Below are 57,671 nucleotides of genomic sequence, written 5' to 3'. Positions count from 1 at the left end.
TAATTGATCAACAATTGAAATACCTAGACCCGTGCCACCAAAACGTCTTGTTGTCGATGTATCCGCCTGTTGGAATGGATTACGTATTAACTCAATGGTTTCTTCTGTCATCCCACAACCGGAATCGGAAATAATAAATCGGGCTAAAATAATATTGTCTTTGACCTCGGTACTTACGTCTAAAGTAACGTGGCCTTTATGAGTAAACTTAATGGCGTTGCTCATTAGATTGATTAAAATTTGCGTTAATCTAAATGCATCGCCAGATAATTCACAGATTATGTCATTGGAAAACGAAGTTAATACTTCGATATCTTTATCTCTGGATAATTGTCGACTTATTCCAGCTATATTGTCTAAAACTTCATGGAGATGAAAATCTTCTTTTTCGAGTTTGAGCATATTGGAGTCGATTTTAGAAAAATCTAAAATGTCATTTACAATCGACAATAAGTGGCTACAACTAGACTCAAGTGTATGTATTAACTTAAGTTGCGATGGTGTTGGGTCATCATTTTTTATTAAAAATAACATACCAACGATCGCATTTAAGGGGGTTCTGATCTCATGGCTCATATTGGCCAGAAAACGACTTTTAAACTCCGCACTGCCTTTGGCTTCAGCTAATGAATTTACAATTTGTGCCTGATGTGCAGATTTAATATTACGATAACGTAGGGTGATAAAGGCTAGAATTGAAAAAATAACAATTAGTGATAAAAAGTACAGTACGTATGTAAGTTTCAAGCTTAACATCGCCGAGACGACACGTTCAGCCGGTGTTGAAATTGCAATATAACCAGAATGGAGTCCATTGTTAGGACTGTATTGGACAGACAGTATGGAACCTTCGTTGCATTCAACGGTTTGAATTCCCTTTAGGATAGGCGCTATATCTTTAGTGATGGTTTCTGTAATCGTTAAATGTTTGCGTTCCGGGAATATCCCACCCCATCTAAGCGCTTCAATTGGATGAAATGAAAAATGCCCTTGTTTGTCTGTGTGGAAAAACTCTAACTCTCTCGATTCGACAAAGGTATTTATTTTTTTGTATAAATTATTGAGGTCGAGATTTAAAATAACAATACCTTTGATTTCTCCTTGTGTATTCCTAAATACTTTTGCTGCTCTGGTTGTTGCTATATATGGTTGTTGAATAACGCCACGTTCCATATTTAAGTCAATTAAAGACCAATACACCTGATTGTCGGTCATGGTTAACGTGTCGTTAAAATAATCACGAGACGATTTGTTTTGTAACTCGGATGGGCTAGCGACTTTCGTGTTTAAATGACCATTATCCACTCTAATTATTTCCATGCCGGATAAATCAATCACTCTAGCTTGCAAATATAAATTTTCTCTTGCGCTTAATAAATTTTGAAATAAAGACGTGAGGAAGGTGGGAGTATCAAGGTTTTGTTCATAAGTTGCGACGAGTAACGTTAAATCTTGTTCAACAATATTTTGCAGTTCTCTGAAAGAGTCCTCGGATAAGGCTAAGGCGGATTCTCGCTGGTTTTGGAACTCAAGTTTAATCAGTTTTTGGTCTTTTACATAATTAAAAAACAAGACTAAAACTAATAATACAAATGCTAATAGCAAAGCAACTACACCAAAAATGCTATCTTTAAATCTCAAATCATGACTCGTTATCGGTTTATTTCAACGGCGAAGACTATAACACTAAAAGGAAACGTGGCACTACTGCAATTCGCCTCTTGTTAGGGATGATGTGTTGCTTTATTTTGTTGTGTGAGGTCTTAACAACACAGTTCAACTTGATACACTTCAATATCTGTGGTCGTTACTTACCATGTAGGTAGAGCAAAATAAGCATTTTACCGCTATGCTAATGAAATCTTAATAAAAGTTGTGATCAATGCGAAGTAAAATATACCTACTCACTTTGTGTATTGTTTCATTATTCAGTGAAGTTAATGCCAATGAAAATGATATAGAAGTGATCGAAGTAACGGCGCAAAAGCGTAGCCGACCAATTCAAGATGTTCCTATTTCAATGCAAGCATTTGATGGTGAGGCTTTGGAAAATTTTGGTGCGGATGACGTCAAATCTATCCTGAATATATTGTCAAATGTCTCCTCTAATGCGTCTAGCGATTTAAATTCGGGTATTACAATCCGGGGTGTCGGTACGAATAACTTTCATGCAAATGTTAACCAAGCGGTTGGCGTTTACATAGATGAAGTATCAATGAGTTCACCATTTTCAGGAGCCATTGGCTTATTTGATGTACATGCCGTTGAAGTCTTAAGGGGACCGCAAAATAGTTTATTTGGTCGCAATACGACAGGCGGTGCAATTAACTATACTTCCAATAAGCCGCTGTTGGATGAATGGTCTGGGCGTGTGAAAATTGGACTTGGTAATGCAAACTCACAGGAATTATTAACGGTTTTGAATGCGCCGATTGGAAAAGATATGGCGCTACGATTTGCTCATCAATCACAAAGACAAGATGGCTTGTTTAAAAACCTTGCAACTGACAACAATGCCCAACCTCTGGGTAAAACAAATTTGGGTGATAAAAAACGAGATTCATCTCGGTTGCAATTTAAATGGGAACTGCAAAGCAACTCTGAGTTATTAGTCAACTGGCAATCAGCGAAAACCGATGGTTCTAAAATGGGTTATAAAGCCATGGGTACTCGTTCAGTCGATGACCCCTACTTATTTATTAACGGCAAACAGGACTATATAGACGCATCTGAAATAGACGATAGGGCACTAATTAGCCCTTTATTAACCAATGTTAATTTTGACAGTTCATCAAGATTAAACACTGTTGACCGTAATGGTTTTAACCCTGCAACGGGCAATAAACATCAAGCGTATAATGTATCAAGTGGTACTGCACTGGTAGAAGTTGAGGGTAGTTTTATTAAAGCACAACATGACTTTGACAGTGGGATGCAGTTTTTGTCCATAACTAGTGCGAACAATATTAAGGTTAATAATGCAGAAGAGTTATCTGGCACAAACTCGCTGCAATTTATCGCCTATCAAGATGGTCGTTATCAACAAATATCGCAAGAGTTTAGATTGTTGTCTAATGACGATGCTGAAATTAACTGGTTAGTCGGCTTATATCTGTACCAAGAAAATATGGAGCTATATACGATTGTTCGGCGTTTTAATTACATTGGACCAAGTGGCAATATACCTCGTGAGATAATGCCATTTAATTACTTGGATCAAACCGATAAAGATATTTCAATTTATGGGCAAACTTCCTGGGCATTATCCAATAAATTAAACGCTACGGTAGGGCTTAGGTATTCCAAAAATGATAAAACGGCGGAGTCTACATTTGGCGTAGCGGCAAATTATAATACCCCACCGAGTAACAATACTAACGGATCTAATATCCCCTTTAATACCGCTACGGATCTCATTTTTGATAATGTGCCATTAGATCAATTTATCTCAGGTGAATTTATTGAATCTTGCCGGGAAAGAGAAGCTGGAGGGTGTTTTGTTGTACCCTCGACTCAGTCATTGTACGAGTTAGAACAGTCACTAAGCGAAATTTCTGGTAATGTCATTTTGGATTATCAACTCAAACCTAACACCCTTATTTATACAAGTTACAGCCGAGGGTTTAAATCAGGGGGATTTGATACAAGAGCATTATCCTCGTTATTTGGCGATGGCGCGGAACAAGCATTTAAACCTGAATTTTTGGACGCTTATGAGTTGGGAATTAAAACGAATATCACATCAAATTTTCAACTAAGTGCCGCGAGCTTTTTTTATCAATGGCATGACTTACAAACCTTTGGTGTATTCGAAGGGCAACCACAATATGTAAATATTCCATTATCTGAAATCGTCGGATTAGAGCTCGAAACCAAGTGGTTACCTGCACCTAGTTTGGATGTGCAAACCTCATTGGGATTATTACAAAGCGAAGTGGTTGATGTTGGTGGATTAACAGCAGCCGATGAAACTCACCAACTGACTAATACACCAGAAACCACATTTAATCTGTCAGTAAATAAAGCGATTGAATTTGACAGCAGCTATGTACTTTTGCATTTAGATAGTCGATACGTCAGTAAGCAACTCGATAGCTTAACATTTGATAGAGATTTTTATTCAGAGAAAAGCGAGCAGTTTTGGCTTAATGCATCCGTCGGTTATTATTTTGGTACAGAGCAGCAATATAAGTTAGGCTTACAACTAAATAATATTACAAAAGAATCGCATTGTATTGATATGGGAGGGATAGACTTTTTTGCTCCTAATACCAGTGCTGACTCAAGTTCCACAGGTATAGACTTAGCATCTACAGTTACGTGTTTACCTTCAGAAACTAGCGGTCAGCAGATGATAGGAGCTAGTTTTGATTACCACTTTTAATCCAATAGTGCAGGTTATGTATACATTACAAAGTTATCAGCCAATATGAAAATATGGCATGTGTTACTTATTCTATTGCTGAATATTCCCAGCGGTCAGCTGTTGTCGGCACCTGCAGATAAATCAGAAACTTTTCAAGTATTGTACATTAGTTCAATAGACTTATTTCTTCCTTGGCAAACCAATCTGATAAAAAGCATGCAACATCAGTTAACGTTTAGTCAGAGTAATATTAACTTGTATGCAGAAACCTTAGATAAAGGACGGTTTAATAACGATAAAAATGTTCACAATTTTGCGCATTATCTTAAGCAAAAGTACAGCGATGTAAAACTAGACTTAATTATAAGTGAAGGGCCTGCAGCGGCCTATTTTTTGAGAGATCTTGGAGATAACTTAAAGAGTAAGAAGCGGATTTATGTGAGGCCATCAAGTACGTTTTCAAAAGCGTTGCCAGCGGATCAAATTGCTATTACAACAGGGAATGATTACGAAAAAGGAGTTAAATTAATAGTAGATTATCATCATCCAAAACAGGTCATAATAGTGACTGACAACCAAGGGCATTTATCCTTCGATCACTATTTAAATTTGACTAAGTTGTTTAATGAAATTGCCCCTAACATACCAGTAAAACCTTTATTTAATAGGTCATTAGCAGAGCTTGAGAATGATTTATCAAATTTACCCTCCGATTCTGTGGTTATTTTCACACCAGTGTTTAAACAACGTAATGGTCATAATTTAACGCCATACCAAGTGTTAAATATAATTAGCAAAGGAACATCAGTACCCATTTTTTCTTTTTGGAAATCCTTATTAGGCTCAGGAGTTCTTGGTGGCTACATGTTGTCAGCTGACTTAATTGGTAAAGAGTTGGCAAATATAATGATCGACATTCAAGCGGGGAAAAACTTCAACCATAATAAGTTAGAAGGTATAAATTCCATTTATTACGATTGGCGACAATTGAAACGTTGGGGGATATCGATTGAGCAAATACCAGAAAGTGCCGAACTTGCTTTTTACGAACCTACTTTTTTTGAGCAATACAAAACACAAATTATAATGATCATTTTCGTGTTAACTGCGCTAGTTTTGTTAGTGTTATTGTTGCTTAAAATCAACCGCAAGCGATTGTTAGCAATTGGTGCTTTAAATAGAGAACGCGCATCTTTGGAGGATAGGGTTGCAACTCGTACTAAAGAGTTAAGTATTTCGAAAGAAGCCGCGGAAAAGTCTTTGTTAATAAAGTCTGAATTTCTCGCTAATATGAGTCATGAGATTCGAACCCCAATGAATGGTCTTATTGGTTTGTCGCAACTACTGATGAAGACTAATTTAGATGAACAACAACAGGATTATTTAGCCAAAATAGAGATATCAACAAAACACTTGTTGGTGATCATAAACGATATATTAGACTTATCTAAAATTGAGTCGGGTAATATCCAACTCGAACAAGCACCATTTAGCTTGTATAACGTGGTGGAAATACTTCAAACCTCGTTTGCTGCATTATGTGAAAGCAAAGGTATTACTTTTAGTATTGAGATGGATAAAAATATTGTTCATGAATTAAATGGTGATGTAGTGCGTGTAAACCAAGTACTATTAAATCTATGTTCTAACGCTGTTAAGTTCACAGAAAGTGGGTTTGTTAAAGTTCATATCAGTTCAGAAGTAGTTAGTAACCAAACACCACAGTCGATAGACGTTCTTTTTTCAGTTGAAGATTCAGGTATTGGAATACCCGCAGACAAATTCTCCACGTTATTTTCCTCTTTTACCCAAGTAGACAGTAGTACCACAAGAAAATATGGTGGCACTGGTCTGGGATTATCTATTAGTAAATTGTTATGCAAACAAATGAATGGGAACATTGACGTGACAAGCACTGTGGGTAAAGGCAGTGTATTTAAGGCTAAGATGCGTTTCAATCATAGCCCAACTAATTTACTACAAGATTACGACATCACATTTAAATTTGATGTACCTATTAGGGCGTTAGTAATTGAAGATAACCTAACCGCACAACAAAATTATCGTGAAGTGTTAGATAAAATGAACGTATCTCATACAATCTGTAGTTCAGGTAAAGAAGGAATTGATAATTTAACAGCTGGGGCGTTACCTGATGTTATTTTGTTAGATTGGATCATGCCTTCCATGTCAGGTTTTGGTTTTTTAACTACGATGCGTTCATTAAAATTAGAGACTGAACCAAAAGTGATTATTATTTCAGCGTTGAATAAACATTCCGTTAATACACAGTTAGACGGTATGCAGGTTCAAGACATTTTAGAAAAGCCCTGCTCAAGCTCTCAGTTATTTCAAGCATTACAACAATCAATTGAACAGACTATACCAAAAGCGTTAAACGCTGAATTGCCCTCTAATCGGTTGCAAGGCTTGCATATTCTGTTAGCGGAAGACAATCTTATTAATCAATTTGTCATGCAGCAGATCTTACAGCGAGAAGGGGTGGAATTATTAACGGTCGCCAATAATGGCCAAGAATGTATAGATAAACTAAAGCAGTTAGATAAAGTAGATATTGTTTTAATGGATATTCAAATGCCGGAGTTGGACGGTGTTGAAGCCACGAAAAAAATTCGTGAATTAACTTTTAAACACCAAAACGTGCCTATCATAGCGTTAACTGCAAATGTATTAGAAGTCGACGTAAATGCATATTTGGCAGCAGGGATGAACGCACATTTGCCAAAACCGGTTAATTTAGAAAATGCGGTGGCGGCAATTTTAAATTGCACAAAAAAATGAATTACTCAAAGCGAATAGTTAGTTAACACAAGGACAAAGTTTTCCTTGCATTAAAATGACGCTTAGCTATCTTCGATAGTTAAGTATTTCAATTTTTACCATTTAAGGTTCGAGATGTTTACTAAAAAAATGATGGAAGATGAATTTCGTGAAGAAGAGTGTATTTTGCGAACTAAAAGTGGTTTAACTATGGTTGGAGTTACTGAAATTTATACGGATAAGTTCATAATATTTAGACCTGAGCCATCAAATGTAAACGATGATGATAGCGCTGAAGAAGACGATAACGAAGTAAGTATTCTAGAGTGTAAACGTATTTTTATACCTTATGACACTATCGAAATGGCCGCATTGCTCGATTAGGAACGACCCTGTAACTAAATCTGTGTAACTGCCAGGTTTTAGGTAACATCTTTTCTTTGGTTTTCGAATTCAATCAACTGAAGTTTGTATCTCAAGGGATATCTAACCTCAACCCAAAGGGGGATATTTATCACCCCAACGTCGTTATCAGCTTATTAAATAGAACGACTATTGTTAAATCTTCTGCCTAGCTGGATGCAATAAATAACCGCCAGAATTGCAGAATATGAAAGCTAAACAGCCCCTAGTATTCATTCCATTTAATTTCGCTTTGTTCAGGTAAAGAGCTTTTTACCTCTAATAACTTTCTATCTATTAAGTCGTTAGTGTTTCTGGTTATTGAGGTAAACAAATCTTCATCTACACAGCTTATATTCTCCAGTCCGACCCATGTATTTTTAGCTGAATGTTTAGCTGCGTACAAACAATGATCTGCAATATCTAATACACGCTCCCAACTTAATCCTGTTGGGTTATTTATAACAAACGGGAAACTGGCAAAGCCAATTGAACATGTCTTGTTGAGTATAGTGTTTTCGTCAATTACAAAATCGTGCATTTCAACGGATTTCCTTAGCTTTTCTGCTAGGGCCGCTGCATTTCGTCGATCAGAAAAGCGAGCAACGACTAGAAACTCTTCTCCACCCCAGCGGACAAGGTAATCAGTTTCTCTAAATACCTTAGTTAAAATAGACTTGATTTGCATTAATACCGAATCACCTGCAGAGTGACCGTAGATATCATTAACGAGCTTGAAGTTATCTAAATCGATTAAAAAAAAGATTAAATCTGATTCGTTATTGTTAAGGTCAACGGTAACGCCTTCCGCATTTAATGTGCGGTTTTTACGCAAAATAAGGTCAATATCACTTTTTAGATGATTGGTAACAAATCGCCGATTTTTTAATCCTGTTAATTCGTCTGTAACGCTAATTTTAGCTAACTCTTCATTTGCTTTTTGCAAACCTAGTGTTCGTTCCACCACTTTCATTTCTAATTCTTCATTGATTTTTTGAATAAAAGTAATTTTATTACGTTGGGCACGTACAAAATACAAGGCAATAACAATGGCAGTGATAAAGTACAAGGTATACGCCCACCATGAAAACCAAGGGGGAGGTAAAACAGTAATGTTTAATGATGCGCCTTCTTCGTTCCAAATGCCATATGGGTTACTGGCTCTCACCCTTAATATATAACTGCCTGTTGGTAAGTTGGTATAGGTTGCTCGTCGATTTTTATAATCTGTTTTTATCCACTGTTTATCAAAGCCGTCCATTTTATAAGTGTATTGGTTTTTGGTTGGATTAGAAAAATGCAACGTACTAAATTCGAAAGTAACTAAATTTTGTTGGTGAGTTAAGATTATGTCAGATGTAGAGTGAATGGCTTGTGTTAGAGAATATTTATTGTTCAACGCATTCTTAATGATTTGAATATGATTAGAGTCAACCATTTCTGAGCTACTGACCGGAACCGATTGGTTAGATAGCAGCATGTCGGTAAAAGTTACTTTAGGGTATTGTGTATTAGCTTCTATTTTGTCAGGAAAAAAACGATTAAAGCCATTAATGCCGCCAAAAAACAATTCTCCCTGTTCATTTTTAAAAGAGGCATCAGCATTAAACTCGTTACTTTGTAACCCGTCACCCATATTGTAATTTTTGAACGTATTTGTTTTAAGGTTAAAGTTGGACAGCCCCAAGTTAGTACTTAACCAAATATCCTCGTTATGGCCTTCTTCTATACGATAGACAACATTATTTGCTAGTCCGTCTTCTTCAAAGAAGTGAGTAAATTTTCCAGTTTTGGTATCTAATAAATTTAAACCACTTGCTGTACCTACCCAAAGGTTTCCCTGTTGGTCTTCTTTTATTGAATAGATAGTATTGTTACTTAGACTATTAGGGTCTGATTCTAAATGTTTATAATGGGTAAATTGTTCCGTTTTGGGATTGAAGTGATTAAGCCCGCCCCAAGTCCCCAACCAAAGATTGCCTTTACTATCTAAGGTAATAACCCGAACACTATTATTACTTAAACTGTTTGGGTTAGATTGTTCCTTTTTGTAATGAGTAAAGGTTTGTGTTGATGGGTTAAATTTATTAAGCCCTTTCCAAGTACCGAGCCAGATATTACCCTGTTTGTCTTCCGTTATTGCGCTTACTGCATTATCACTTAAGCTGTTAGTGTCATTGGGGTCATGTCGATAATGACGGAAGGTTTTGGTGGTTGGATCAAATACATTTACGCCTCGACTGTCAGTACCAATCCAAAGGTTGTTATGTTGATCTTCAGTGATGACATAGATTTTATCATCGTTCAGAGCGTTTGGGTTTTGAGGATCAGAACGGAAATGGGTAAACTGTCTTGTCTCGGAGTTAAATCGATTTAGTCCTCCCCCCCAAGTACCAACCCAAAGATTACCTTTATGATCTTCAGTTATAGCTCTTATTATATTATTACTTAGACTGTTAGGATTAGAGTCTTGATGGCGGTAATGAGTAAAATGTTTGGTGAGTGAATTTAAACGATTTAACCCTCCGCCGTCAGTACCAATCCAAAGATTACCCTGCTGATCATAAATGATGTCCCGGATAATGTCATTGCTAAGACTATTGAGGTTAGTTGATTGATTACGATAATGAGTAAAATGGTTAGTTTTAGGGTTAAAGTAATTAAGGCCACCTCCTAGAGTTCCTAACCAAAGATTACCATGCTCATCTTTAAGAATCGTTTCAACTTCATCATTGCTTAAGCTATTTTGATTTGTTTTGTCATGACGGTAATGAGTAAATTTCTGAGAATTTTTATCATAATAATTCAATCCACCTCCTTTTGTGCCTAACCAAAAGTTACCATGTTTGTCTTCAACTATGGCGGTGACGGTATTATTACTTAAACTGTGAGGGTCGCTATTTTGATGATTATAGTGAGTAAATTGTTGTGTATCTGTATTAAAATAATTAAGGCCACCACCCCATGTACCAATCCAAAGGTGACCATTTTTATCTACTGTAATTTCACTAATGGAATCACTACTTAAACTATTCAGGTTCTTTGTTTTGTGCCGGAACTGTGTGAATTTTTCAGTTTTAGAGTTAAAGCGATTTAAACCCGCGCCATTCGTTCCTATCCAAATATTCTCTTGCAGATCTTGAGCAATAGCATGGATGCTATTTCCACTTAAGCTATTGGAATTATTAGGTTGATGCTGGTAGTGAACAAACTTTTCAGTAATAGGGTTAAAGCGATTTAAGCCACCATTTCTTGTTCCTATCCAAATATAACCTCGTTTGTCTTCAAATAGAGCTGTCACATAATTATTTGATATGGATTCTGAACTGTCAGAATTGTTTTTGAAAACTTTAAATTCGTAACCGTCGTAGCGCGCTAATCCTTCTTCTGTTCCAACCCATAAAAAACCTTGCTTGTCTTGTATGATGGCTTTAGCACTGCTTTGGGGGAGTCCATGTTCAATAGACAATTGTTCAAAACGAGTAGATGGTCCCGATGCGATAGCTGATGATAATGAGAGCACAATGGCTAAACAAGCTAATAAGAGAAGTCTAAGGTTTTTTGTCAAAAGTTTGAATTCCATAATATTTCAATTGAGAAATTTAGTATTAATAATTCTAATTACAGTTATAGCTAAATTAGCATTGCCATTAGTAACACAAAATACCAGTCCAATGTTGCACTATTACAACAAATCGTGAATAAGGTGGTTATTTGTACTTAACTCAATACTCCCAAGTATAGCTTACGATGTAACTAGCATCCTGCCGATAACTATGAACAGCTACACATTGATTACCTAAATGACTGCATATTTCTAGCTAAAATATAAAATAAGTATTAAAAAAGCCCGTAAACACAGTTTACGGGCTTTCTTGCATCATGTGAAACTTAATGAGTTTCTATGAAACGGTGTGATGTTGTTTACATCATGCCGCCCATTCCACCCATTCCGCCCATGCCACCCATGTCAGGCATAGCAGGAGCAGATTCTTGTGGTGTGTCAGTGATCATCGCTTCTGTTGTGATCATAAGACCAGCAACGGATGCTGCGAACTGTAACGCACTACGAGTTACTTTAGTTGGGTCAAGAATACCTAAGTCTACTAAGTCAGCAAATGTGTTGTTTGCTGCGTTGTAACCGTAGTTACCTTCACCTTCTTTAACTTTATTAACAACAACTGAAGCTTCATCGCCAGAGTTGAATGCGATTTGGCGTAAAGGCGCTTCCATTGCACGTAGGGCAATTTTTATACCGTGAGTTTGGTCTTCGTTGTCACCTGTTAAACCAGCTAATTTAGCTGCAACACGTACAAGTGCAGTACCACCACCGGCAACAATACCTTCTTCTACCGCTGCGCGAGTCGCGTGAAGCGCGTCGTCAACACGGTCTTTCTTCTCTTTCATTTCCATTTCAGTTGATGCACCAACTTTAATTACGGCAACACCACCAGAAAGCTTAGCTAAACGCTCTTGTAGTTTTTCTTTGTCGTAATCAGATGTTGATTCTTCAATTTGAGCTTTAATTTGAGCAACGCGGCCATCAATACCATCTTGTTCACCAGCACCATCGATAATAGTTGTATCGTCTTTAGTGATAACAACACGTTTAGCAGTACCTAGGTCTTCAAGTTGTGCTTTTTCTAGTTCCATACCGATTTCTTCAGAAATAACAGTACCACCAGTTAATACAGCGATGTCTTGTAACATGGCTTTACGACGGTCACCAAAACCAGGTGCTTTAACCGCTGCAACTTTAACGATACCGCGCATGTTATTTACAACTAGAGTCGCTAATGCTTCGCCTTCAACATCTTCGGCAACAATAACTAATGGCTTACCCGCTTTAGCTACGCCTTCTAATGTCGGAAGTAATTCACGAATGTTAGAGATTTTTTTGTCTACTAATAAGATAAACGGAGAGTCTAATTCAACTGAGCCATTTTCTTGATTAGTCATGAAGTAAGGTGATAAGTAACCACGGTCAAACTGCATACCTTCAACAACATCAAGCTCTGTTTCTAACGCTTGACCTTCTTCAACAGTGATAACGCCTTCTTTACCTACTTTTTCCATTGCTTTAGCAATGATGTCACCAATTTCAGTGTCAGAGTTAGCTGAGATAGTACCTACTTGGGCAATTGCTTTGCTGTCTGAACATGGAACTGATAATTCTTTTAATTCTTCAATTGCTGCTTTAACCGCTTTGTCGATACCACGTTTTAAATCCATTGGATTCATATCTGCAGCAACGGCTTTGATGCCTTCACTAATAATAGCTTGTGCTAATACTGTTGCTGTAGTTGTTCCGTCGCCCGCTTCATCATTGGCTTTAGAAGCAACTTCTTTCACCATTTGAGCGCCCATGTTTTCAAACTTGTCTGCAAGTTCGATTTCTTTTGCAACAGATACACCGTCTTTAGTGATCGCTGGGCCACCAAAAGATTTGTCTAAAACCACGTTACGGCCTTTAGGACCTAATGTTACTTTTACTGCGTCTGCAAGTACGTTTACGCCTGCTAACATTTTGATGCGTGCGTCGTTACCGAATTTTACGTCTTTAGCTGCCATTTTTATTTCCTATATATTCTTTTAATTACTTAATAATAAATAGAGTGGTGAGCGGTTACTTAGGGCTCACTACAATGAATAATTATTCTACAATTGCTAAGATGTCAGATTCTGACATGATCAAAACTTCTTCACCGTCTAACTTTTCAGTTTTAACGCCATAACCTTCACTAAATATAACCGTATCACCAACTTTAACGTCTAACGCTCGCACGTCTCCGTTTTCTAAAATACGGCCATTGCCTACTGCAATTACTTCACCGCGAGTTGATTTTTCTGCTGCTGAACCTGTTAATACGATTCCGCCAGCTGATTTAGTTTCTTGTTCATTACGTTTAACAATTAAACGGTCATGTAGAGGACGAATAGTCATTTATCATAATCTCCAGATTTAGGGTTTATATTATGCTCTAAGGCATTCTTTAAGTTGCAACTATAGTGGGGGTGTTTACTTCAATTCCAAGTGATAAAAGTAAAAAATGTTGTGATTGCAGCTGACAATATTATTTAATGCACATGCCAAGAAGGTTAAATATAAAAAGGAATGATTTTGAAGCACTGGATTTATCTATTCATCACGTTGTGGTTAATGACAATATCAAGCTTTAGTACTGCCAAGGTGGAATTACAAAAGCGTAATAAGGATTGTAAAAAAGATTGTTCTCAGTCGTTAATTGTAGGTGAACAACGGTTTTACTATAACCACAAAGCAAGATTACAAATCGGTGCTATTTATTCTGATATTGAATGGGCATTGGTCTCTTTACCGGTTTCGCGCGGGAAAAAAACAGTCACACATTATTATCTACACAGTTCAAAGAATCGGAAAAAATTTAGCACAACTAAAATGTGCTCGGGGTTAGATAGAGACATATCGGTACTAGGGGAAGTGGTTTGCATTAAAGAGAATTCAATTGATGTATTGGGCCGTTTTTCTGGTAATCAAAATTACCAATTTTCATTAATCCCCAATGTAAAGGTCGCGGTGATAGATCACTATCAAGGCGGAGTGATAAATTTTGCCTACATAAGTGAACATGCCAATAAGTATGATGAAGAACTATTAGAATATCAGTTACATGTAAACGATTTGAATAGTCTTAAATCATCAGATTCGAGCTGGTTAACGGCTCAAACTAATTTACATAAAAACAGTGATTTTGGAAATATTTTAGGCGTGAACTCCAGAGGTGATCGTCAGTTCTCAGCTGCTCTTTACGAATGGGTAAACGCATACAATAAAGCGCTAGTAGCTTATAACTTTTCGGCCAGTGGTATAGCCAATGTGGGCAAAGTTAATGCCAGTGAATTACACAATTTCGGTTTTGAACCTAATGTGGAAATGACAAAAAAAGACGTCACCTTTAGTGCCTTAAATAGTACAAGTGGTACACGTGAAAAATTTAGATACACCAATATTGAGTTAACTCAAATGCAATATGAGCAACACGAGTTTGCCAATGCGAGTTGGATGGAGTTTATGATTGGTGCTGGGTTCCAACCTGCGTTTTGGCATGTAAATCAAAAAGTAGAGGCGTCAGAGCAGAAAAAAGCGGTAACTGAGTACGATATGAATACCAACGTTTTAACATCGTATTATATGCAGGGACGATGGGGAGACAGTCAATTGGCCGTCAGTTTGTTGCAGAATAAGGCCAGAAAAACAGTTGATAACACACTCGAAAATGATGTGTTGCAAGAAGTGGTTAAAGAGTTTGTTGTACAGTATGACTATCACGGTCTTTTCTCCGGAGCTAATACCCTAAGGTTAGTATACGGGTCATTAAATGCTGGTGGCACGGCAAAGTATCAACTAGGCGAACAAGAACAGTCTCAATATGTATTTAATAGTAAAAGAGTGGTTTACCAAGCTTTAGTCATGGCGGAAAGGGGGATTTACTGGGGAGGATATTATTCTACTTATGCTTCGCCAAGTATGGTTGGTTTTGCTGATAACAATCGTCGTTTTGCTGGATCGGCATTTGATAAAAACTTTAAGCTGTCTAAGTTGGGTATGGTCATTGGTTATGACGAGGGCTGGTATGCGAGTCGTTATGAAACAGATTATAACCGTTGGTATGTCAGCGGTGAGTTTGGCTTAGGCGTCGTGCGTTTGCATTCGGGTAAAGCAGCTTTGTTAGATGCTGTGGGGACTGCAGAAGGTGATGTTCATGGTAAAAACAGCATTGATATAAAGGCGGTGTTGGATGCGGGTTATATATGGCAACGTCGGATTAAGTCTTTAAAAGGCCTTGGACTCTCTATTCTTGCTGGTTATAAATTTCAATATGAATATATCAGCCAAGATCCCGAAGATTCAGAGAAAGGTGAAGAGGATGGTTGGATCATTAATTACCAGCGACAAGACTTGATACATGGTCCGTATATTAAGTTAAACGTCATTTTTTGAACCTTACGCAGATAAAAAGAAACACGCTTAATCAAGCAATATGATTAGCGTGTTTCTTTAGTGGTGCGTTTTAAACGTTAAGGCGTAATTAATCTTTACGTTCAAACTCGCCATCAAGAGTATTGGGTTGATGGTCAGATAAATTTTTGTTTTGACTCTGATCTGTATGAGAAAACTCACCATCATAGGTGGAATGATTTTGTTGATGAAAATGAGCAGACGAAGCCGCTTTAAATTTAATTTTACTGCCAAGCTGCGTATAAGCAAGGGTTCTAAATGCAGGCGTTAGTAATAACATACCTATCACGTCAGTAATTAATCCAGGGGTTATTAACAATATTCCTGAGATTAATATGCAAATACCGTCAAACAAGGATTGGGCGGGCAATTGCCCAGTTGCCATTTCTTGTTGAATTTTACTCCAAGTTTGAAGTCCCTGTTGCTTAACTAATTTAGTACCTATTATAGCCGTGGCGATAATGATCAAAAACGTCCAACCTGAGCCTATGATGCCACCGACTTCTATGAGTAACATTAATTCGATTAACGGCACGATAATAAAAACTAAAAATAACGGCATAATAACTTCACTTTTTAAAAATATGAGCTCTATTTATATGGGACATATAAGCGGTTATCAAGTAAAGTAATTAAAGCGTCTTATAATTAAACCTAATTAATAAGTAACTAAACGTAAATTAAGCAAAATGACGTACAAATTAATATTAACAACCTGCCCAGATTTAACGAGTGCACATTCCATCGCCGAAGAACTGGTTAAACAGGAAATTGCGGCATGTGTTAACATCTTGCCAAATATGGTGTCGATTTATAAATGGCAAGGGAAAGTAGAGCAAGCTGCGGAATGCCAATTATTTATTAAAACCAATGAAATTAATTGGCCAAAAGTAGAGTCTTATATTAACACTCACCATCCTTATGATGTTCCAGAAATAATTCAATTAGATATATCAAATGGCAGTTCAGAGTATTTATCTTGGATGCAACAAAATTTACAACAAGGCGAATAAAGATGTTTCGAACTTTGGTTAACAAATTCAACCCAATTCTATTATTGATGACATTGATGTTCGCTACAGCATCAATCGCAATTCCAAGTCCAGATAAAGATCCTTTAAAAGATATCTTTGCATCACAACAAAGTTTTTTAGAGGTTGATGAAGCTTTCTTATTCAATTTTGAACAAAAAGGCACAAAGTTAACTTTGTCTTGGGTTATCGCAACGGACTACTACTTATATAAAGATAAGTTTAAATTTGCAGCAGAAAACGCAACTATCATTAAACAAAGCCAACCAGAAGGCAGCCAAATTGAAGACGAGTTCTTTGGTGCCACAGAAGTTTACTTTTTTGAAGCTATCATTGAACTTGAATTAGATAACATTGAACCGGGTGCGCAAATTAAGATTCGTTACCAAGGTTGTGCCAATGCAGGCTTGTGTTACAACCCTGTGACTAAGGTGGTAGATCTAGACACCGTGGACAATGCCGCCGCACAAACAAATAGTGACTCCACTGCGGCTAATTCAAGTTCTCAGCAAAACCAATTAGCGGAGAGTTTAAACAGTGGCAGTTTTCTGGTTAGTTTATTGATCTTCTTTGGGTTAGGTGTTGGCTTGGCTTTCACTCCATGTGTCTTTCCAATGTTTCCTATTTTGTCAGGCATTATTGCTGGCCAACAAAACCTGACAATAAAAAAAGGATTATACCTAGCCTTTATATATGTACAGGGGATGGCGTTAACTTACTCTTTATTAGGCTTAGTTGTTGCAAGTATGGGAGTGCAGTTCCAAGCTTATCTCCAGCACCCATCGGTATTGATTGCCACCAGTATTATCTTTGTGCTGTTAGCGTGTGCTATGTTCGGTTGGATTAATTTACAACTCCCAGCGTCTTGGACTTCGAAACTCACAGAAGTAAGCAACAAACAAAAGTCAGGCAATGTGTTTGGCGTATTTGCCATGGGCTTATTAAGTGGTCTTATTGCTTCGCCTTGTACCACTGCGCCATTGACCGGAGCGTTATTATACGTAGCGCAAACCGGTGATTTGTTTATTGGTTTTATTACCTTATATGTATTAAGTCTTGGTATGGGATTACCATTATTGGTTATTGGTGCATCTGGCGGGAAGTTACTGCCAAAAGCGGGCGCATGGATGGATATGGTTAAGGTTATCTTTGGATTTATCTTATTGTCTATTCCGCTTATATTATTAGAACGTATTGTTGAGTTGTCGGTTGTGCTTCAGTTAGCGGGTGTACTGTTAGTTATTTTAGCTGCTTACTTAAGATTCCAATATTTAAACAATGGCAGTAATCAGGCTAAAAGTATTTTTTGGACGCTTTCAATCACACTGTTGCTAAGTGGACTTGTTTTAGTGGCAAAACCTTGGATGGGTAACCTCACTTATGCCGGTAATGCACAAACTACGGAAACACATACAGATACTTTTATTCAACTAACTAGTTTACAAGAAATACAGCAGCAAGTTGCTCAAGCCTCCGCAATGAATAAAATAGTTATGTTAGATTTTTATGCGGATTGGTGTGTGGCATGTAAAGAGTTTGAAGCTTATACATTCTCTGATACTGACGTAAAAGCTAAGATGGCTGACTTTGTATTGCTACAAGTTGATATGACTGAAAATACAGATCAAGATTTAGAAATACTCGAGTATTATAATATTCTAGGTTTGCCTACTATTATGTTTTTTGACCCTTTAAAAGGTGAGTTAACGAACAACCGAGTGACAGGTTTTATGAATGCAACTTTATTTAACCAGCACTTAAAAGTGATTACAGAAAAATAGACCGGTTATCCTTCGGCTCATTCACTTCAATTCTTCAAATTCACTCTCTGGTTTATCGACTTAATTAATAAACTAGAGAGTCATGGTTGAGCCTAAAATTAGGTTCTGACAAACAAAACGATGCCAAAATGGTGAGGCATTCGACTTTAATCCTGTGGTTTTAACCGCCTCACCTCCCACTCCGTGTCATTAGACCAGTATTTTGCTGCTAATTGTGTTGATTTCTCTATAATACCTAGTTAATTTCTTTACATGCTTGTTTTCCAGTCAGTAATGAGGTGGAATAACAAAAAAATAAATAAAAATGCATGATAAGAGAAAAAGGTGGGTAGATGACTACAAATAGCAGCGTTTTATTGTTAAATGGGCCTAATTTAAATTTGTTGGGCAAACGTGAGCCTGAAATATATGGCGCGCACACGTTAGATGAGTTAGTTGCAGAACTTAAAGAGCAAGCGTCATCTAATAATGTACAACTGTTCCATAAACAATCCAACTCGGAAGCTGAGTTGATAGATGCTATCCATCAAGCGATGGGAAAGATAAATTTTATTATTTTTAATCCCGCTGCTTTTACACACACAAGCGTTGCATTACGTGATGCATTGTTAGGGGTGAACATTCCGTTTATTGAAGTACATATTTCAAATGTTCATGCCAGAGAAGAATTTCGCCATAAATCGTTTTTATCTGACATTGCTCAGGGCGTGATTTGTGGACTTGGGACAGATGGTTACCGCTACGCATTAGTGCATGCGATGAACCATTTATCAAAATAGTATTTAATAAATTAGCTTTTTATAAGTAGGTAATTAAGATGGATATTCGTAAAATAAGAACATTAGTTGATATGGTTATTGAATCTGGCGTTGGTGAAATTGAAATCACTGAAGGCGAAGAGTCAATACGTATTTCTGCTGCAGCGCCAGCTCCAGTAATGCAAGCTGCACCAATTGTTGCTGCTCCTGCACAACAAGCCGCTGCGCCAGCACCAGCTGCTGCCGCTCCAGTTGCTGATGCAGCTCCTGCTGTAGCATCTGGTCATCAAGTTAAATCACCAATGGTTGGTTCTTTCTACCGAGCTTCTTCTCCTTCTTCTCCTGCATTTGCTGAAGTTGGTCAATCTGTTCAAGTTGGTGATGTATTGTGTATCATCGAAGCGATGAAAATGATGAATCAAATCGAATCTGACAAGGCTGGTGTTATTAAAGCTATTCTTGTTGAAAACGAAGACCCAGTAGAATTTGATCAACCTTTATTCATAATTGAATAAGTAGGGGCTTCACATGATAGATAAAGTCGTTATTGCAAACCGAGGTGAAATAGCACTTCGTATTTTGCGCGCATGTAAAGAGCTAGGGATTAAGACTGTTGCAGTTCATTCTGTTGTCGATAAAAACCTAAAACACGTATTACTTGCAGATGAAACTATTTGTATTGGTAAAGCATCAGCTCAAGACAGCTATTTAAATATTCCACGTATTATTGCAGCTGCAGAAGTAACAGATGCGGTGGCGATACATCCTGGTTATGGATTTTTAGCTGAAAACGCCGATTTTGCTGATCAAGTTGAAAAAAGCGGTTTGATTTTTATCGGGCCAACAGGCGATACCATTCGTTTGATGGGTGATAAAGTTTCTGCAATTGAAGCAATGAAAAAAGCAGGCGTTCCTTGTGTTCCTGGTTCAGATGGTGAACTTGGTGATGATCCAGCTGTTAATAAATCAATTGCTAAACGCATTGGTTATCCATTGATCGTAAAAGCGGCTGGTGGCGGTGGTGGTCGTGGTATGCGCGTGGTAAGAAGCGAAGCAGAGCTAATTGACTCAATAGCGTTAACCAAACAAGAAGCCGGTGCTGCATTTAATAATGATGTGGTTTACATGGAAAAATTCCTTGAAAATCCTCGTCATATTGAAATTCAAGTATTAGCCGACGGTCAAGGCAACGCCGTTCATTTAGGTGAGCGTGACTGTTCAATGCAACGTCGTCATCAAAAAGTAGTAGAAGAAGCGCCAGCGCCAGGCATTACTGCTGACTTGCGAAAATACATTGGTGATCGTTGTGTTAGAGCTTGTATTGAACTTGGTTATCGTGGTGCGGGTACTTTTGAATTTTTATACGAAAATGGCGAATTCTACTTTATTGAAATGAATACACGTATTCAGGTTGAACATCCAGTTACGGAAATGGTAACTGGTGTTGATTTAATAAAAGAACAATTACGTATTGCTGCAGGTCAGCCGTTATCGCTTACACAAGACGATATCGTTATCCGTGGTCACGCTATTGAATGTCGTATTAATGCTGAAGATCCTGAGTCATTTATTCCATGTGCAGGGGAAATTACTCGTTTCCATTCACCAGGTGGTTTAGGTGTTCGTTGGGATTCTCATATTTATACCAATTATAAAGTGCCGCCTAACTATGACTCAATGGTTGGTAAACTTATTACTTACGGTGAAAACCGTGGCATAGCTATTAAACGTATGGAACATGCATTAAACGAGCTGTTGATTGAAGGCATTAAAACCAATGTCCCTTTACAGCAACGCATTATGGATGATGAACATTTCCAAAATGGTGGAACAAACATTCACTATTTAGAAAAAAAATTGGGTATGCAGAAATAGAAGTTACTTTGTTGTAAATCTATTATTAAAAACCGAGCTAAGGCTCGGTTTTTTGTGTTTGAAATATTTGATATTGGACGGTGAACCCAGTAATTTGAACTATAATTATAACTGCCTTAGATATTTGTGTTAGCGAGTGAACCGTGTCGATTTCTAATTATTCTGTCACTGCAGGAGTAGAGCAAACTAAAGTTGCCTCTCGTGTTGCGGTACGCACTAAACAAGCGGAAATCATCGATAAGGTAAGTCAGATCCCAACAGCGGCAGAGTTAACAAAACAAAATAGTCAAAATGTACATATCTCCGGTAATTTACCACAAGAACCACAGATAGAGTCGGAACAAGTGAGAGTGAGTTCGACGACAGGACAAAGTGATATACGAGGAAATTTATCTCCGGTCCAAGCCGCTAAAATATATGAAAAAATAGCTCGTTTAATTTAGTCAATCACTCCCATTGAGAAAAAGGTTCCACCACTGAATATACCTAAATGAGTGACTCCCTCAATTGTTTTTTCCTGAGCCGTATTAATCCACTGGTAATATACATTTCTATGCACTTTTGCCTTTAAACCACGGTGTAATTCAACATAAAGTTTGGCTTGTTGTGACTCTTCGTTATTAATTGTTAATGGATGCGTTGATGACAAAATAGCCTTATGGCCAAGATTTGATATAACTTGTATTGCATCTTCTTTGTTGGTTTTTAAGGTTTGCCAATCAGTAATGATAAAAGGTGCATCTTCTACTTTTATTCCGATTTTCTCAGCTGGGGTCTTAAGAAAATAATTAGCATTTTCTTTGATCAGAACGGTAGAAAACAGTTTCACTAACTTCTCTCTGGTTATCGGTGTGCCCATATACCACCAACTGCCATCTGACTTAATAACCATGTCGATGTCGCCACAATTTGGTGGATTCCATAACTCAAATGGAGGAGAAGATTCGAGTGCATCGATCTGCTTGACCAAATCATTTAAATCCATTGTGCTTCCTTTAATTATTCTGACATAGTTCATGAATCGTAGCATAATATGCCAATGCGGAGTATTAATTGGCCTAGCAGAGGTATTCGTTGAATAAAATAGGGTATTTTGTATTAGCTTGGACAAGTCTAATAATAGGCATCGTCGGAGTTATTTTGCCGTTATTACCAACCACGCCATTTGTACTGCTCGCCGCTTTTAGTTTTTCTAAAAGCTCACCTCGATTTCATCAGTGGTTATTATCTCATTCAGTTTTTGGCAATATGATCCAAAATTGGGAAAAGTATGGGGTTATCACTTTAAGAGCCAAAATCACAGCAACTTGTAGTGTTATTATTATGCTTACTATTTCATTCTATTTTGTAGATATGAATAATACCGTTAAGTTAATAATTGCTGGAATTATGTTTTTGGTATTTTCCTTTATATGGTCAAGACCATCACAAATTAATAAGAAATGAATGTGAAACAAGAATATACATATAAATTAGTGAAAGAAGGTGAGGTCACCAATGTGGAAGTGACACCTCATCCTGATTGGGAAGAGTTTGATCAATTTGTCGAGTTATTTATTGATCATGAAGGTGCAACCTTGATAGCACAGGATATAGGTATGGATAGACACCAAGTAAGATACCGTAAAGGCCAACATCAATTCATTTTACAGTTTGAGCATTACACAGGTTCAATTTGGATTGAAACTGACTTTTAAACAAATGTTTTATTTTCACTTCTAAAGCAATAGCGAGTTAAGTAAAATACTCAAGTAACACAACACAGTCATCGATATCGACTTACCAAATTCAACGTCTATTTTTAAATTAAGAAGTGAAGAGTAACAACGTGCAGAACCTGTTAAAAAATCTAGCTGGATTATTTATAGCCATAATTTCTTTAAGTTTCTATATATTGAATACTATATTTTGGTGCATTCCTATATTTGTACTGTCTGTTTTTAAGTTGATACCTATTACTTGGTTACGAGCAAGTATCGGAAGAGTATTAGATACCTGTGCCACCGGTTGGGTAACGGTAAACTATTTTATCCAACGCATATTCAGTCGGATGAATGTAAACGTGTCAGGTAATTATGAATTATCCAATAAAGATTGGTACCTTGTCGTTGCTAACCATCAATCGTGGGTTGATATTGTTGTTTTACAGCGTGTATTTAATCGTAAATTACCATTTCTAAAGTTCTTCTTAAAACACCAGTTAATTTATGTACCATTATTGGGTTTAGCGTGGTGGGCGTTAGATTTTCCGTTTATGAAGCGTTATAGCAAATCATTTTTAGCAAAAAATCCACATCTAAAAGGCAAAGACTTAGAAACGACAAAAAAATCGTGCGAGAAGTTTAAACATACACCAGTATCGATAATGAACTTTATGGAAGGCACTCGATATACGGATGAAAAACATGACATGCAAAACAGTCCGTTTAAAGGTTTATTAAAACCAAAATCAGGTGGGGTTGGTTTTGTATTAACAGTGATGGGGGAGCAGTTACATAAAGTCGTGGATGTAACGATATATTATCCCAATAAAATTCCAACTTTTTATAACTTCTTGTCAGGCCAAGTAAAAGAAGTATTCATGCATGTAGACATCCATGACATTAACAAAGAGTTAATAGGTGATTATTCAACCGATAAAGAATATAAAAAATATATTCATAATTGGGTGTCGGGGTTGTGGCAACAAAAAGAGAAAACACTTGAGCAATTGAAACTACAAGCGCAAAACCAATAATTAGTGTTAGGCTTTTGTAGAATTAAAAAAGGGAAAAACATAGTTTTTCCCTTTTTACTTTGTAGCCCAAGCTTAATTACTTTTAATATCAAACTCGGTTAATAAGTGATTAGTATCTACTACGATTTGTTCAGCGTATTTTTGTTCCGCTTCCATTCGCTCTAGATCTAATTTTAATATTTCTTTTTTATTAAACTTCTTTCTAGCGTCATGGGTAGGCATATCTTTTATCTCAGAATATAACGACCAATAACCCGGATACACTTCTTGATAGTCCTTAGGCTCTGGCTGGTCATTATTATAATGCTCTAACAATACCCAAATTCTTAACACACCCTCAGACGGTTCGCATTGTTCAGCTTGCATTGCTTTAGCAATATGGAAAATGCTGTCTGTGATATAACTAAGTCGTTTTGTTTTTTCTGCCGCTGCTGTTTTCTTTTGTTGTTTCACTTGCCAAATCAAAGTACCTGCGTAGTAAGAAAGACCGGCAATGATCACAACAGCTAATGTAATAATAATATACAAAGTTGATTACCTATTTGTCGTCGAGTAAGTCATCCCATTGATTAGACTTAAGGCCTTCAATTGGATCTACGTCTTCGTCAAAATCATTTTCGTCGTCTTCAACACCAAGAATTTTAAGTAATTCAGCATGACGATCCATTAGCTTATTAAAGTATTTAGCTTCTTTACCTGTCAGTAATTCACCGTCTTCAACTCGTTCAACTAAACCGATTAACATTTCATCAGATTCAATATCCGTTAATTCAACGTCCGGTGGTATAACATCCATTTTTGCTTTGTTTAATTTTGCAGAAGGTTGATTTGTCGAATGCTTGATTTCTTTTTCAACAAGATCTTTTTTAACTTCGCCTGTAAGCGGTATTGGTTTTTTGCTGCCGTGTTTTGGATCTTTTTTAGTCGTAGTGCCTGCAATATGAACTTTACTTTCTTCAACTAGACTATTTCTAGTTCCTGATTTTTGGCCTTTGGGTGTTTTTTTACGACGATTTTGAGTAGGCTTTTCAGAGCGAGTATCTTTACTCTTAACTCTTATCTCAGCTACTTTTCTGCTTTTTTTCTGGCGTGTCATTATTTATCCGACATATGGGTATTTAGTTAATGTGAGTTTACTGAAGAAATTGTATTTATGGAATAACAGGCAATAAAAAAGGCGACAGTGTGACAACTATCGCCTTGAATTTGTGATTGTGTTCAAACTGAGTTTGACACCTCTTCTATTTAACTTCGATTATTCCTTCCGAACGCATGACAACCTTGTCTAGTCACTCATTTAATAATCCGTTTTATTTTTATTTAATATCCGTATATGTCTTTATTAATTATTGGTCATCTTGACACTTTATTAGTTCTTCCTTGGGAGCCCATACAATACTCCGCTAGTTAGTATCCACACCCACTTCCTTGAGTCGCATCCATATTTTTATTTGCTACGTGGTAACGGAGGTTAATGTACTCTTATTGATAAAAGTCACAAGTAAATATTTACTTTTTTTTACATCTTGATCATAAAAAATACAAAATATTGTTGTTTTACATAAGGTTAATTAATATACGATTATTTTTATCAGCAATGACTTACATAAAGTAATGGTTAATATCTCACAAAATGTATTGGTTAATGGATTACAATTAATCGATATAAAAAAAGCGTCAAAAGGACGCTTTTTTTAATTAAACAATTTGATCAAACAGACTAGTGAAGTCCAGACATGTATTTAGATAATATCTCGATGTCTTTATCTGTTAATTTAACAGCAATGTCACGCATCATACCATTCATGTCGTTAGTTCTAGTGCCATCTCTGAATTTTTCAAGTTGAGCTTTAATATAGTCAGGGTGTTGAAAAGAAATTTTTGGAAAGCCCGCAAGGCTGTGTCCAACACCTCTAGGACCATGACATGCTAAACAAGCTGGAATTCCACGCTCCATATCGCCGCCGCGGTATAAGTCTTGACCAACTTCAACGACATCTTCTGGTGTACTACCTGAGCTCATAGTTTGAGATGCAAAGTAAGCAGCCACATCTTTCATATCTTGATCTGACAAAGGTGCTGCCATTCCGCTCATGACAGGGTCATAACGTCCTTCTTTACCACTAGAGGTCATGCCTAATTTAAATTCTTTTAACTGCTTATATATGTATCCGGCATGTTGGCCAGCAATTTTGGGATAAATAGCGACAGCTGCATTACCGTCGGCGCCATGACAAGCAGCACAAGTAGCAGATTTTGTTTTACCGGCTTCGGCATTTCCTTCAGTTGCTTGAGCTGAACCAATGAGTCCAACTAACATGGTAAGTGTAAATGCAATATTTCTCATAGTATTGTCTCTATTATTTAAGTTATCTCAAATCCTTTGTCTATGAAGCAGTTCACGCAAAGAGTATAATTAAGGATATTCTACACCAAATGTGAGAATGTGAAACATTCTTAGAGAGTATATTTAACTCAAGTTGTTGAATTATTAAAGTTAGATAACAAATATATAGAGGAAATGCGGTGTCTAAATCAATTATTAACTATACCAAAGCGTCTTTTTTAACGTCGGCGCCTGATATTCGCCGCTTGCCAATCGATTCAGGATACGAAGTTGCGTTTGCTGGTCGATCAAATGCGGGCAAATCAAGTGCGTTAAATACATTAACCGATCAAACTGGATTAGCCAGAACCAGTAAAACGCCTGGGCGAACACAATTAATTAATGTGTTTGATGTGGGCAATGAACGTCGTTTGATAGATTTACCAGGATATGGCTTTGCTAAAGTGCCTTTAGCGATGAAATTAAAATGGCAAAAATCCCTTACTGAATACCTACAAAAACGTAACTGTTTAAAAGGGTTAATTGTTTTAATGGATATTCGCCATCCGATGAAAGACTTGGACAAAGACCTTATCCATTGGGCGGTTGAAGTTGATCTACCTGTTTTGGCTTTATTGACGAAAGCGGATAAATACAAATCGGGCAAACGTAAATCTGAGTTATTACGAATTAAAGAGATGGCAAAAGAGTTCAATGGTGATGTATCCGTTGAAACTTTTTCTTCTTTGAAAAAGCTGGGGATCCCACAGTTATCTAAAAAGTTAGACCTTTGGTTTGATGCTGAAGAGTTAATCCCTCCTGTACCTGAAGATTCTGAGCTTTAATTTCCATTAGCAACACTTACAGCTATTAATAATAAGTTAATAGTTGTAATCAAATTACAGAATAGTTTTAAAACCAAATAAAAAAGCAAAAAAAAACCGACGCTTTAAGGGCGTCGGTCATAGCAAATTGGGGAGAGGCTATAAATTCTCGTCAAATATCAACAGGGTCAACTCGTTAGAGAGACTGTAGACATAATAACGCTTTAAAATTAAAAGTAAAGTCTTTACTCTAAAAAAATCGAGTTTTTATACTTTGTCAAATGCCTTTATTTTAAAGGGGTATGATAATTCTTAGTTAAATTAAATTTAAATAATTAAATAATTTACTCTAATAGTTTGTTCGTTTAATCGTAGACTTTTTTGACATTAATCAGTGATATATTCACAAAAATTTATTTGTATATGATTATGTTTAGTGGCTGAGGCAAAAAAAACGGCCTTGTAATTAAATTACAAAACCGTTTATCTAAATGTAATTTTATTTTAATTAATGTGCTTGGTCCCAATTATTACCAATACCTGAGTCTGCAATTAATGGCACATTCAAACTTGCTGCGCTTTGCATTAGGTCAGTTAAGATTGGTAAATATTGTTCTACTAGATCCTGATTAATTTCAAAAACTAATTCATCGTGAACTTGCATGACAAGTTTCACCCCGGCGATATTATTCGTCGTTAACCATTGATAAACGTTAATCATTGCCATTTTTATGATGTCTGCTGCGGTACCTTGCATAGGCGCATTAATTGCTGCACGTTCCGCAGCTTTTCTACGAGGTACGTTACGAGCTGTGATATCTGGTAAATATAAACGTCGACCAAACAAAGTTTCTACATACCCTTGTTTTTCAGCATTAACCCGAGTGGTTTCCATATACGTTAATACACCAGGGAATTTTTCAAAGTATTTATCTATGTATGATTGTGCTTCACCACGTTTGATGCCTAATTGGCGTGCTAAACCAAATGCAGACATTCCGTAAATTAAGCCAAAGTTAACGGCTTTAGCTGCTCGTCGTTGTTCAGTTGTGACGTCATAAAACGGTGTTGAAAACACTTCTGAAGCGGTCGTTTTGTGAATATCTAAGTTATTAGCAAACGCCGTTAATAGGCCTTGGTCGTTGCTTAGATGCGCCATGATCCTCAGTTCAATTTGAGAGTAATCAATAGCAACGATTTTGGTATTTGCTGGGGCAACAAAAGCTTCTCTAATACGACGGCCGTTTTCATTTCTAATCGGTATATTTTGTAAATTAGGATCAGTTGAACTCAGCCTTCCGGTCGCCGCAATAGCTTGATGATAAGACGTATGTACACGGCCTGTAGCTGGTTTTATCATTAATGGTAATTTGTCGGTATATGTTGATTTGAGTTTACTTAACCCTCTAAATTCCATAATAACTTTTGGCAAGTCGTAATCATGAGAAAGTTCCAATAACACTTCTTCAGCTGTGGAAGGTGCACCTTTTGGTGTTTTCTTAATAACTGGCAGCTCTAACTTTTCAAATAGAATAACTTGCAGTTGTTTTGGTGAAGCTAAGTTAAACGCTTCACCTGCAATTTCATGTGCTTTTTGTTCTAACTGTTCTAGTTTAAGTGAAAACTCACTGCTTAATGCATGCATTTGGTCTGCATCAATTAATACACCGTTGTGTTCGATATGAGATAAAATTGGCATTAAAGGTAATTCAATGTTTTTCATTAACTCATTCAAAGGCGAAATGTGTTGGAGTTTTTCATTAAAGAATTTGAATAACCTTAACGTTATATCCGCATCTTCTGCGGCATATGGAGCGGCAGTTTCAATGGGAATTTGATTAAAGGTTAATTGCTTGGCTCCTTTGCCAGCAATATCTTCAAAAGAAATGCAACTATGGCCAAGATACTTTAACGCTAAGCTGTCCATATTATGTTTTGTCGCGGTACTATTAAACACATAAGACTGCAACATAGTGTCACCGACTACGCCATTAATAACTAAGTTATATTTTGCGAGAACGTTGATATCATATTTAAGGTTTTGACCTACTTTATGGATGGAATCATTTGCCAATAATGTTTGTAAACTAGGGGTGATCTCTTCTAACGTTATTTGTGAAGGCGCGCCTTCATAGTCATGTGCTAGGGGGACATAAATCGCTTTGATATCATCGTTGAATTCATAAGCTATTGATAGACCAACAAGTTCGGCGTCCATGTAATCTATAGATGTGGTTTCGGTATCAAAAGCTATTAATTTAGCCTGACTAACTTCATCTAGGATGGATTGCCATTGAGGCAAAGTGAAAATGGTTTGGTATAAACTTTTATCAATCGTTGGGGCATTGATTTGAGGTGCGTCTTGTTCACTTGGTTCAGGTTTTTTAATAGAACCAACCAAAGGTGGCTCAGAGTTATCATTACCAGCAAGAACTTCGGCTAACCAACGCTTGAATTCACACTCTTTATATAACTCAGCTAGTTTTTCTTTATTTGGCGACTGTATAAACATGTTGTCAGCAGAAATACCGTGATCAACATCGAGTTTAATGGTGGCAAGTTGATAAGAAAGCTCTAGTTGCTCTTTATTATCAATAAGCTTAGTCGGCATTGTCTTTGAGCCCCGGAACCCTAATGCAGCGACATCATCGATATGCTGATAGATGTTTTTGATACTGCCTAATCCTTGGATAAGGGCCACGGCAGTTTTTTCACCAACGCCAGGAATCCCCGGGATGTTGTCTACCTTATCACCCATTAATGCCAAGTAATCTATGATTAATTCTGGTTTAACACCAAATTTGGTCTCAACCCCTTCAGGGGTCAAGATTGTATTTGTCATGGTATTAATAAGCGTGACATGTTCGTTAACAAGTTGTGCCATGTCCTTGTCGCCCGTACTGATCAATACTTTATTGCCTAATTGAGATTGTTCGTGAGCAATGGTTCCAATGACGTCATCGGCTTCAACGCCTTCAATAGCGATAATGGGTAACCCCATAGCTTCAATTATTTTATGTAAAGGTTCTATTTGATATCTAAGATCATCAGGCATTGGCGGTCTGTTTGCTTTGTATTCAGCATACATATCATTTCTAAATGTTGGACCTTTAGCATCAAATATAACTATCATTTGTTGAGGTGAGTACTGTCTAACTAAACTTTTAAGCATGTTGATCACGCCATAGATAGCACCGGTTGATTCGCCACGAGAATTAGTTAAATGTGGAGGTGAATGATAAGCACGAAATAAGTACGAAGAACCATCAACTAAAATTAAAGGCAAATTAGGGTCTGAAATGCGATCAGTAGTCATGTGGATTATTTCCAGATTACTTTGAATAAATTAGTGAATAAGAATGACATAAAATGTCGAAAACCGCTATAGGCATAGCGTTCAACATGATATTAAATTTGTGAATAACATTTTAAACTTGTGGATAAGTAGGTGAATAAAAATCTACTTAGTTAAGCAAATGTTTTAAATATATAAAGATGTATTAATTGTATATAAGCGTCTATGACGGCTCCGATATTGTTATTATTATACTCCATTGGTGAACCTCTAACGGGTCACTTTTTGTTCTGTTTGTGAAAAACAGGACAGATAACTTACACATAAAATTGAGTTGGATCTAGCTCTTTTTTATATTATTTTACAATAATAATATTTAAACACAGCTGACTACAGTCTAAGTAGTTAATTCCATATAAAAAAATAAATAAATATAGGCATTTACTTGATTTGGTAGGGGTTATAAACCCATAATATCGCAGTGGATATTCAATCGATAGAAATTACAAGGTACAATACGTTTGTATCTTAAATAATAGGTGAGCTCACAATGAGAAAAATACTTGTAACACTTTTAACTGTTCTGTCTATAACATCAGTTCTTGCAACTGAACCAACTAAAAATGATGTTGAGAAAAGAATTCAGCCAGTTGGACAAGTGTATCTTGCTGGAGCAGAACCTGCAAAGCCAGCAGAACCTGCAGGACCTAAATCTGGTGCAGACGTTTATCAACAATCTTGTTTCGCCTGTCATGGTACTGGCGCTATGGGTGCACCTAAAAAAGGCGATGCTGCAGCATGGGGACCAAGAGAAGCGAAAGGTATGAGCACATTGTTAGATCATGCTATTAACGGTTTTAATGCAATGCCGCCAAAAGGAACATGTATGGCTTGTTCAAATGATGAAATTAAAGCAGCTATTGAGTTTATGTTAAAATAATTGAATTAATTCAATTGATAAAAAAGGGCATTTATTGCCCTTTTTTATTACTTATTTTTTGACTCTCAAGATCACTGTATACCACAGACAGCGATCTATGGATGCATTTAAACAGGCCTGATGCGGATAACATAGACGGATTGCTATAAATAGATTGCTGGCCGACTAAAAATTTTGTTTTTATGGCCAAGAGCACGGATATACACAATTTAAACTATAGCAATTTACAGCTTTAACAAATAATGAACAGTTCCCCTAAACCTTATCTACAACTCTCTTAAGTTAATGTTTATATATTCAATAGAGCGGATATATAAACCAAAATATTAAAATACCTTACCTTCTTCGACTTAGTCTTTTTACTAGGTTCAATAGCTAATCATTTAGTCAATCTTTAGAAAAAACACCCAAATAGGGAATACTATATTCCTCTTCCTGTCTTTAGTGTTGGTAAAATATTCCCAGCGGGTGAAAAACATACAATGTTTGAGTGTTTAAACCTATTTAAAGGGACGTGTTCTGGTTAAAAGTATCACTGTCATAAAGGAAAACTAAAATGGATAGGTTGGGAAAAATTGGTTGTTTCATAATATTGCTTTGCTGCGGTTCTAATGTATTGGCTTCTACATTAGGTGTTGAACATTTGGAAAATCAGAACTTTCAAAGTGAGTTAATTCAAAACAGAGCTGAATATAAATACTACTTTGACTTAGCTTATAAGCGTTATCCTATATTGCCTGATGGTATATTGGAGAGTTTGGCTTATACCGCAAGTCGTTGGCAGCATCGAATACCTTCTGATTCTATTATTCATGATATGCGTCCTCAATCCATTGGTCTTTTTGGTTTGTACAACACAAATAACTTTGGATTTGTAAATACTCTATCTCAAGTAGCCAAACATAGCGGAGTAGATGAGCAACGTCTTATCGATAATGTTGAAGAACATATTTTTGCTACGGCTTCTTTTTTAGCTCACAAATTACATTCTTCAAAAAGTATTGGTAAAGGACTGGCTAGTACTCGCAAAGTGTTAGAACACATGTCGGGGATAAGCGCTTCAACTCAAATTAATAACTATGCCCGAGAAAGTTATGCTTATGACGCTTTATTAATCGCCAATAACGGTATTCTAAAAGATGGCATTATGATCAAAGCACAAGCTATTGATTGGTCACTTGCTTTTAATAAAAAAGAATTACAGCAGTTGCAAGCGCCACATATGATTTTAGATGCCAGTAAAAAGAGTATTAGAGTTAAGCAGTCAGAAGATTTTATTGAAGAATCAATTAAACAAGAACAAGAACCAGAGAATCAATCGTTTAATAAATCTAGCAAAACATCAGATAATAAGTATCAAACTAGCTCTGTAGTTGTCGATTATGAAGGTGCAATTTGGAAAGAAAGTCCAAACAAAAGTTCTCGTAGTGGTAGTCAAATAAGTCATATCGTAATTCACACGACCCAAGGTTCGTATTCAGGTTCAATTAATTGGTTAATTAATCCAGCCTCACAAGTGTCAGCACATTACATAATCCGAAGCTCTGATGGGCAAGTTACGCAAATGGTCAGAGAAAATGATAAAGCATGGCACGCAAGGACAGCGAATCCATATAGTATTGGTATTGAACATGAAGGTTGGGTTGATAATGCCAGTTGGTATACCGAGGCTATGTATCAATCTTCGGCTGATCTTTCGTTCGATTTATGTAGTCGAAAAAACATTGATTGTTCCAAGGCTTATCAAGAGCAAGCACACCATAATGTTGTTACTTTGGAGTACGAAATATCGGTAAAAGGGCATCAACATTATCCAGATCAAACTCACACAGATCCTGGTATAAATTGGGATTGGCAGGGATATTATGCGAGAGTAAACCCAGATGAAGGAGACCTCCCCCCTAACGTTGCACCTGAAGCTAAATTTACCTATTCATGTATTGAGCTAAAATGTCGGTTTGATGCGAGAGCCTCAACCGATAGTGATGGTTCAATTGTCGATTATCAGTGGGTTTTTACTGGGAGCTCAAGCACTTCAGGTAACCAAGTATGGCATGAGTTTTCGGATTCAGGTGATTATGAAGTGACCCTTACCGTTATCGATAATGATGCCGCCAAGGATTCTATAATACAGCAAGCTACAATCATAAAGAAAAGTAGTGGAGGCTCAATGAATTTACTTTTAGTTTACTTAGTTGCACTTAGTTTTATAAGGAGAAAGGTTAATAATATCTCATCTATATAATTTACGTTCTGATTTAATATCTTAATAATAAAATAGCCGTAAATTTACTTTTTAAGCATGGCTCTTAAATTTGCTATATTAGTTTTGTTTTTTTCTTTTCGTTGCGCTTCTGGTACCGCTTGTCCGCTTTTCTCCCATCTAAGATCTTTTTGATCAAGTTCTTCAATAAATCGAGATGGTTCACTCATGACGGTTTCACCGTATTGTCTTCTTTCTTTGGTGTAAGTTAATACCAACTCTTTTTGTGCTCGAGTGATACCTACATAAGCAAGGCGTCGTTCTTCTTCAATGTTGTTTTCGTCAATGCTTGATTGATGTGGTAGAAAGCCTTCTTCCATACCAACCATAAATACGTAAGGAAATTCTAAACCTTTGGACGCATGCATTGTCATTAATTGAACTTGGTTGTTACCTTCATCTTCGTCTTCATTACGTTCCATCATGTCACGTAATGTCAGTTTGTTTACAACTTCCGCTAATGTTAACGGCTCGTGTTCACTGTCGCCTTGCAACATTTGAGTAACCCACTTGTATAACTCACTGACGTTTTTCATTCTCATTTCGGCGGCTTTAGGACTAGAACTTGTTTCGAATAACCAATCTTCGTAGTGAATGCCTTTTAGTAATTCTTTTACCGCATCTAACGGTTCACTACGTAATACTTGATCGCTTATTTCAACAATCCAACGCGTGAAATATTGCATGGCCGATTTAGCTTGTCCGGTAACCATACCAATAAATGCACTATCAAATGCAGCTTCAAATAAACTAATGTGTTTGTCATTCGCTAAATGACCAAGTTTTTCTAATGTTGTCGGTCCGATTTGTCGGCGGGGAGTATTTACAATACGTAAAAAGGCGTTGTCGTCATCTTGGTTAACAACAAGACGTAAATACGCCATAATATCTTTAATTTCAGAGCGAGAAAAAAATGACGTACCACCACTGATTTTATAAGGGATCCTATTGGTGGTTAACAGTTTTTCAAATATACGACTTTGATGATTGCCCCGGTATAAAATCGCGTAATCACCATAGTGGGTTTTATTGGTAAATCGGTGACCGATAATTTCAGCGATTACACGTTCAGCTTCATTGTCTTCATTTTTAGTTTGAATGACGCGTATTGGATTACCATATTCCATGTTGGTTTTTAATTTTTTATCAAACACGTGTGGATTTTTATCAATCAATACATTAGCTGCATGCAATACACAGCCTACAGAACGATAATTTTGTTCTAGTTTAATCAGATTAAGATTAGGAAAGTCCTTACTTAATAAAACTAAGTTCTGTGGTTTAGCGCCACGCCAAGAATAAATGGATTGGTCGTCGTCACCAACAACAGTAAATTGCGCACGTTTACCCACCAACATCTTAACCAATTCATATTGGCTAGTATTGGTATCTTGATATTCATCCACTAATAGATAGTGGATTTTGTCTTGCCAACGCTCAATAACTTCAGGGTAGTTTCTGAATAATAACGTGGGTATTAATATCAAATCGTCAAAATCAAGGGCATTGTAGGCACGCATTTGTGATTGATATCTTTGGTATAATTCAGCAAGAAGTGCGGTTTCTGGGTCGGTGGCTTGGCTGATGGCAGCTTGTGGCAACATTAATTCATTTTTCCAACTAGATATCTTATTTATCAGTTGGTAAATGCTTTCTTTATCTTCGCCTAGTTCCGTTTCGGTTAGTTCTTTTAATAACGCAAAACAATCTTGATCATCGAATAACGAAAAGTTTGATTTATAACCAAGGATCTTAATTTCCTTTTTTATGATATCTAAACCTAAGGTGTGAAAAGTAGAGATTTTTAGTCCTTTCACCTTATCTTTATCAATTGATTGTTTTACCCGCTCTTTCATTTCTCGTGCCGCTTTATTGGTGAAAGTCACGGCTGCGATTTTATTGGCAGGAACATTACAATTTTCAATCAGGTGCCCAATCTTATTGATAATAACTCTGGTTTTGCCTGAACCGGCTCCAGCTAGTACTAAACATGGACCGTCAACGTATGTTACGGCTAATTCTTGTTCTGGATTTAATTTCACGTGGCACCCTTTTGATTAGGGGCGGGATATTAACAAATATGGGTGACAATAAAAAATAACTTTAAATCAACACAAGTGAATTTTTTACTATAAAATTCTAAGATTCAGACTTATCAACAATCACATCAGTAAAACGTTGGTTTATTCAAAGGAAATTCATGTACAAGTCGTTGATAACTATTGCAACAATACTGGGGCTAACAAGTACGTCGGCATTGGCATATGATCATTTTTTTCAAACTGGCAGGTCACTGGGATATGGCAGTGCCGGTACTAGTTCTGCTCATTGGTCAGCAGCGGGAAGTTATAACCCTGCCTTAATTGGCACTGCGGCGGGAACATCAAATGATTTTTTCTTAGTTTTTAATATTCGTGGTCAAGCCGTTGATCAAGATAACACAGTTAAAACGTTAGATGACTTTGTGCAAGAGACTGAACAATTCGATGAGTTCTCTAATGAAGATTTGTTAGAAGGCGATATTAATTTATTACAAAACAACATTAATACCGTTAATGCTATTGCTGATGCGGTGGATAAGTTAAATGGAATTGGTGCCAATATAGACTTAGGTGGCAACGCTGGGATAGGCATGGCTTTTGACCGTTTTGCCGTTTCATTTCAATTAAATTCTCAGTTTAGCTTTGGTGGTACAGCAATAGTTGACCCAGCGGACACTAACTTAATTCGACGTTTTAGTCATTTGGGGCAATTTTTGTTAGATGATGTTCGCCCATTATTTGATGATAAAAATAGATTAGAAGGCGACTTAACACTTGCTGCTGCTGAATTAGAAGAGTTTAAACAATTAGTTGAAACTGACCCTGATAGCGTATCACAAGCTGACCTTGATGCCGCTCAAGCTACTGCGACTAATGCGCAAGGCGCATATGATGAGGCATTGTTATTAGTCGACCAAGCCAAGTCTACTGAAGAAAAATTATACCAAGAATATGGTGATATTTTCGATTTTGATACCAACAGTGTGCAGTTCGATAGTGATGATTTAAAGTCTAATGCACGCTTTGCTGCCATCGGTTGGTTTGAAGCTAGTATGACAATTGGCAGTAATTGGAAATATAAAAGTGGTCGAACACTAAGTGTCGGCACCACATTAAAATCAGTTCATTTAGAGTTTTATGATTATCAAGCGTCAGCGACGGCTTTTGACGAAGATAAGATAGATGGTGATGATTACCGAAATTCTAAAGACTTTTTTACTGCAGATTTAGGTATGATTTTAAGCTTAGATAGAGCGAACAGATGGCGTGTTGGTATTAGTGTTAAAAATATTATGGGCACTGAAATAGAAAGTAATCCGGTGCGTTTGGATGAAGAGCAAGCATCTTTATTTTTTAAAGTTGAACCCCAATTCAGATTAGGGACGAGTTATAACGCAACTTGGTTTAGAGTTTCTGCTGATATAGATGTCACTGAGTCTAAAGGACCACAATTCGCTGATGGCTCTGAGTTTTTTCAGGGTTCCCAATTTGCAAGTGTAGGCGCGGTCATTAATGCATGGGATGTTGTTGAGTTAAGAGTGGGTTATCGCCATAACTTAATTAGAGCCAGTGACGTCTTAGGATCTAATTCATCCTCAAATAACGCAGATACCCTCACATTAGGTGCTGGACTTTATTTAGGCCCAGTTCAATTTGATTTAGGTTTGCAAGCGGCAAAAGATAGAGTTGGTGCTGGTTTTCAAACTATGATCGCATGGTAATTGTGTAATATAATTCAAAATTTATAATAATCGTATTTGTAGCTAACAAAAGGAAATAGATAAATGATCAATGCTAAAAAAATAGAACAGTTGGCCGAACAAATAACCAATGTTATTCCGCCAAGTGTAAAAAACATGGCCGACAATATTGAAGATAAAGTGAAAGCGGTGTTACAAGCTAAATTAACTCAACTGGATGTTGTTAGCCGAGAAGAATTTGATGTGCAAACCCAAGTGTTAGCTAGAACTCGTGCTAAGTTAGATCAACTTGAACAAGTGGTTGAAGAGCTAAAAAACAAGTAAGTGTTATTGCAGGTAAATAGTGCTGTTGTGATGAGTAATCAGTGTTTATTGGTTGTAAGCGTTATTTAGCTTCATTGCATTCTTCTATGCCTTCGGGAAAAGAAAAGTGGTTTATTTTATTCACCATTAACACTTTGTTCATCATTTCTGGCACGGAAAACACGTAATGTTTATTGTTAAATGTGTGTTTTAAAAACGTACCTAGTTGCTCAATCTCTTCATCGCTCTGGGTTAAACAGTTAATGATTAACCAACCATTCGGATTAATTAATTCAAACAGTTGCTTATATAATGTTTGGCTTTTGATTAATACTGGTGACTGATCACCTTGAAATAAATCACACATAATCCAATCAAATTTTTCTGTGTTGGCAAGCGCGGATTCAATAAAGTTAAAAGCGTTTTGTTTAATCACGGATGGGTTGTTTATGGCTGGAAAATTCTCATCAACAACCGATAATACTTCTTGATTATTTTCTATACTGGTCATCTTAATAGATGGGTAAGCATGGCTGAGATAACGCTGAATAGATAGACCACCTGCCCCTAACTCTAGAATCGAATCAGGTACTTTGTGGTGAATAATCGGTAATAACATGACAAAACAATATGATAATACAGGACGGTAAGGCAGTGTATTTTCTATGGCACTTTGAATGACGTCATCCACCACCAACCAAGTATACTTTTCGTTTTTATATATAATTATTCGACCATTTTCAGAACTATTCATATATATTATTTTAGCTTCTGTATCTGGAGATAGTGTTTGCGCTAAGTTCATGAATAGTCTTAAATGGTTGAAACAATAGTTATTTGTAACGTAAATAATAAGAAAAATATAGATAAAACATTAATGCGTTATTGTTATTGAGGGGAAAAATATGTACCAAGTGGTTGCACCACAAACAGAGCAAGAGTGGGAACACTACTATGAGATCCGCTGGCAAGTTTTAAGAGCGCCATTGCAACAACCTCGTGGCTCAGAAAAAGATGAATATGAGCAACACGCTTGGCATCGAATGGTAATAGACGAACAAGGTAATGTAGTAGGGGTCGCAAGATTACATCTGGTTAGTACCGATGAAGGTCAGATAAGATATATGGCTGTGATTGAACAGCATAGACGCAAAGGATTAGCGACGGTAATGCTTGAGTCTTTAGAGGCCATTGCGCGTCAAGAAAGTGTAAAACGAGTCATATTAAATGCCAGAACCAGCGCAACTAACTTTTACGAAAATCTAGGTTACCAAGTCACCGGTGACGCCCCTGAGATTTTTGGACAGATCCCTCATGTACAAATGTGTAAACCATTAGATGAAGTTGAAGTCATCATCCGTAACCCTCAATGGTGCTTGGATCTACAAAATATTTGGCACCAACAGATCCCAATAACTCAACTTATGGGAATACGTGTATATCAATATACGGGCACAACGTTTGAAACAAGAGCAGCGTTAAATCCTAATATGAACCTACATGGCACTATGTTCGCTGGTAGTATCTACTCTCTTGCAACATTAACGGGGTGGGGACTTGTACATTTGATGATGAAGGAGCAAAAAATCGAAGGTGATATCGTTTTAGCTGATGCCGATATTCATTATCATAAACCGGTGACTGAGCTCCCTCGTTCCATTGCAAACTTTGAAAATATAGAAGGTGACTTTTTACCATTAGAAGAAAACAAAAAGGCGCGTATAACCGTTCAAGTAGAAGTGTTAGATGATATGACGCCTGTCGCTAAATTTGTTGGTCAATATGTGGTGATGCCAAAAAAAACAGATTAGTCAATTAATAGCAATTGCAGGCTTATATTACTTAACAGCCTTTGCTAACCACTGATCTAGTTGGTTGGCAAATTGTTGTTTGTCTTTATCACCATATTTCGCCTGGCCAGAACTGTTTATTCCGCTTGAGCGCATCGTATCCATAAAGTCACGCATGTTCAGTATTTGTTTAATGTTTTGACTGGTATAAAGCTCACCTCGTGGGTTTAATGCTAAGGCGCCTTTATCAATGACTTCCGATGCAAGTGGAATGTCCGAAGTGATAACGAGATCATCTTGTTGCACACGTTTGACAATTTCATCATCTGCAACATCAAATCCGCTTGGTACTTGGATCATTTTAATGAACCTAGAAGGTGGAATATTGATATATTGATTGGCGACCAATATTAACTGCGTTTGCGTGCGCTCAGCCGCTTTAAATAAAATCTCTTTTGCTGGTAATGGGCAAGCGTCTGCATCTATCCAAATTGTCATAGTTATAGTCATTCATCTTTGATCATGTCGGTCAGTATTAATTTTGTTTTATTTTTAATGATTTATCTATCTCTTTATCAAATAAAAAATGAGAAAGATGATAAGCATGGTCTATATTTTGTAGGTATTGTTAGGGCATTAAAAATAAATTCAAACGTTTGTTTTAATTTGTTCTTGATGTATAGTTTGTTAACTTTTGATCAATGAGTGAAGAAAATGAGTAAATATTCTGCCCCAGTAAATGACATGAACTTTTTATTATTTGACGTATTTAAGGCAGACCAATTTTGGCAATCAAATGCCACATTGGCAGAAAATATTGATCGTGAAACGGCGAATGCAATTTTACAAGAAAGTGCAAAAGTTACAGAGAGTGTAATTGCCCCCAATAGCCGAAATGCGGATGAAGAAGGTGTCACTTGGAATGATGGCCTTGTCACAACACCTAAAGGGTTTAAAGAGGCATATAATGTAGTTGCAGAAGGCGGTTGGGTAGGTTTAGCTGGCGACCCTGAATATGGCGGTATGGGTATGCCCAAAATGTTATCGGCTATGCATGAAGAAATGATGTGTGGCGCGGATCTTGGCTTCTCTTTATATTCAGGGCTAACTGCCGGTGCATGTGTTTCTATTAATGCCCACGCTTCGGATCAATTAAAAGAAACCTTCTTACCTAATATGTATGCAGGAACATGGGCAGGCAGCATGTGTTTAACAGAAGCACATGCTGGTACAGATCTAGGGTTAATCAAAACGAAAGCCGAAAAAAATGAAGAAGGCAGTTATAACATCACAGGCAGTAAAATATTCATCACTGGTGGTGAACATGATTTAACTGAAAATATCATTCATTTAGTATTAGCAAAATTACCTGGAGCTCCAGAAGGTTCAAGAGGGATCTCTTTATTTATTGTTCCAAAATATAACGTAAATGAGGACGGAACTTTAGGTGAACACAACGCATTAGGTTGTGGCTCAATAGAACATAAGATGGGTATACATGGTAGCTCAACTTGTGTCATGAATTTTGACGGAGCTAAAGGGTATCTAGTAGGCGAAGAAAACAAAGGTCTAGCCTGTATGTTCACAATGATGAACTATGAGCGTTTGTTTGTAGGTATTCAAGGATTAGGCGCATCAGAGCGTTCTTATCAAAATGCGCTGGAATACGCTATAGATAGAAAACAAGGTAAGGGTTCGGTAAAAACGGCGGATAAAAAGCCAGAATCTATTATTGTGCACCCAGATGTTCGAAGAATGTTATTAAACATGAAGGCATTAAATGAAGGGGCAAGGGCATTTAATACATATGTTGCTATGCAATTAGACATTGCTAAGTTCTCCGACGATTCGGAAGTTGCAAAAGCTGCATATTTAAAAGGCCAACTATTAACACCGATCGCCAAAGCATTTGTCACTGATATGGGTTTTGATTCATGTGTTGCCGGTCAACAGGTCTTTGGTGGGCACGGTTATATTCGTGAATGGGGACAAGAGCAATTAGTTAGGGATTGTCGTATTACGCAAATATACGAAGGCACTAATGGTGTTCAAGCACTTGATTTAATCGGTCGAAAAGTAGCAATGGACAATGGTAATACTGCAAATGTATTAGCTAAAGAAGTTATTCAATTTGCTAAAGATCATGAAGCGGAATTTCCAGACGAGCTTAATCAGCTTATAGCAGCGGTAGACTTATTATCAGCGGTAACTGTAGACGTATTAAAGAAAGCATCAAGTAATCCAAGTGAACTTGGTGCCGCTTCGGTTGAGTACTTACATCTATTTGGTTATGTCTTGTTTGGTTATATGTGGGCGAAAATGATGGTAGCCGCTAAAAATGTTGAAGATAAAGCTTTATCACAATCTAAAATAAAAACGGGTAAATATTATTTTGCCAGAATATTACCGAAGATAATGAGTTTGAAATTACAAATAGAGTCCGGTGCAGATATGTTGTTCACACACAATGTCGAAGATTTCTAGCAATTATAATTAACTTCATAAAAATTAGATTATTTAGCGTCAACAAAACGCCTTTAATCGCCTGATAAACGGCTACATGGATGTGGCCAGCAGGTCAATCAGGAGACAATGCCGACACCATAAGGATATGTAAGTTAGGTCAAAGCCGACAATAGTTGTCTTATTCTCTGGCGTCTAATCAAACTATAATCAATTATTAAGTTTCTTAATAAGTTCTGGGTATTGAGTTCTTCCAAGGTCTTGAGTCACGTGGTTTAACCTGAGGATCGTTATCCCGTCATACCCATCATTAAGTAGTGCATCCGTTATATTGTGCCAACCTGTTAGTGTCGAAGTGCCAGCTGACAGAGCATTTTCGCCTTTAACAGTAACCCCTTGTCTTTTTGCTTCCTTACCAACCCAAGCGACAAGTGTATTTGCCAATGAAAAAGCAGGTGCAACTGGCTGATCTGACATTTCTAAACAGGTGAAATGCAAAATAACTTGGCGTTCATTAGTTGTATATTTGGCTGCTAACGCAATAGCTGCGCGATATCCATGACCTTCAACTTGCATTTTACTCGAATTAAAGCCGGGTGAAATCACACCTGAAGCTAACTCTGCCGCTCGCATTAAAGGCAAAGGTGCTGACATTAACCAGTGTATACCTGGCACTTTATAACCTAAATCAATATGCTTAAAGGCTGTTGAGAAACCATTTGAAGCTGCGGATAACATTCGTTCACCATGTTGCATCAAAGCTTTATGATACCAATCTAATATATCTAAACCATATGTTGTATTAAGGTGTTGGCCAGTTATTACAAATTCCCCCATATTTTTTGGCAACGCGAGTTGCTTAAGTGATGAATATGAGGTTTTCCATGCTTCATTAATTTTAGTTAATTGTTGATATTTTCTAAGCATAGATTGTTGAAAGTCAATAATGGCCAAACGACCAAAAGATTGAAACGCACCACGTGTTGGATATCCAGTGTTGTTGTCGTGGCTATTATAAGAAGGGTATCTCAACTCTCCGGCGGGCCCCATACTTATGTTTAATTCATCAAAGTTTGGAGCCATACGACTAAAGTGAGATTCAAAAGCAGACATAAACTCTATGTATTGTGGGATCACAAATTTGTCCGCCCAAAGCGAAACATATTCGTTGGAGTAATTACCTTGTTCACTTTTGAACATGAGGTCATAAGCTTGGACATTTGACCCAATCGTATTAAACGCTGGAGGTGTACCTTTGTTATTAAAGTGGTGCCAAATCCATTTGGGAATAGGAATGTTGCAGACATCACCAACGTTACCTCCACATTGATGAAAAGACATTATGGGTACTATTCGTAATTTTGCTTCTAAAATAGCCATAAAAACTTTGTCGTAATAAGACCAGTCGAACAACTGATCTCCATTCTTTTCAACGGCTCCCCACCAAACGTCAACAGTGACTGCTTCGACGCCCATTTGTTTGGCGGTTTTTAGATCGTCACGAAAGTCGTGCCATTGTTCTTGAGTGTCTAACCATAAAGGACCCATAACGTTAACCGAGGCTGAAAGTGCGGTATGACTCCAAAGGACTAGTGTGGCTATTAATGTAATTGATTTGAATAACTTAATCATAACGTCCATTGAATGATGTAATTAATGCATCTAAGAGTGTCTGAAAACTTGCCTTGATGAAACAGCCATACGTATGCGTAATGCTGGAATGCATGGACTCCGATTAAAATACAATTTATACAAATAAACTGTTGCATTTATAGTCAAGATCTATAAAATGCGCTCTCCCGTCTGTACTAGTTGCAGGCATATGGGCAAACCAATAATTAAAAATGTTCTTTTCATTGGTTTGAAAGATTAGCGATATGTTAATCAGTACAGGGGTTCCGATTGGGAATCCAACTAAATAGATAAATTTACACCGCTTAGATTTCTGATGAAGAAGGCTAATGCGATGTTTTTTTATGCTCTTTCTAAAATGCTCTTTTGAGGTAAGTAATGAACAGTCAACGTATTCGTATCCGATTGAAAGCGTTCGACCATCGTTTAATCGATGTGTCAACACAAGAAATCGTAGAAACGGCTAAGCGTACAGGCGCGCAGGTTCGTGGTCCTATTCCACTGCCAACTCGTAAAGAACGCTTCACTATATTGGTTTCTCCGCATGTAAATAAAGATGCACGTGACCAATATGAAATTCGTACGCACAAGCGTTTAATCGACATTGTTGAGCCAACAGAAAAAACTGTTGATGCATTAATGCGTTTAGATCTTGCTGCTGGTGTAGATGTTCAGATCAGTCTGGGTTAATCGAGAGATTAAAGGGGTTTCAAAATGACTATAGGTCTAGTCGGACGTAAAGTAGGAATGACACGTATCTTCACTGAAGATGGTGTATCAATTCCTGTTACGGTTATTGAAGCGACACCTAACCGTGTTACTCAAATCCGTAACGAAGAAACCGATGGTTATCGCGCATTGCAAGTTACTGCTGGCACTAAAAAAGCGAACCGCGTTACTAAGGCACAAGCAGGACATTTTGCGAAAGCAGGTGTTGAAGCTGGTCGTGGTATGTGGGAATTCCGCTTAGCTGCAGGTGAAGGCGACGATATCGTAATTGGTAGCGAAATTACTGTAGAAGTATTTAATGACGCTAAATTAGTAGACGTTACTGGCACGTCAAAAGGTAAAGGTTTCCAAGGTGGTGTTAAGCGCTGGAATTTCAGCATGCAAGACGCAACTCACGGTAACTCACTTTCTCACCGCGCACCGGGTTCAATTGGTCAAAACCAAACTCCAGGTCGTGTATTTAAAGGTAAGAAAATGGCTGGCCAAATGGGTAACGTACGTACAACAACTCAGAATCTTGAAGTTGTACGTGTAGATGCAGAGCGTAACTTACTATTAGTTAAAGGCGCTGTACCTGGTTCAATTGGCGGCGACGTCATTGTTAAACCTGCTGTTAAAGCGTAATCCGGAGAATAGTGATGAAATTAGATTTTGCTGGCGCTAAGGGCGCTGTTGAAGTTTCTGAAGCTACCTTCGGTCGTGAGTTCAACGAAGCATTAGTTCACCAAGTAGTAACTGCATACGCTGCAGGCGCTCGTCAGGGTTCTAAAGCTCAAAAAACTCGCTCAGAAGTTAGCGGTGGTGGTATAAAACCATGGCGTCAAAAGGGAACAGGTCGTGCTCGTGCGGGTACTATTCGTTCTCCAATATGGCGTTCTGGTGGTGTTACATTTGCTGCAAAACCACAAGACCATTCACAAAAAGTGAATAAAAAAATGTATCGTGGTGCTATCCAAAGCATCCTATCTGAATTAGTTCGTCAAGAACGTTTCGTAGTTGTAGAAAGTTTCGAATTAGAAACGCCTAAAACTAAAGCACTAGCTGCTAAATTAAACGAAATGAGCTTGAAAGATGTACTTATCATAACTGAAGAAGTATCTGAGAACTTATTCTTATCAGCACGCAACTTATATAAAGTTGATGTACGTGACGTTGCAACAATCGACCCGGTTAGTTTAATCGCGTTTGATAAAGTTGTAGTAACTGCTGGTGCCGTGAAACAAATTGAGGAGATGCTAGCATGATAAGCGAAGAACGTTTGTTAAAAGTATTAGTAGCTCCACATGTTTCTGAAAAGAGCACATTGGCAAATGAAGCTAACAACACGTTAGTATTCAAAGTTGCTGTAGACGCTACAAAAGCAGAAATTAAAGCTGCTGTTGAAAAACTTTTCGAAGTTGAAGTTACGAAAGTAAATTCACTTAATGTGAAAGGTAAAGCGAAACGTACTGGTGCACGCATGGGTCGTCGTAAGAATTGGAAAAAAGCTTACGTGACACTTGCTGAAGGTGCTTCTCTTGATCTTGAAGACGGCGCAGCCGAGTAATAGGAGACTAAAAAATGGCTTTAGTAAAATGTAAACCAACTTCTCCTGGTCGCCGTCACGTAACGAAAGTAGTTAATGCTGAGTTACATAAAGGCGCACCATACGCTCCTCTTTTAGAGAAAAAATCTAAATCAGGTGGTCGTAACAATAACGGTCGTATTACTGTTCGTCACATTGGTGGCGGTCATAAACAACATTACCGTGTTGTAGACTTTAAGCGTAATAAAGACGGAATTCCTGCGAAAGTAGAACGTCTTGAGTATGATCCAAATCGTAGTGCAAACATTGCATTAGTTCTTTATGCAGACGGTGAACGTAAGTACATCATCGCGCCTAAAGGTCTAAAAGCAGGTGATCCAGTAATGTCTGGTATCGATGCCCCGATTAAACCTGGTAATGCTATGCCTATGCGTAACATGCCTGTAGGTAGCACAGTACATAACGTTGAGTTGAAACCTGGTAAAGGTGCACAGCTTGCTCGTTCTGCAGGTGCTTACGTACAAATCTTAGCATTTGATGGTCAATATGTAACAGTACGTCTTCGCTCTGGCGAAATGCGTAAAGTTCTTGCTGATTGTCGTGCGACGTTAGGTGAAGTTGGTAACGCTGAACATATGCTTCGCAAGCTTGGTAAAGCTGGTGCAAGCCGTTGGCGCGGTGTACGTCCTACTGTCCGTGGTGTTGTAATGAACCCGGTAGATCACCCACATGGTGGTGGTGAAGGTCGTACTTCTGGTGGTCGTCACCCGGTTACTCCTTGGGGTAAACCGACTAAAGGTGCTAAGACTCGTAAGAATAAGTCAACGGACAAGTTTATTGTTCGTCGTCGTAATAAATAATTAGTGAGGTAATACCATGCCACGTTCTCTCAAGAAAGGTCCTTTTATAGACCTACACTTGCTGAAGAAGGTTGAAGCAGCCTTGGAAAGCGGGAACAAGAAACCAATTAAAACTTGGTCTCGTCGCTCAATGATCATTCCTGATATGATTGGATTGACCATCGCTGTCCATAATGGTCGTCAACACGTTCCAGTATATGTTTCTGACGAAATGGTTGGACACAAGTTAGGTGAATTTTCACCAACTCGTACGTACCGCGGTCACGCGGCTGACAAGAAAGCTAAGAAGAAGTAGGAGTAGAAAATGGAAGCTTTAGCTAAACATCGTTTTGCCCGTACTTCTCCACAGAAGGCTCGCTTGGTAGCTGACCAGATTCGTGGTCTACCAGTGGACAAAGCGTTAGAAGTATTGACATACAGCAACAAGAAAGCAGCTGTGTTAGTGAAGAAAGTTTTAGAATCTGCAATCGCCAATGCTGAGCATAACGACGGTGCAGATATCGATGAACTTAGTGTTGCGAAAATCTTTGTGGACGCAGGTCCTACAATGAAACGCATCAAGACTCGTGCAAAAGGCCGTGCTGATCGCGTACTTAAGCGCTCTTCACACATAACTGTTGTAGTAGCGGATTAGGAGATTAACTAATGGGTCAAAAAGTACATCCTACGGGTATTCGCCTAGGTATCACTAAACCATGGGTTTCTACCTGGTACGCGAATACTAAAGAATATGCGAGTCACTTAAATGGCGATATAAAAGTCCGCCAATTTTTGACTAAAGAATTAAAGAACGCTTCAGTATCAAAGATTACGATTGAACGTCCTGCTAAATCTATCAAAGTAACAATACACACGGCTCGTCCAGGTGTTGTTATTGGTAAGAAAGGCGCAGACGTTGAAAAACTTCGTAATGTTGTTGCTAAATTGACAGGTGTACCTGCTCAAATCAACATCGCAGAAGTTCGTAAGCCTGAGTTAGATGCACAGCTAGTAGCTGACAGCATTTCTAGCCAGCTAGAACGTCGTGTTATGTTCCGTCGTGCTATGAAGCGCGCGGTACAAAACGCTATGCGTATTGGTGCGAAGGGTATCAAAGTTGAAGTTAGTGGTCGTTTGGGCGGAGCAGAAATTGCACGTTCAGAATGGTATCGTGAAGGCCGTGTACCTCTACACACTTTACGTGCTGATATCGACTATGCTACTTCTGAAGCATTAACTACTTACGGCATCATCGGTGTGAAAGTATGGATCTTTAAAGGTGAAGTACTAGGTGGTTTCGGTTCTGTTCAAGTTGAAGAGCCAAAGCAACCAAAGCCAGCGAAGAAGCGTCGTAGCCAGAAAGCTAAGTAGGGAGTAGACTATGTTACAACCAAAACGTACAAAATTCCGTAAGCAGCATAAAGGCCGCAACCGTGGATTAGCACAAAACGGTAACAAAGTTAGCTTTGGTACTTTCGGTCTTAAGGCTACTGGCCGTGGCCGTATGACTGCTCGTCAAATCGAAGCAGCTCGTCGTGCTATGACTCGTGCAGTAAAGCGTCAAGGTCAAATTTGGATCCGCGTTTTCCCTGACAAACCAATTACGGCAAAACCGTTAGAAGTTCGTCAAGGTAAAGGTAAAGGTAATGTAGAATATTGGGTTGCTGAAATTCAACCTGGTAAAGTACTTTACGAGATGGATGGTGTTAGTGAAGAACTAGCACGTGATGCATTTAAACTTGCAGCACGTAAATTACCATTCAAAACCACTTTTGTAACTAGAACGGTGATGTAATGAAAGCTAGCGAACTTAAAGATAAATCTGTAGAAGAGCTAAATGCTGAACTACTAAGTTTGTTACGTGAGCAATTCAATTTGCGCATGCAACATGCTTCGGGTCAACTAGCTCAATCACATTTACTGAAAATAGTACGTCGCAACATTGCACGTGTTAAAACAGTAATTGCACAAACTAAGGCAGGTGCGTAATGAGCGAAATCCGTACATTACAAGGCCGCGTAGTTAGCGACAAAATGGACAAGTCTATTGTTGTTGCTATCGAACGTAAGGTAAAACACCCTATTTACGGTAAATTCGTTAAGCGTACAACTAAGTTGCACGCACATGACGAAACTAACCAATGTGGAACTGGCGACACGGTAACAATCCGTGAATGTCGTCCACTATCTAAGAATAAATCTTGGACGTTAGTAGACGTAATAGAAAAAGCAAAAGCTCTTTAATCTGATTAAAGAACTTTTGTAATGAAAACCGGAGCTTAGCTCCGGTTTTTTTATACAAATACAGAGTAATAATGAATCTGTATTTTAACCCTTACTTCGCGACCAGTCGGTCAATAGTATGGTTTTAAATCGTAATTGAACAAATCTTAAACAAATTCAAAACTTAGGTTGAATTCGTTAGGAGGTTCAGTTACACTTGCGCGCCCTTTTTGAGGGTAACCTTGTAAAGGTTTGGAACGTAGCTTTGTCCGAAAGGGCAGTAGAAGTAAATTTAATAGTGGAGCACTAAACATGATCCAAATGCAAACTACGCTTGATGTGGCTGACAACAGCGGTGCACGTCGCGTACAGTGTATTAAGGTTCTAGGTGGCTCTCACCGACGTTATGCCCGTGTAGGCGACATCATTAAAGTTACTGTTAAGGAAGCAATTCCTCGCGGTAAAGTTAAAAAAGGTGATGTTCTTAACGCGGTGGTAGTTCGCACTAAAGCAGCCGTACGTCGTCCAGATGGTCAATCCATCCGTTTCGACAGCAATGCAGCTGTTATATTGAACGCCAACTTGCAGCCAATTGGTACTCGTATTTTTGGACCTGTTACACGTGAATTACGTAACGACAAGTTCATGAAAATCGTGTCCTTGGCACCTGAAGTAATTTAAGGAGCTAAACATGGCAAGCAAAATTCGTCGTGATGATGAAGTCATCGTAATTGCCGGCAAAGATAAAGGTAAAACTGCTAAAGTTTTAAAAGTTATCGCTGGTACTGAACGAGTAATCGTTGAAGGGATCAACTTGATCAAGAAACACACTAAGCCTGTACCACAACTACAGCAGCCTGGTGGAATTATTGAGAAAGAAGCGTCAATCAACGTATCAAATGTTGCGATTGTTAACCCAGAAACTGGGAAAGCAGATCGTGTAGGTTTTAAATTTGAAGATGGGAAAAAAGTTCGTTTCTTCAAATCTAATGGTAAAACTATCTAATCTTGGAGTATACGATGGCGAAACTGCATGATACTTATAGAGACAGCGTAGTGCCTGAATTGATGAAACAGTTCGGCTACACATCTGTCATGCAAGTCCCTCGACTTGAGAAAATTACCCTGAACATGGGTCTGGGTGAAGCCCTAGCTGACAAGAAAGTTTTAGAAGCAGCAACTTCTGACATGCAATCTATTGCTGGTCAAAAGCCTGTTGTAACTAAAGCTCGTAAATCAGTTGCTGGTTTCAAAATCCGTGAAGGATACCCGATCGGTGCCAAGGTAACTCTACGCGGTGAGCGTATGTGGGACTTTTTAGAGCGTCTAATTACAATAGCACTTCCTCGTGTTCGTGACTTTCGTGGTTTAAACCCGAAATCATTTGATGGTCGTGGTAACTATAGTATGGGCGTACGCGAGCAAATTATCTTTCCTGAAATTGATTATGATAAAGTAGATAAGATACGTGGTTTAGATATCACTATTACTACTTCAGCAAAATCAAATGAGGAAGGTCACGCTTTGTTAGCTGCTTTCAACTTCCCATTTAAAGGATAAGGTGTAGAGTTATGGCTAAACAATCAATGAAAGCACGTGATGTAAAACGTGCCAAATTAGTTGCTAAATTCGCTGCTAAACGTGCCGACTTAAAGGCTACTATCAATGACGTTAACACGTCTGATGAAGACCGTTGGGCAGCAGTGCTTAAACTTCAAGAGCTTCCTCGTGATTCAAGTCCTTCACGTCAACGTAATCGTTGTAACGTGACCGGTCGTCCTCATGGCTTTTTACGTAAGTTCGGCTTAAGCCGTATTAAACTTCGTGAAGCAGCTATGCGTGGTGAAGTTCCAGGCCTTAAAAAGGCTTCTTGGTAAGAATCTGGGAGTATTGAAAGATGAGCATGCAAGATCCTATCGCGGATATGTTCACCCGCGTTCGTAACGGCCAAATGTCTAACAAGGTTGCCGTTACTATGCCTTCATCAAAGTTGAAAACAGCGTTAGCTGAACTTTTGAAGAGCGAAGGTTTTATTGCTGATTACGAAGTTTCTGGTGATGTAAAGCGTGAGCTAAACGTTACTTTGAAATACTTTGAAGGTAATCCAGTAATAGAAACAATTAAACGCGTTAGCCGCCCTGGTCTTCGTATATATAAGAAGACTGGTGATCTACCTAAAGTAATGGGTGGACTTGGCGTAGCTATCGTATCAACATCGAAAGGTTTGATGACTGACCGTGCTGCTCGTAAAGCGGGCATCGGCGGAGAAATCATCGGCTACGTAGCTTAATAGGAGAGTCATAATGTCTCGTGTAGCAAAAGCACCTATTAATGTTCCTGCCGGTGTAGAAATCGCCGTTAATGGTCAGGACGTACAAGTTAAAGGTAAAGTAGGCGAGTTAGCTATTAGTGTTAACCCTGCTGTTGAAGTGGTTGTTGTTGACAACGTAGTTACCACTGTTCCACGCGAAGGTTTTTCTGACGCATGGGCACAGGCGGGCACTGCTCGAGCTAATATTAACAACATGGTTGTTGGTGTTAGTGCTGGTTTTGAAAAGAAACTTATTTTAAACGGTGTTGGTTATCGTGCAGCCTTAAAAGGCAACGTACTTAACTTATCACTTGGTTTCTCTCACCCAGTTGATTTCGAAGTGCCAGCAGGCGTAACTATCGAAGTACCTACCCAGACAGAAATCTTGGTTAAGGGTGCTAGCAAACATCTAATTGGTCAAACTGCAGCGAATATTCGCGCTTATCGTGAGCCAGAGCCTTATAAAGGCAAGGGTATCCGATACAGTGATGAAATCATTCGTCGCAAAGAGGCTAAGAAAAAGTAGGGTAAGACGATGGATAAGAAAACAGCTCGTTTACGTCGTGCCAAACGCACTCGCAGAACGTTTATTGAAAACGGTGTTACTCGTTTAGTAATGCACCGTACGCCACGCCACGCTTATGCTCAGGTAATTTCTCCTGAAGGTAAAGTGTTAGCGGCGGCGTCTACTGTAGAAAAAGATATCCGCTCAGCGGTTTCTTCTACAGGTAACGTTGAAGCTGCGGCTGCTGTTGGTAAAGCAATTGCAGAACGTGCGGTTAAAAATGGCGTTGAGAAAGTGTCATTTGACCGTAGCGGTTTTAAATATCACGGCCGTGTGAAAGCGTTAGCAGACGCTGCTCGCGAAGCCGGTCTTCAGTTCTAGGAGTAGCTCATGTCTAATGTAGATACAAAACAAACAGAATTCGAAGAAAAGCTTATCGCGGTTAACCGTGTATCAAAAGTAGTTAAGGGTGGTCGTATATTCTCGTTCACTGCTTTAACTGTTGTTGGTGACAAAAACGGCCGTGTAGGTTTTGGTTATGGTAAAGCGCGTGAAGTTCCAGCTGCTATTCAAAAAGCAATGGAAAAAGCGCGTCGTAACATGGTAAATGTAGAGTTAACTAATGGTACATTGCAACACCCAATTAAGGGTCGTCACTCTGGATCTAAAGTTTACATGCAACCAGCTTCTGAAGGTACAGGTATCATCGCCGGTGGCGCAATGCGTGCCGTCCTTGAAGTAGCAGGTGTACATAACGTACTTTCAAAATGTTACGGTTCTACTAACCCAATCAACGTAGTTCGCGCTACAGTAGATGCTCTTGCTGGAATGAAATCTCCTGCACAAGTAGCTGCTAAACGTGGTCTTAACGTTGGCGAAATCTTGGGGTAATAAACCATGGCTAAGAAAACGATTAAAGTAACACAAATACGTAGCTCTATCGGTCGTTTACCGAAGCATAAAGCTACATTACGTGGCTTGGGCTTACGCCGTATCAACCACACAGTAGAGTTGGAAGACACTGCTTGTGTACGTGGTATGGTAAACCAAGTTCAATACATGATTAAAGTGGAGGGGTAATCGATGCGTTTGAATACTCTATCTCCAGCTCCAGGTGCTAAAACAGATAAGAAACGCGTAGGTCGCGGTATCGGTTCTGGTTTAGGTAAAACTGGTGGTCGTGGACACAAAGGTCAGAAATCTCGTACTGGCGGAAGTGTAAGACCTGGTTTTGAAGGCGGTCAAATGCCTTTACAACGTCGTCTACCGAAATTCGGTTTCACTTCTCGTAAATCGTTGGTTACTGATGAAGTAACATTGTCTGAAATCGCTAAAGTTGAGGGTGACGTAGTTAGCCTTGAGTCGCTAAAAGCGGCAGGTTTAGTGAAGAAAGACGTACTTTTCGTAAAAGTTGTAATGTCTGGTGTTGTCTCTCGTGCTGTAACTGTAGCTGGTCTACGTGTTACTAAAGGTGCGTTAGAAGCTATCGTTGCAGCTGGCGGAAAAGTAGAATAAGGATAAGTACATTATGGCTAAACCAGGATTAGACCTACAAAGCGGACAAACCGGCTTTGCCGAGTTGAAACAACGCTTATGGTTTGTATTGATTGCAATCGTTGTATTTCGATTGGGTTCATTTGTTCCAATTCCTGGGATTGACGCCGCAGTACTAGCTGATTTATTCGAGCAGCAAAAGGGTACCATCGTAGAAATGTTCAATATGTTCTCCGGTGGTGCGCTTGAGCGTGCTTCAGTATTAGCGTTAGGTATCATGCCGTATATAACTGCCTCTATTATTATGCAGTTGTTAACGGTAATGCACCCTTCTTTAGCTGAGCTAAAGAAAGAGGGTGAGTCTGGTCGTAAGAAAATCAGTCAGTACACGCGCTATTTTACGCTGGTGCTAGCGACATTCCAGTCGTTTGGTATTGCTACCAGTTTACCAACTATGATGCCGGGACTAGTAATTAATGCTGGGCCAGGTTTTTATTTTACTGCTGTTGTAAGTTTAGTAACTGGAACCATGTTTTTAATGTGGTTAGGCGAACAAATTACAGAACGTGGTATTGGTAACGGTATTTCAATATTGATCTTTACTGGTATCGTTGCAGGGTTACCTTCAGCAATAGGACAAACAGCAGAACAAGCTCGTCAGGGCGAAATTCATTTGTTAGTTCTAATGTTGATTGCAGTTATTGTTTTTGCAGTTACATACTTTGTTGTATTTGTTGAACGTGGACAACGTCGTATCGTCGTTAACTACGCTAAACGCCAACAAGGCCGCCAAGTGTTTCAAGCACAAAGCTCACATTTACCGCTTAAGGTAAATATGGCTGGCGTAATACCACCAATTTTTGCTGGTAGTATTATCATGTTTCCAAGTACAATAGCGGCTTGGTTCGGTACAGGTGAAGGTGCTGTTGCAGATTTCTTGCAGCAAATGTCTTTAACTCTATCTCCAGGGCAACCCCTATATGTAATGTTGTATGCGGCTGCTATAATATTCTTCTGTTTTTTCTATACGGCGTTGGTTTTCAACCCGAGAGAAACAGCTGATAACTTAAAGCGCTCAGGTGCATTTATTCCGGGTATCAGACCTGGTGAACAAACGTCGAGATACGTAGATAAAGTAATGACACGTTTGACACTAGCTGGTGCTATGTACATCACATTTGTTTGTCTTGTACCAGAATTTATGATGATAGCTTGGAACGTCCAATTTTATTTTGGTGGCACATCGTTGTTAATCATCGTTGTTGTTGTCATGGATTTTATGGCTCAGGTTCAAACGTTATTGATGTCTCATCAATATGAATCTGTTCTTAAAAAGGCAAACCTAGCAGGAAACGCTTTAGATAAAGCTAACCTGAAAGGTTATAGCCGCTAAAATTGCGGAGTATAAGCAATGAAAGTACGTGCTTCCGTTAAGAAGATTTGTCGTAACTGTAAAGTAATTAAGCGTTCAGGTGTTGTTCGCGTAATTTGTACAGACCCTAAGCATAAACAGCGTCAGGGTTAATACGACATAAACTTGATGGGCGAGAATATTTCTCGCCCTTATTTACAATCGGTCAGAGGTCGAGTATCCTAACGGGCTTTTCGACTGACCCATAACTATAGGAGATGTGTTAGTGGCCCGTATCGCTGGCATTAACATTTCCGATCGTAAACATTCTGTAATCGCACTTACAGCGATTTACGGCATCGGTAAAACACGCTCACAAGCTATTTGTGCAGCAACCGGTATCGCAGAAGATACGAAAATCGGAACTTTATCTGAAGAAGATTTGGATAAATTACGTGAAGAAGTAGGCAAGTACACTGTAGAAGGTGATCTTCGCCGTGAAGTAACATTGAATATTAAGCGTTTAATGGATCTAGGTTGTTTCCGTGGCATACGTCACCGTCGCAGTCTTCCTCTACGCGGTCAGCGCACTAAAACTAATGCGCGTACCCGTAAAGGTCCACGTAAACCTATTTCAAAATAAGGCGGAGGTAGCAAGAAATGGCAAAAGCTCCAACTCGTTCACGTAAAAAGGTAAAAAAGCAGGTTGCTGATGGTATGGCTCATATCCATGCGTCTTTCAACAACACAATCGTTACATTAACCGACCGTCAAGGCAATGCATTGTCTTGGGCTACGGCAGGTGGTTCAGGTTTCCGTGGTTCACGTAAATCAACACCATTCGCTGCACAGGTAGCGGCTGAACGCGCAGGCGAAGCAGCAAAAGAGTACGGTTTGAAGAATATTGAAGTTTTCGTCAAGGGCCCTGGTCCTGGTCGTGAATCTGCAATCCGCGCATTAAATGGCGTTGGTTTCAAGATCACTAACATTACTGACGTGACACCTATTCCTCATAACGGTTGTCGTCCGCCTAAAAAACGTCGTGTATAACGACTGTTAGTGGAGAAAGAACATGGCTAGATATTTGGGTCCAAAGCTAAAGCTTAGTCGTCGCGAAGGAACAGATTTGTTTCTTAAGAGTGGCGTACGTGCTATAGAATCTAAATGTAAAATCGATACTGCACCAGGTCAACACGGAGCTCGTAAGCCTCGTTTGTCTGATTATGGTTTGCAGCTTCGTGAAAAACAAAAAGTACGTCGTATTTACGGTATTTTAGAAAAACAATTCCGTAACTATTATAAACAAGCGGCTCGTATTAAAGGTAATACTGGTGAAAACCTGTTGCAACTTTTAGAAAGCCGTTTAGATAACGTTGTTTATCGCATGGGTTATGCAACTACTCGTGCAGAAGCTCGTCAACTAGTTAGCCACAAAGCAATTGTTGTTAACGGTAGCGTAGTGAACGTTCCTTCCTACAAAGTGTCTGCAGAAGATGTTGTTGCTATTCGTGAAAAATCGAAGAAGCAAGGACGTATTGTTGCAGCTCTTGAGTTAGCTGAACAACGTGAAAAACCTACTTGGATTGAAGTAGATAATAAAGCTATGTCTGGTGTTTATAAATCAAACCCAGAACGTACTGATTTATCTGCAGAGATTAACGAACAGTTAATTGTTGAACTTTACTCTAAGTAAAGTTGAAACATAAGAGGATATATAATGCAGGGGTCTGTAACTGAATTCCTTAAGCCAAGGCTTGTAGATATAGAACAGGTGAGTCCAACTCGCGCTAAAGTAACACTAGAGCCACTAGAACGTGGGTTTGGTCATACTTTAGGTAATGCGTTGCGCAGAATTTTGTTGTCTTCTATGCCTGGTTGTGCAGTGACCGAAGTAGAAATCGACGGTGTTCAGCACGAATACAGTGCAAAAGAAGGCGTACAGGAAGATGTGATTGAAATATTGTTAAACCTTAAAGGTTTAGCAGTTAGCGTAGAAGGGAAAGACGAAGTAACTTTGACTTTAACTAAGTCAGGTAACGGCCCTGTTACAGCTGGTGATTTTCAGCACGATGGTGATGTAGAAATTATCAACCCTGAACACGTTATTTGTAATTTAACGAGCGCAAGTTCTGAAATTTCAATGCGTGTTACAGTGCAGCGTGGCCGTGGCTATGTTCCTGCATCTGCGCGTGTGTCCTCTGACGATGAGGATCGTCCAATCGGTCGTCTTTTACTCGATGCTTCATTCAGCCCTGTTGAGCGTATAGCTTATAATGTTGAAAGTGCTCGTGTAGAACAACGTACTGATTTAGACAAATTGATCATTGATATGGAAACGAACGGCACATTGGATCCTGAAGAGGCTATCCGTCGTTCATCTACTATTTTAGCAGAGCAATTAGAAGCGTTCGTAGATTTACGTGATGTTACTGAAGTGCAGCAAGAAGAAGAGAAACCAGAATTTGATCCAATTCTATTACGTCCTGTGGACGATCTAGAGTTGACTGTTCGTTCAGCTAACTGTTTGAAAGCTGAACAAGTACAATACATCGGCGATTTGGTTCAAAGAACCGAGGTTGAGTTACTTAAAACTCCTAACCTTGGTAAAAAGTCTCTAACAGAAATAAAAGACGTGTTAGCGTCTCGCGGGTTGTCACTAGGCATGCGTCTAGAAAATTGGCCGCCAGCTAGTCTGTTAGAAAATGACTAAACCGAATTACGGTTAAACGAATTAGTTAGAAGGAAAAGCTCATGCGCCATCGTAAGAGTGGTCGTCAATTAAACCGCAACAGCAGTCATCGTCAAGCGATGTTCCGTAATATGGCGGGTTCTTTGGTGAAGCATGAAATCATCAAAACAACTTTGCCAAAAGCTAAAGAATTACGTCGTGTTGTTGAACCATTGATCACAATGGCTAAACAAGACAGCGTAGCTAACCGCCGCTTAGCGTTTGCTCGTACGAGAGACGCTGAAGTAGTTGGTAAGTTATTTAGTGAATTAGGTCAACGTTACAATGAACGCCCAGGTGGATACACACGTATCATTAAGTGCGGCTACCGTACTGGTGATAAAGCACCAATGGCCTACATTGAACTGGTTGAAAGACCAGAACTTGATGCAGATGCTGAAGTAGTTGAAGCTACTGAAGAATAAAGAAAAGCCGGGTTTACCCGGCTTTTTTCTTTTTTACGATTAAAATCTTTATAACAATACATCTTCTTTTATATATCTCCTCCTATATACATACATAACTTCTATTCAGCGCATAGCTAGTAAAGTTTATAACTAAGCTGTTTATTTGTTATAACCGTTCAATATTTCATCAAAAAGTACCTTTAAAGCATTAATTTACCTAGTTTTGCATGTTATTTGACCAAACAAACAAAA

Annotated in this window: 62 protein-coding genes (1 of these 62 running past the window's edge); 48 read left to right on the top strand and 14 right to left on the bottom strand. The window is 38.3% G+C overall.

What is annotated here, in order from left to right; genetic code table 11:
• On the bottom strand, positions 1-1,641 hold the 5' portion of the coding sequence (locus KO505_RS16495; protein WP_216056563.1) for a response regulator. 951 nt of this gene lie to the left of the window's left edge; only the first 1,641 of its 2,592 coding nucleotides appear in the window; it begins with the start codon at positions 1,639-1,641; the stop codon falls past the left edge of the window.
• Between the two features lie 241 nt (positions 1,642-1,882).
• On the opposite strand from KO505_RS16495, the gene KO505_RS16490 reads away from it, so the two are divergent.
• The 3 genes from KO505_RS16490 to KO505_RS16480 all read left to right on the top strand — a co-directional run bounded on the left by KO505_RS16490 (position 1,883) and on the right by KO505_RS16480 (position 7,531).
• Positions 1,883-4,384 carry a TonB-dependent receptor gene (locus KO505_RS16490; RefSeq protein WP_216056562.1) on the top strand — a complete coding sequence of 834 codons (2,502 nt, stop codon included), beginning with the start codon at positions 1,883-1,885 and terminating at the stop codon, positions 4,382-4,384.
• A 45-nt stretch (positions 4,385-4,429) separates the two neighbouring features.
• Positions 4,430-7,168: a response regulator gene (locus tag KO505_RS16485; protein ID WP_216056561.1), complete on the top strand. Its 2,739-nt coding sequence runs from the start codon at positions 4,430-4,432 to the stop codon at positions 7,166-7,168.
• Between the two features lie 165 nt (positions 7,169-7,333).
• Positions 7,334-7,531, top strand: a complete 198-nt coding sequence (locus KO505_RS16480) for a hypothetical protein (RefSeq protein ID WP_216056560.1) — start codon at positions 7,334-7,336, stop codon at positions 7,529-7,531.
• A gap of 244 nt (positions 7,532-7,775) precedes the next feature.
• Here KO505_RS16480 and KO505_RS16475 read toward each other — a convergent pair whose 3' ends face one another.
• From KO505_RS16475 to KO505_RS16465, 3 genes are all read right to left on the bottom strand, one after another.
• Positions 7,776-11,117 (bottom strand): two-component regulator propeller domain-containing protein, encoded by a 3,342-nt coding sequence (locus KO505_RS16475; RefSeq protein WP_216056559.1) that lies wholly within the window; start codon positions 11,115-11,117, stop codon positions 7,776-7,778.
• A 356-nt stretch (positions 11,118-11,473) separates the two neighbouring features.
• Complete coding sequence (gene groL, locus KO505_RS16470; protein WP_216056558.1) at positions 11,474-13,120, bottom strand: chaperonin GroEL; 1,647 nt, start codon at positions 13,118-13,120, stop codon at positions 11,474-11,476.
• Between the two features lie 82 nt (positions 13,121-13,202).
• Complete coding sequence (locus tag KO505_RS16465; RefSeq protein WP_105051466.1) at positions 13,203-13,493, bottom strand: co-chaperone GroES; 291 nt, start codon at positions 13,491-13,493, stop codon at positions 13,203-13,205.
• 177 nt (positions 13,494-13,670) lie between these two features.
• Between KO505_RS16465 and KO505_RS16460 the strand changes: the two genes are divergently transcribed.
• A complete protein-coding gene (locus KO505_RS16460; RefSeq protein ID WP_216056557.1) occupies positions 13,671-15,530 on the top strand; it encodes a hypothetical protein in 1,860 nt (619 codons plus the stop codon).
• An 88-nt stretch (positions 15,531-15,618) separates the two neighbouring features.
• On the opposite strand, the gene KO505_RS16455 is transcribed toward KO505_RS16460, so the two are convergent.
• Positions 15,619-16,110, bottom strand: a complete 492-nt coding sequence (locus tag KO505_RS16455) for an FxsA family protein (protein WP_216056556.1) — start codon at positions 16,108-16,110, stop codon at positions 15,619-15,621.
• A 127-nt stretch (positions 16,111-16,237) separates the two neighbouring features.
• On the opposite strand from KO505_RS16455, the gene cutA reads away from it, so the two are divergent.
• The 6 genes from cutA (at position 16,238) to KO505_RS16425 (ending at position 21,436) form a co-directional block, all read left to right on the top strand.
• Positions 16,238-16,561: a divalent-cation tolerance protein CutA gene (gene cutA / locus KO505_RS16450; protein WP_216056555.1), complete on the top strand. Its 324-nt coding sequence runs from the start codon at positions 16,238-16,240 to the stop codon at positions 16,559-16,561.
• A 2-nt stretch (positions 16,562-16,563) separates the two neighbouring features.
• Positions 16,564-18,360, top strand: a complete 1,797-nt coding sequence (locus tag KO505_RS16445; RefSeq protein WP_216056554.1) for a protein-disulfide reductase DsbD — start codon at positions 16,564-16,566, stop codon at positions 18,358-18,360.
• Positions 18,361-18,692: 332 nt separating this feature from the next.
• Positions 18,693-19,139, top strand: coding sequence for a type II 3-dehydroquinate dehydratase (gene aroQ / locus KO505_RS16440; protein ID WP_216056553.1), 447 nt, complete (start codon positions 18,693-18,695; stop codon positions 19,137-19,139).
• Positions 19,140-19,177: 38 nt separating this feature from the next.
• A complete protein-coding gene (gene accB / locus KO505_RS16435) occupies positions 19,178-19,633 on the top strand; it encodes an acetyl-CoA carboxylase biotin carboxyl carrier protein (protein ID WP_216056552.1) in 456 nt (151 codons plus the stop codon).
• Between the two features lie 13 nt (positions 19,634-19,646).
• Positions 19,647-20,993, top strand: a complete 1,347-nt coding sequence (accC, locus tag KO505_RS16430; RefSeq protein WP_216056551.1) for an acetyl-CoA carboxylase biotin carboxylase subunit — start codon at positions 19,647-19,649, stop codon at positions 20,991-20,993.
• Between the two features lie 143 nt (positions 20,994-21,136).
• Positions 21,137-21,436, top strand: coding sequence for a hypothetical protein (locus tag KO505_RS16425; protein ID WP_216056550.1), 300 nt, complete (start codon positions 21,137-21,139; stop codon positions 21,434-21,436).
• On the opposite strand, the gene KO505_RS16420 is transcribed toward KO505_RS16425, so the two are convergent.
• Positions 21,433-21,978, bottom strand: a complete 546-nt coding sequence (locus tag KO505_RS16420) for a DUF1285 domain-containing protein (protein WP_216056549.1) — start codon at positions 21,976-21,978, stop codon at positions 21,433-21,435. The genes KO505_RS16425 and KO505_RS16420 overlap by 4 nt on opposite strands.
• An 89-nt stretch (positions 21,979-22,067) precedes the next feature.
• Between KO505_RS16420 and KO505_RS16415 the strand changes: the two genes are divergently transcribed.
• The 3 genes from KO505_RS16415 (at position 22,068) to KO505_RS16405 (ending at position 23,730) form a co-directional block, all read left to right on the top strand.
• Positions 22,068-22,439: a YbaN family protein gene (locus KO505_RS16415; RefSeq protein ID WP_216056548.1), complete on the top strand. Its 372-nt coding sequence runs from the start codon at positions 22,068-22,070 to the stop codon at positions 22,437-22,439.
• Between the two features lie 2 nt (positions 22,440-22,441).
• Positions 22,442-22,690, top strand: a complete 249-nt coding sequence (locus KO505_RS16410) for a DUF3630 family protein (protein WP_216056547.1) — start codon at positions 22,442-22,444, stop codon at positions 22,688-22,690.
• A gap of 197 nt (positions 22,691-22,887) precedes the next feature.
• Complete coding sequence (locus KO505_RS16405; protein WP_252731873.1) at positions 22,888-23,730, top strand: acetyltransferase; 843 nt, start codon at positions 22,888-22,890, stop codon at positions 23,728-23,730.
• Positions 23,731-23,802: 72 nt separating this feature from the next.
• Here the strand turns inward: KO505_RS16405 and KO505_RS16400 are convergent, their stop codons facing one another.
• From KO505_RS16400 to KO505_RS16390, 3 genes are all read right to left on the bottom strand, one after another.
• Positions 23,803-24,258: a DUF2489 domain-containing protein gene (locus KO505_RS16400; RefSeq protein ID WP_216056546.1), complete on the bottom strand. Its 456-nt coding sequence runs from the start codon at positions 24,256-24,258 to the stop codon at positions 23,803-23,805.
• Between the two features lie 10 nt (positions 24,259-24,268).
• Positions 24,269-24,826, bottom strand: a complete 558-nt coding sequence (yihI, locus tag KO505_RS16395; RefSeq protein WP_216056545.1) for a Der GTPase-activating protein YihI — start codon at positions 24,824-24,826, stop codon at positions 24,269-24,271.
• 624 nt (positions 24,827-25,450) lie between these two features.
• Positions 25,451-26,077 carry a cytochrome c gene (locus KO505_RS16390; RefSeq protein ID WP_216056544.1) on the bottom strand — a complete coding sequence of 209 codons (627 nt, stop codon included), beginning with the start codon at positions 26,075-26,077 and terminating at the stop codon, positions 25,451-25,453.
• A gap of 191 nt (positions 26,078-26,268) precedes the next feature.
• Here KO505_RS16390 and yihA point away from each other — a divergent pair, with 191 nt between their 5' ends.
• Positions 26,269-26,901 (top strand): ribosome biogenesis GTP-binding protein YihA/YsxC, encoded by a 633-nt coding sequence (gene yihA / locus KO505_RS16385; RefSeq protein WP_216056684.1) that lies wholly within the window; start codon positions 26,269-26,271, stop codon positions 26,899-26,901.
• A 487-nt stretch (positions 26,902-27,388) separates the two neighbouring features.
• Here the strand turns inward: yihA and polA are convergent, their stop codons facing one another.
• Positions 27,389-30,196 carry a DNA polymerase I gene (polA, locus tag KO505_RS16380; protein ID WP_216056543.1) on the bottom strand — a complete coding sequence of 936 codons (2,808 nt, stop codon included), beginning with the start codon at positions 30,194-30,196 and terminating at the stop codon, positions 27,389-27,391.
• Between the two features lie 529 nt (positions 30,197-30,725).
• On the opposite strand from polA, the gene KO505_RS16375 reads away from it, so the two are divergent.
• Positions 30,726-31,115, top strand: coding sequence for a cytochrome c5 family protein (locus KO505_RS16375; protein ID WP_216056542.1), 390 nt, complete (start codon positions 30,726-30,728; stop codon positions 31,113-31,115).
• A 556-nt stretch (positions 31,116-31,671) separates the two neighbouring features.
• Entirely contained in the window at positions 31,672-33,360 is a 1,689-nt protein-coding gene (locus tag KO505_RS16370) for an N-acetylmuramoyl-L-alanine amidase (RefSeq protein WP_216056541.1), read from the top strand.
• A gap of 44 nt (positions 33,361-33,404) precedes the next feature.
• Here the strand turns inward: KO505_RS16370 and rep are convergent, their stop codons facing one another.
• Positions 33,405-35,420: a DNA helicase Rep gene (rep, locus tag KO505_RS16365; RefSeq protein ID WP_216056540.1), complete on the bottom strand. Its 2,016-nt coding sequence runs from the start codon at positions 35,418-35,420 to the stop codon at positions 33,405-33,407.
• 158 nt (positions 35,421-35,578) lie between these two features.
• Here rep and traF point away from each other — a divergent pair, with 158 nt between their 5' ends.
• A complete protein-coding gene (gene traF, locus KO505_RS16360; protein WP_216056539.1) occupies positions 35,579-37,141 on the top strand; it encodes a conjugal transfer protein TraF in 1,563 nt (520 codons plus the stop codon).
• A 63-nt stretch (positions 37,142-37,204) separates the two neighbouring features.
• The gene (locus tag KO505_RS16355) at positions 37,205-37,444 is read left to right on the top strand and encodes an accessory factor UbiK family protein (protein WP_216056538.1); all 240 of its coding nucleotides are present in this window, start codon (positions 37,205-37,207) and stop codon (positions 37,442-37,444) included.
• A gap of 61 nt (positions 37,445-37,505) precedes the next feature.
• Here the strand turns inward: KO505_RS16355 and KO505_RS16350 are convergent, their stop codons facing one another.
• Positions 37,506-38,228 carry a spermidine synthase gene (locus KO505_RS16350; protein WP_216056537.1) on the bottom strand — a complete coding sequence of 241 codons (723 nt, stop codon included), beginning with the start codon at positions 38,226-38,228 and terminating at the stop codon, positions 37,506-37,508.
• A 100-nt stretch (positions 38,229-38,328) separates the two neighbouring features.
• On the opposite strand from KO505_RS16350, the gene KO505_RS16345 reads away from it, so the two are divergent.
• On the top strand, positions 38,329-39,234 hold the full coding sequence (locus KO505_RS16345) for a bifunctional GNAT family N-acetyltransferase/hotdog fold thioesterase (protein WP_216056536.1): 906 nt from the start codon (positions 38,329-38,331) through the stop codon (positions 39,232-39,234).
• Between the two features lie 27 nt (positions 39,235-39,261).
• Here KO505_RS16345 and KO505_RS16340 read toward each other — a convergent pair whose 3' ends face one another.
• Entirely contained in the window at positions 39,262-39,711 is a 450-nt protein-coding gene (locus KO505_RS16340) for a YaiI/YqxD family protein (RefSeq protein ID WP_216056535.1), read from the bottom strand.
• Positions 39,712-39,927: 216 nt separating this feature from the next.
• Here KO505_RS16340 and KO505_RS16335 point away from each other — a divergent pair, with 216 nt between their 5' ends.
• A complete protein-coding gene (locus KO505_RS16335) occupies positions 39,928-41,697 on the top strand; it encodes an acyl-CoA dehydrogenase C-terminal domain-containing protein (protein ID WP_216056534.1) in 1,770 nt (589 codons plus the stop codon).
• A 189-nt stretch (positions 41,698-41,886) separates the two neighbouring features.
• On the opposite strand, the gene KO505_RS16330 is transcribed toward KO505_RS16335, so the two are convergent.
• The gene (locus KO505_RS16330) at positions 41,887-43,308 is read right to left on the bottom strand and encodes a family 14 glycosylhydrolase (protein WP_216056533.1); all 1,422 of its coding nucleotides are present in this window, start codon (positions 43,306-43,308) and stop codon (positions 41,887-41,889) included.
• A 378-nt stretch (positions 43,309-43,686) separates the two neighbouring features.
• On the opposite strand from KO505_RS16330, the gene rpsJ reads away from it, so the two are divergent.
• The 28 genes from rpsJ to rplQ all read left to right on the top strand — a co-directional run bounded on the left by rpsJ (position 43,687) and on the right by rplQ (position 57,437).
• Entirely contained in the window at positions 43,687-43,998 is a 312-nt protein-coding gene (rpsJ, locus tag KO505_RS16325) for a 30S ribosomal protein S10 (RefSeq protein ID WP_216056532.1), read from the top strand.
• A gap of 24 nt (positions 43,999-44,022) precedes the next feature.
• Positions 44,023-44,661, top strand: a complete 639-nt coding sequence (gene rplC, locus KO505_RS16320; protein WP_216056531.1) for a 50S ribosomal protein L3 — start codon at positions 44,023-44,025, stop codon at positions 44,659-44,661.
• Between the two features lie 14 nt (positions 44,662-44,675).
• Positions 44,676-45,281, top strand: coding sequence for a 50S ribosomal protein L4 (gene rplD / locus KO505_RS16315; protein WP_216056530.1), 606 nt, complete (start codon positions 44,676-44,678; stop codon positions 45,279-45,281).
• The gene (rplW, locus tag KO505_RS16310) at positions 45,278-45,583 is read left to right on the top strand and encodes a 50S ribosomal protein L23 (protein WP_105051490.1); all 306 of its coding nucleotides are present in this window, start codon (positions 45,278-45,280) and stop codon (positions 45,581-45,583) included. The genes rplD and rplW overlap by 4 nt, the downstream gene beginning before the upstream one ends.
• A gap of 14 nt (positions 45,584-45,597) precedes the next feature.
• Positions 45,598-46,422 (top strand): 50S ribosomal protein L2, encoded by an 825-nt coding sequence (gene rplB / locus KO505_RS16305; RefSeq protein WP_216056529.1) that lies wholly within the window; start codon positions 45,598-45,600, stop codon positions 46,420-46,422.
• Between the two features lie 16 nt (positions 46,423-46,438).
• The gene (rpsS, locus tag KO505_RS16300; RefSeq protein ID WP_105051492.1) at positions 46,439-46,717 is read left to right on the top strand and encodes a 30S ribosomal protein S19; all 279 of its coding nucleotides are present in this window, start codon (positions 46,439-46,441) and stop codon (positions 46,715-46,717) included.
• 9 nt (positions 46,718-46,726) lie between these two features.
• Positions 46,727-47,056 (top strand): 50S ribosomal protein L22, encoded by a 330-nt coding sequence (gene rplV / locus KO505_RS16295; protein WP_216056528.1) that lies wholly within the window; start codon positions 46,727-46,729, stop codon positions 47,054-47,056.
• A gap of 11 nt (positions 47,057-47,067) precedes the next feature.
• Positions 47,068-47,772: a 30S ribosomal protein S3 gene (rpsC, locus tag KO505_RS16290; protein WP_216056527.1), complete on the top strand. Its 705-nt coding sequence runs from the start codon at positions 47,068-47,070 to the stop codon at positions 47,770-47,772.
• 10 nt (positions 47,773-47,782) lie between these two features.
• Positions 47,783-48,196: a 50S ribosomal protein L16 gene (gene rplP, locus KO505_RS16285; RefSeq protein WP_216056526.1), complete on the top strand. Its 414-nt coding sequence runs from the start codon at positions 47,783-47,785 to the stop codon at positions 48,194-48,196.
• Positions 48,196-48,390, top strand: coding sequence for a 50S ribosomal protein L29 (gene rpmC, locus KO505_RS16280; RefSeq protein WP_216056525.1), 195 nt, complete (start codon positions 48,196-48,198; stop codon positions 48,388-48,390). Before rplP ends, rpmC begins: the two co-directional genes overlap by 1 nt.
• Entirely contained in the window at positions 48,390-48,644 is a 255-nt protein-coding gene (gene rpsQ / locus KO505_RS16275) for a 30S ribosomal protein S17 (protein WP_216056524.1), read from the top strand. The genes rpmC and rpsQ overlap by 1 nt, the downstream gene beginning before the upstream one ends.
• 291 nt (positions 48,645-48,935) lie before the next feature.
• Positions 48,936-49,304 carry a 50S ribosomal protein L14 gene (rplN, locus tag KO505_RS16270; RefSeq protein ID WP_216056523.1) on the top strand — a complete coding sequence of 123 codons (369 nt, stop codon included), beginning with the start codon at positions 48,936-48,938 and terminating at the stop codon, positions 49,302-49,304.
• Positions 49,305-49,314: 10 nt separating this feature from the next.
• The gene (gene rplX / locus KO505_RS16265) at positions 49,315-49,629 is read left to right on the top strand and encodes a 50S ribosomal protein L24 (RefSeq protein ID WP_216056522.1); all 315 of its coding nucleotides are present in this window, start codon (positions 49,315-49,317) and stop codon (positions 49,627-49,629) included.
• Positions 49,630-49,643: 14 nt separating this feature from the next.
• On the top strand, positions 49,644-50,183 hold the full coding sequence (gene rplE, locus KO505_RS16260; protein ID WP_216056521.1) for a 50S ribosomal protein L5: 540 nt from the start codon (positions 49,644-49,646) through the stop codon (positions 50,181-50,183).
• Between the two features lie 11 nt (positions 50,184-50,194).
• On the top strand, positions 50,195-50,500 hold the full coding sequence (gene rpsN / locus KO505_RS16255; RefSeq protein WP_216056520.1) for a 30S ribosomal protein S14: 306 nt from the start codon (positions 50,195-50,197) through the stop codon (positions 50,498-50,500).
• Between the two features lie 20 nt (positions 50,501-50,520).
• Positions 50,521-50,913 (top strand): 30S ribosomal protein S8, encoded by a 393-nt coding sequence (rpsH, locus tag KO505_RS16250; RefSeq protein ID WP_216056519.1) that lies wholly within the window; start codon positions 50,521-50,523, stop codon positions 50,911-50,913.
• A 13-nt stretch (positions 50,914-50,926) separates the two neighbouring features.
• Positions 50,927-51,460 (top strand): 50S ribosomal protein L6, encoded by a 534-nt coding sequence (gene rplF / locus KO505_RS16245; RefSeq protein WP_216056518.1) that lies wholly within the window; start codon positions 50,927-50,929, stop codon positions 51,458-51,460.
• Positions 51,461-51,469: 9 nt separating this feature from the next.
• Positions 51,470-51,820, top strand: a complete 351-nt coding sequence (rplR, locus tag KO505_RS16240) for a 50S ribosomal protein L18 (RefSeq protein WP_216056517.1) — start codon at positions 51,470-51,472, stop codon at positions 51,818-51,820.
• A 9-nt stretch (positions 51,821-51,829) separates the two neighbouring features.
• Positions 51,830-52,330 carry a 30S ribosomal protein S5 gene (gene rpsE, locus KO505_RS16235; RefSeq protein WP_105051505.1) on the top strand — a complete coding sequence of 167 codons (501 nt, stop codon included), beginning with the start codon at positions 51,830-51,832 and terminating at the stop codon, positions 52,328-52,330.
• Positions 52,331-52,336: 6 nt separating this feature from the next.
• Entirely contained in the window at positions 52,337-52,519 is a 183-nt protein-coding gene (gene rpmD, locus KO505_RS16230) for a 50S ribosomal protein L30 (RefSeq protein WP_216056516.1), read from the top strand.
• A gap of 3 nt (positions 52,520-52,522) precedes the next feature.
• The gene (rplO, locus tag KO505_RS16225; protein WP_216056515.1) at positions 52,523-52,954 is read left to right on the top strand and encodes a 50S ribosomal protein L15; all 432 of its coding nucleotides are present in this window, start codon (positions 52,523-52,525) and stop codon (positions 52,952-52,954) included.
• Between the two features lie 13 nt (positions 52,955-52,967).
• Positions 52,968-54,326 (top strand): preprotein translocase subunit SecY, encoded by a 1,359-nt coding sequence (gene secY, locus KO505_RS16220; protein WP_216056514.1) that lies wholly within the window; start codon positions 52,968-52,970, stop codon positions 54,324-54,326.
• 18 nt (positions 54,327-54,344) lie between these two features.
• On the top strand, positions 54,345-54,458 hold the full coding sequence (rpmJ, locus tag KO505_RS16215; protein WP_105051509.1) for a 50S ribosomal protein L36: 114 nt from the start codon (positions 54,345-54,347) through the stop codon (positions 54,456-54,458).
• A 112-nt stretch (positions 54,459-54,570) separates the two neighbouring features.
• The gene (gene rpsM, locus KO505_RS16210; protein WP_216056513.1) at positions 54,571-54,927 is read left to right on the top strand and encodes a 30S ribosomal protein S13; all 357 of its coding nucleotides are present in this window, start codon (positions 54,571-54,573) and stop codon (positions 54,925-54,927) included.
• Between the two features lie 17 nt (positions 54,928-54,944).
• Complete coding sequence (gene rpsK / locus KO505_RS16205; RefSeq protein WP_105051511.1) at positions 54,945-55,334, top strand: 30S ribosomal protein S11; 390 nt, start codon at positions 54,945-54,947, stop codon at positions 55,332-55,334.
• Positions 55,335-55,356: 22 nt separating this feature from the next.
• Entirely contained in the window at positions 55,357-55,977 is a 621-nt protein-coding gene (gene rpsD / locus KO505_RS16200; protein ID WP_216056512.1) for a 30S ribosomal protein S4, read from the top strand.
• A 24-nt stretch (positions 55,978-56,001) separates the two neighbouring features.
• Positions 56,002-56,994, top strand: coding sequence for a DNA-directed RNA polymerase subunit alpha (gene rpoA, locus KO505_RS16195; RefSeq protein ID WP_216056511.1), 993 nt, complete (start codon positions 56,002-56,004; stop codon positions 56,992-56,994).
• A 41-nt stretch (positions 56,995-57,035) separates the two neighbouring features.
• A complete protein-coding gene (rplQ, locus tag KO505_RS16190; RefSeq protein ID WP_216056510.1) occupies positions 57,036-57,437 on the top strand; it encodes a 50S ribosomal protein L17 in 402 nt (133 codons plus the stop codon).
• Positions 57,438-57,671 lie beyond the last annotated feature (234 nt).

It is taken from the genome of Psychrosphaera sp. F3M07, from assembly GCF_018860345.1.
Taxonomy (GTDB): domain Bacteria; phylum Pseudomonadota; class Gammaproteobacteria; order Enterobacterales; family Alteromonadaceae; genus Psychrosphaera; species Psychrosphaera aquimarina.
The sequence above is the reverse complement of the archived record's forward strand: the minus strand, read 5'-3'. Positions and strand labels throughout refer to the sequence as shown.

Bases quoted from the DNA above. Each gene is read 5' to 3' on its own strand.
- KO505_RS16490 (WP_216056562.1), top strand. From the start codon at position 1,883: ATGCGAAGTAAAATATACCTACTCACTTTGTGTATTGTTTCATTATTC.
- KO505_RS16485 (WP_216056561.1), top strand. From the start codon at position 4,430: ATGAAAATATGGCATGTGTTACTTATTCTATTGCTGAATATTCCCAGC.
- groL (WP_216056558.1), bottom strand. From the start codon at position 13,120: ATGGCAGCTAAAGACGTAAAATTCGGTAACGACGCACGCATCAAAATG.
- KO505_RS16465 (WP_105051466.1), bottom strand. From the start codon at position 13,493: ATGACTATTCGTCCTCTACATGACCGTTTAATTGTTAAACGTAATGAA.
- KO505_RS16455 (WP_216056556.1), bottom strand. From the start codon at position 16,110: ATGCCGTTATTTTTAGTTTTTATTATCGTGCCGTTAATCGAATTAATG.
- cutA (WP_216056555.1), top strand. From the start codon at position 16,238: ATGACGTACAAATTAATATTAACAACCTGCCCAGATTTAACGAGTGCA.
- KO505_RS16445 (WP_216056554.1), top strand. From the start codon at position 16,564: ATGTTTCGAACTTTGGTTAACAAATTCAACCCAATTCTATTATTGATG.
- aroQ (WP_216056553.1), top strand. From the start codon at position 18,693: ATGACTACAAATAGCAGCGTTTTATTGTTAAATGGGCCTAATTTAAAT.
- accB (WP_216056552.1), top strand. From the start codon at position 19,178: ATGGATATTCGTAAAATAAGAACATTAGTTGATATGGTTATTGAATCT.
- accC (WP_216056551.1), top strand. From the start codon at position 19,647: ATGATAGATAAAGTCGTTATTGCAAACCGAGGTGAAATAGCACTTCGT.
- KO505_RS16420 (WP_216056549.1), bottom strand. From the start codon at position 21,978: ATGGATTTAAATGATTTGGTCAAGCAGATCGATGCACTCGAATCTTCT.
- yihI (WP_216056545.1), bottom strand. From the start codon at position 24,826: ATGACACGCCAGAAAAAAAGCAGAAAAGTAGCTGAGATAAGAGTTAAG.
- KO505_RS16390 (WP_216056544.1), bottom strand. From the start codon at position 26,077: ATGAGAAATATTGCATTTACACTTACCATGTTAGTTGGACTCATTGGT.
- polA (WP_216056543.1), bottom strand. From the start codon at position 30,196: ATGACTACTGATCGCATTTCAGACCCTAATTTGCCTTTAATTTTAGTT.
- KO505_RS16375 (WP_216056542.1), top strand. From the start codon at position 30,726: ATGAGAAAAATACTTGTAACACTTTTAACTGTTCTGTCTATAACATCA.
- KO505_RS16370 (WP_216056541.1), top strand. From the start codon at position 31,672: ATGGATAGGTTGGGAAAAATTGGTTGTTTCATAATATTGCTTTGCTGC.
- traF (WP_216056539.1), top strand. From the start codon at position 35,579: ATGTACAAGTCGTTGATAACTATTGCAACAATACTGGGGCTAACAAGT.
- KO505_RS16355 (WP_216056538.1), top strand. From the start codon at position 37,205: ATGATCAATGCTAAAAAAATAGAACAGTTGGCCGAACAAATAACCAAT.
- KO505_RS16350 (WP_216056537.1), bottom strand. From the start codon at position 38,228: ATGAACTTAGCGCAAACACTATCTCCAGATACAGAAGCTAAAATAATA.
- KO505_RS16345 (WP_216056536.1), top strand. From the start codon at position 38,329: ATGTACCAAGTGGTTGCACCACAAACAGAGCAAGAGTGGGAACACTAC.
- KO505_RS16340 (WP_216056535.1), bottom strand. From the start codon at position 39,711: ATGACAATTTGGATAGATGCAGACGCTTGCCCATTACCAGCAAAAGAG.
- KO505_RS16335 (WP_216056534.1), top strand. From the start codon at position 39,928: ATGAGTAAATATTCTGCCCCAGTAAATGACATGAACTTTTTATTATTT.
- KO505_RS16330 (WP_216056533.1), bottom strand. From the start codon at position 43,308: ATGATTAAGTTATTCAAATCAATTACATTAATAGCCACACTAGTCCTT.
- rpsJ (WP_216056532.1), top strand. From the start codon at position 43,687: ATGAACAGTCAACGTATTCGTATCCGATTGAAAGCGTTCGACCATCGT.
- rplC (WP_216056531.1), top strand. From the start codon at position 44,023: ATGACTATAGGTCTAGTCGGACGTAAAGTAGGAATGACACGTATCTTC.
- rplD (WP_216056530.1), top strand. From the start codon at position 44,676: ATGAAATTAGATTTTGCTGGCGCTAAGGGCGCTGTTGAAGTTTCTGAA.
- rplW (WP_105051490.1), top strand. From the start codon at position 45,278: ATGATAAGCGAAGAACGTTTGTTAAAAGTATTAGTAGCTCCACATGTT.
- rplB (WP_216056529.1), top strand. From the start codon at position 45,598: ATGGCTTTAGTAAAATGTAAACCAACTTCTCCTGGTCGCCGTCACGTA.
- rpsS (WP_105051492.1), top strand. From the start codon at position 46,439: ATGCCACGTTCTCTCAAGAAAGGTCCTTTTATAGACCTACACTTGCTG.
- rplV (WP_216056528.1), top strand. From the start codon at position 46,727: ATGGAAGCTTTAGCTAAACATCGTTTTGCCCGTACTTCTCCACAGAAG.
- rpsC (WP_216056527.1), top strand. From the start codon at position 47,068: ATGGGTCAAAAAGTACATCCTACGGGTATTCGCCTAGGTATCACTAAA.
- rplP (WP_216056526.1), top strand. From the start codon at position 47,783: ATGTTACAACCAAAACGTACAAAATTCCGTAAGCAGCATAAAGGCCGC.
- rpmC (WP_216056525.1), top strand. From the start codon at position 48,196: ATGAAAGCTAGCGAACTTAAAGATAAATCTGTAGAAGAGCTAAATGCT.
- rpsQ (WP_216056524.1), top strand. From the start codon at position 48,390: ATGAGCGAAATCCGTACATTACAAGGCCGCGTAGTTAGCGACAAAATG.
- rplN (WP_216056523.1), top strand. From the start codon at position 48,936: ATGATCCAAATGCAAACTACGCTTGATGTGGCTGACAACAGCGGTGCA.
- rplX (WP_216056522.1), top strand. From the start codon at position 49,315: ATGGCAAGCAAAATTCGTCGTGATGATGAAGTCATCGTAATTGCCGGC.
- rplE (WP_216056521.1), top strand. From the start codon at position 49,644: ATGGCGAAACTGCATGATACTTATAGAGACAGCGTAGTGCCTGAATTG.
- rpsN (WP_216056520.1), top strand. From the start codon at position 50,195: ATGGCTAAACAATCAATGAAAGCACGTGATGTAAAACGTGCCAAATTA.
- rpsH (WP_216056519.1), top strand. From the start codon at position 50,521: ATGAGCATGCAAGATCCTATCGCGGATATGTTCACCCGCGTTCGTAAC.
- rplF (WP_216056518.1), top strand. From the start codon at position 50,927: ATGTCTCGTGTAGCAAAAGCACCTATTAATGTTCCTGCCGGTGTAGAA.
- rplR (WP_216056517.1), top strand. From the start codon at position 51,470: ATGGATAAGAAAACAGCTCGTTTACGTCGTGCCAAACGCACTCGCAGA.
- rpsE (WP_105051505.1), top strand. From the start codon at position 51,830: ATGTCTAATGTAGATACAAAACAAACAGAATTCGAAGAAAAGCTTATC.
- rpmD (WP_216056516.1), top strand. From the start codon at position 52,337: ATGGCTAAGAAAACGATTAAAGTAACACAAATACGTAGCTCTATCGGT.
- rplO (WP_216056515.1), top strand. From the start codon at position 52,523: ATGCGTTTGAATACTCTATCTCCAGCTCCAGGTGCTAAAACAGATAAG.
- secY (WP_216056514.1), top strand. From the start codon at position 52,968: ATGGCTAAACCAGGATTAGACCTACAAAGCGGACAAACCGGCTTTGCC.
- rpmJ (WP_105051509.1), top strand. From the start codon at position 54,345: ATGAAAGTACGTGCTTCCGTTAAGAAGATTTGTCGTAACTGTAAAGTA.
- rpsK (WP_105051511.1), top strand. From the start codon at position 54,945: ATGGCAAAAGCTCCAACTCGTTCACGTAAAAAGGTAAAAAAGCAGGTT.
- rpsD (WP_216056512.1), top strand. From the start codon at position 55,357: ATGGCTAGATATTTGGGTCCAAAGCTAAAGCTTAGTCGTCGCGAAGGA.
- rpoA (WP_216056511.1), top strand. From the start codon at position 56,002: ATGCAGGGGTCTGTAACTGAATTCCTTAAGCCAAGGCTTGTAGATATA.
- rplQ (WP_216056510.1), top strand. From the start codon at position 57,036: ATGCGCCATCGTAAGAGTGGTCGTCAATTAAACCGCAACAGCAGTCAT.